Origin of the sequence: Accumulibacter sp. (assembly GCF_029255145.1) — a bacterium.
In the GTDB taxonomy this organism is placed as follows: Bacteria; Pseudomonadota; Gammaproteobacteria; order Burkholderiales; family Rhodocyclaceae; genus Accumulibacter.
Window position 1 is genome coordinate 1 of record NZ_JAPUVQ010000021.1, and the last position, 49,913, is coordinate 49,913.

40 protein-coding genes are annotated in these 49,913 nt (G+C 64.4%); 28 read left to right on the forward strand and 12 right to left on the reverse strand.

The genetic code is table 11. The features are described from left to right. The first annotated feature begins 242 nt into the window (after positions 1 to 242). The 7 genes from Q1L50_RS01625 to Q1L50_RS01655 all read left to right on the forward strand — a co-directional run bounded on the left by Q1L50_RS01625 (position 243) and on the right by Q1L50_RS01655 (position 10,113). Positions 243 to 2,141 (forward strand): DNA modification methylase, encoded by a 1,899-nt coding sequence (locus Q1L50_RS01625; protein WP_300335410.1) that lies wholly within the window; start codon positions 243 to 245, stop codon positions 2,139 to 2,141. Next, complete coding sequence (locus tag Q1L50_RS01630; protein ID WP_300335412.1) at positions 2,142 to 3,371, forward strand: AAA family ATPase; 1,230 nt, start codon at positions 2,142 to 2,144, stop codon at positions 3,369 to 3,371. It abuts the gene before it with no gap. Between the two features lie 2 nt (positions 3,372 to 3,373). After that, entirely contained in the window at positions 3,374 to 4,030 is a 657-nt protein-coding gene (locus Q1L50_RS01635) for a hypothetical protein (RefSeq protein WP_300335414.1), read from the forward strand. Positions 4,031 to 4,074: 44 nt separating this feature from the next. Further along, positions 4,075 to 4,545: a transposase gene (locus tag Q1L50_RS01640; protein WP_366145204.1), complete on the forward strand. Its 471-nt coding sequence runs from the start codon at positions 4,075 to 4,077 to the stop codon at positions 4,543 to 4,545. A 116-nt stretch (positions 4,546 to 4,661) separates the two neighbouring features. After that, positions 4,662 to 7,400, forward strand: a complete 2,739-nt coding sequence (locus Q1L50_RS01645) for a helicase-related protein (protein WP_300335471.1) — start codon at positions 4,662 to 4,664, stop codon at positions 7,398 to 7,400. Continuing rightward, entirely contained in the window at positions 7,397 to 9,391 is a 1,995-nt protein-coding gene (pglZ, locus tag Q1L50_RS01650) for a BREX-3 system phosphatase PglZ (RefSeq protein ID WP_300335416.1), read from the forward strand. Before Q1L50_RS01645 ends, pglZ begins: the two co-directional genes overlap by 4 nt. A gap of 5 nt (positions 9,392 to 9,396) precedes the next feature. Continuing rightward, entirely contained in the window at positions 9,397 to 10,113 is a 717-nt protein-coding gene (locus tag Q1L50_RS01655) for a hypothetical protein (RefSeq protein ID WP_300335472.1), read from the forward strand. A gap of 52 nt (positions 10,114 to 10,165) precedes the next feature. On the opposite strand, the gene recJ is transcribed toward Q1L50_RS01655, so the two are convergent. Then, positions 10,166 to 11,911, reverse strand: coding sequence for a single-stranded-DNA-specific exonuclease RecJ (gene recJ / locus Q1L50_RS01660; RefSeq protein WP_300335417.1), 1,746 nt, complete (start codon positions 11,909 to 11,911; stop codon positions 10,166 to 10,168). After that, positions 11,908 to 12,981 carry a hypothetical protein gene (locus Q1L50_RS01665; RefSeq protein ID WP_300335418.1) on the reverse strand — a complete coding sequence of 358 codons (1,074 nt, stop codon included), beginning with the start codon at positions 12,979 to 12,981 and terminating at the stop codon, positions 11,908 to 11,910. The genes recJ and Q1L50_RS01665 overlap by 4 nt, the downstream gene beginning before the upstream one ends. Before the next feature lie 194 nt (positions 12,982 to 13,175). Between Q1L50_RS01665 and Q1L50_RS01670 the strand changes: the two genes are divergently transcribed. The 3 genes from Q1L50_RS01670 (at position 13,176) to Q1L50_RS01680 (ending at position 17,202) form a co-directional block, all read left to right on the forward strand. After that, the gene (locus Q1L50_RS01670; RefSeq protein WP_300335420.1) at positions 13,176 to 14,423 is read left to right on the forward strand and encodes a lipoprotein-releasing ABC transporter permease subunit; all 1,248 of its coding nucleotides are present in this window, start codon (positions 13,176 to 13,178) and stop codon (positions 14,421 to 14,423) included. Then, entirely contained in the window at positions 14,416 to 15,102 is a 687-nt protein-coding gene (lolD, locus tag Q1L50_RS01675; protein ID WP_300335421.1) for a lipoprotein-releasing ABC transporter ATP-binding protein LolD, read from the forward strand. The genes Q1L50_RS01670 and lolD overlap by 8 nt, the downstream gene beginning before the upstream one ends. A 78-nt stretch (positions 15,103 to 15,180) precedes the next feature. After that, on the forward strand, positions 15,181 to 17,202 hold the full coding sequence (locus tag Q1L50_RS01680) for a methyl-accepting chemotaxis protein (protein ID WP_300335423.1): 2,022 nt from the start codon (positions 15,181 to 15,183) through the stop codon (positions 17,200 to 17,202). A gap of 68 nt (positions 17,203 to 17,270) precedes the next feature. Here Q1L50_RS01680 and Q1L50_RS01685 read toward each other — a convergent pair whose 3' ends face one another. Next, positions 17,271 to 17,750 carry an SgcJ/EcaC family oxidoreductase gene (locus Q1L50_RS01685; RefSeq protein WP_300335424.1) on the reverse strand — a complete coding sequence of 160 codons (480 nt, stop codon included), beginning with the start codon at positions 17,748 to 17,750 and terminating at the stop codon, positions 17,271 to 17,273. A 248-nt stretch (positions 17,751 to 17,998) separates the two neighbouring features. Here Q1L50_RS01685 and Q1L50_RS01690 point away from each other — a divergent pair, with 248 nt between their 5' ends. Then, a complete protein-coding gene (locus Q1L50_RS01690) occupies positions 17,999 to 20,326 on the forward strand; it encodes a DNA internalization-related competence protein ComEC/Rec2 (RefSeq protein WP_300335425.1) in 2,328 nt (775 codons plus the stop codon). A gap of 155 nt (positions 20,327 to 20,481) precedes the next feature. Here Q1L50_RS01690 and Q1L50_RS01695 read toward each other — a convergent pair whose 3' ends face one another. Beyond that, positions 20,482 to 20,790, reverse strand: a complete 309-nt coding sequence (locus Q1L50_RS01695) for a hypothetical protein (RefSeq protein ID WP_300335427.1) — start codon at positions 20,788 to 20,790, stop codon at positions 20,482 to 20,484. A gap of 574 nt (positions 20,791 to 21,364) precedes the next feature. Between Q1L50_RS01695 and Q1L50_RS01700 the strand changes: the two genes are divergently transcribed. Together Q1L50_RS01700 and Q1L50_RS01705 are read left to right on the forward strand one after the other, a co-directional pair. Continuing rightward, on the forward strand, positions 21,365 to 22,264 hold the full coding sequence (locus tag Q1L50_RS01700) for an alpha/beta hydrolase (protein WP_300335428.1): 900 nt from the start codon (positions 21,365 to 21,367) through the stop codon (positions 22,262 to 22,264). A 2-nt stretch (positions 22,265 to 22,266) separates the two neighbouring features. Then, the gene (locus tag Q1L50_RS01705; RefSeq protein ID WP_300335430.1) at positions 22,267 to 23,043 is read left to right on the forward strand and encodes an alpha/beta hydrolase; all 777 of its coding nucleotides are present in this window, start codon (positions 22,267 to 22,269) and stop codon (positions 23,041 to 23,043) included. A gap of 592 nt (positions 23,044 to 23,635) precedes the next feature. Here the strand turns inward: Q1L50_RS01705 and Q1L50_RS01710 are convergent. From Q1L50_RS01710 to Q1L50_RS01735, 6 genes are all read right to left on the reverse strand, one after another. Further along, on the reverse strand, positions 23,636 to 24,961 hold the full coding sequence (locus Q1L50_RS01710; RefSeq protein WP_300335432.1) for an anaerobic C4-dicarboxylate transporter: 1,326 nt from the start codon (positions 24,959 to 24,961) through the stop codon (positions 23,636 to 23,638). 181 nt (positions 24,962 to 25,142) lie between these two features. Further along, positions 25,143 to 26,543, reverse strand: coding sequence for an aspartate ammonia-lyase (locus tag Q1L50_RS01715; protein WP_300335434.1), 1,401 nt, complete (start codon positions 26,541 to 26,543; stop codon positions 25,143 to 25,145). Between the two features lie 402 nt (positions 26,544 to 26,945). Further along, positions 26,946 to 29,231 carry a VWA domain-containing protein gene (locus Q1L50_RS01720; protein ID WP_300335435.1) on the reverse strand — a complete coding sequence of 762 codons (2,286 nt, stop codon included), beginning with the start codon at positions 29,229 to 29,231 and terminating at the stop codon, positions 26,946 to 26,948. A gap of 56 nt (positions 29,232 to 29,287) precedes the next feature. Beyond that, positions 29,288 to 30,091 carry a CbbQ/NirQ/NorQ/GpvN family protein gene (locus tag Q1L50_RS01725; protein ID WP_300335436.1) on the reverse strand — a complete coding sequence of 268 codons (804 nt, stop codon included), beginning with the start codon at positions 30,089 to 30,091 and terminating at the stop codon, positions 29,288 to 29,290. Between the two features lie 99 nt (positions 30,092 to 30,190). Then, complete coding sequence (locus Q1L50_RS01730; protein WP_300335438.1) at positions 30,191 to 31,570, reverse strand: ribulose-bisphosphate carboxylase; 1,380 nt, start codon at positions 31,568 to 31,570, stop codon at positions 30,191 to 30,193. A gap of 56 nt (positions 31,571 to 31,626) precedes the next feature. Then, positions 31,627 to 32,472, reverse strand: coding sequence for an HAD-IA family hydrolase (locus Q1L50_RS01735; protein ID WP_300335440.1), 846 nt, complete (start codon positions 32,470 to 32,472; stop codon positions 31,627 to 31,629). A gap of 247 nt (positions 32,473 to 32,719) precedes the next feature. Between Q1L50_RS01735 and tkt the strand changes: the two genes are divergently transcribed. The 7 genes from tkt to Q1L50_RS01770 all read left to right on the forward strand — a co-directional run bounded on the left by tkt (position 32,720) and on the right by Q1L50_RS01770 (position 42,181). After that, a complete protein-coding gene (gene tkt / locus Q1L50_RS01740; protein WP_300335442.1) occupies positions 32,720 to 34,705 on the forward strand; it encodes a transketolase in 1,986 nt (661 codons plus the stop codon). Between the two features lie 20 nt (positions 34,706 to 34,725). After that, positions 34,726 to 35,724 carry a type I glyceraldehyde-3-phosphate dehydrogenase gene (gene gap, locus Q1L50_RS01745; protein ID WP_300335444.1) on the forward strand — a complete coding sequence of 333 codons (999 nt, stop codon included), beginning with the start codon at positions 34,726 to 34,728 and terminating at the stop codon, positions 35,722 to 35,724. A gap of 364 nt (positions 35,725 to 36,088) precedes the next feature. Continuing rightward, complete coding sequence (gene pyk, locus Q1L50_RS01750; RefSeq protein ID WP_300335446.1) at positions 36,089 to 37,528, forward strand: pyruvate kinase; 1,440 nt, start codon at positions 36,089 to 36,091, stop codon at positions 37,526 to 37,528. A 179-nt stretch (positions 37,529 to 37,707) separates the two neighbouring features. Continuing rightward, positions 37,708 to 38,646 carry a phosphoribosylaminoimidazolesuccinocarboxamide synthase gene (locus Q1L50_RS01755; protein WP_300335448.1) on the forward strand — a complete coding sequence of 313 codons (939 nt, stop codon included), beginning with the start codon at positions 37,708 to 37,710 and terminating at the stop codon, positions 38,644 to 38,646. A 96-nt stretch (positions 38,647 to 38,742) separates the two neighbouring features. Next, complete coding sequence (locus Q1L50_RS01760; protein ID WP_300335449.1) at positions 38,743 to 39,483, forward strand: DUF2189 domain-containing protein; 741 nt, start codon at positions 38,743 to 38,745, stop codon at positions 39,481 to 39,483. A gap of 66 nt (positions 39,484 to 39,549) precedes the next feature. Continuing rightward, complete coding sequence (locus Q1L50_RS01765) at positions 39,550 to 41,643, forward strand: M3 family metallopeptidase (protein WP_300335451.1); 2,094 nt, start codon at positions 39,550 to 39,552, stop codon at positions 41,641 to 41,643. 13 nt (positions 41,644 to 41,656) lie between these two features. Beyond that, positions 41,657 to 42,181, forward strand: coding sequence for a glutaredoxin family protein (locus Q1L50_RS01770; protein ID WP_300335453.1), 525 nt, complete (start codon positions 41,657 to 41,659; stop codon positions 42,179 to 42,181). A 34-nt stretch (positions 42,182 to 42,215) separates the two neighbouring features. On the opposite strand, the gene corA is transcribed toward Q1L50_RS01770, so the two are convergent. Beyond that, complete coding sequence (corA, locus tag Q1L50_RS01775; protein ID WP_300335455.1) at positions 42,216 to 43,181, reverse strand: magnesium/cobalt transporter CorA; 966 nt, start codon at positions 43,179 to 43,181, stop codon at positions 42,216 to 42,218. 188 nt (positions 43,182 to 43,369) lie between these two features. Here corA and Q1L50_RS01780 point away from each other — a divergent pair, with 188 nt between their 5' ends. The 6 genes from Q1L50_RS01780 (at position 43,370) to Q1L50_RS01805 (ending at position 48,036) form a co-directional block, all read left to right on the forward strand. Next, positions 43,370 to 43,957 (forward strand): putative metalloprotease CJM1_0395 family protein, encoded by a 588-nt coding sequence (locus Q1L50_RS01780; RefSeq protein ID WP_300335457.1) that lies wholly within the window; start codon positions 43,370 to 43,372, stop codon positions 43,955 to 43,957. Between the two features lie 77 nt (positions 43,958 to 44,034). Then, positions 44,035 to 44,442 (forward strand): hypothetical protein, encoded by a 408-nt coding sequence (locus tag Q1L50_RS01785; protein WP_300335458.1) that lies wholly within the window; start codon positions 44,035 to 44,037, stop codon positions 44,440 to 44,442. Between the two features lie 241 nt (positions 44,443 to 44,683). Further along, positions 44,684 to 45,511 carry a spondin domain-containing protein gene (locus tag Q1L50_RS01790; protein ID WP_300335460.1) on the forward strand — a complete coding sequence of 276 codons (828 nt, stop codon included), beginning with the start codon at positions 44,684 to 44,686 and terminating at the stop codon, positions 45,509 to 45,511. A gap of 58 nt (positions 45,512 to 45,569) precedes the next feature. Then, entirely contained in the window at positions 45,570 to 46,271 is a 702-nt protein-coding gene (locus Q1L50_RS01795; RefSeq protein WP_300335462.1) for a response regulator transcription factor, read from the forward strand. Next, entirely contained in the window at positions 46,268 to 47,767 is a 1,500-nt protein-coding gene (locus Q1L50_RS01800) for a HAMP domain-containing sensor histidine kinase (RefSeq protein ID WP_300335463.1), read from the forward strand. Before Q1L50_RS01795 ends, Q1L50_RS01800 begins: the two co-directional genes overlap by 4 nt. Before the next feature lie 65 nt (positions 47,768 to 47,832). Further along, positions 47,833 to 48,036: a heavy metal-associated domain-containing protein gene (locus Q1L50_RS01805; RefSeq protein WP_300335464.1), complete on the forward strand. Its 204-nt coding sequence runs from the start codon at positions 47,833 to 47,835 to the stop codon at positions 48,034 to 48,036. Positions 48,037 to 48,046: 10 nt separating this feature from the next. Here the strand turns inward: Q1L50_RS01805 and Q1L50_RS01810 are convergent, their stop codons facing one another. Next, a complete protein-coding gene (locus tag Q1L50_RS01810; RefSeq protein WP_300335466.1) occupies positions 48,047 to 48,277 on the reverse strand; it encodes a hypothetical protein in 231 nt (76 codons plus the stop codon). A 21-nt stretch (positions 48,278 to 48,298) separates the two neighbouring features. Here Q1L50_RS01810 and Q1L50_RS01815 point away from each other — a divergent pair, with 21 nt between their 5' ends. Together Q1L50_RS01815 and Q1L50_RS01820 are read left to right on the forward strand one after the other, a co-directional pair. Continuing rightward, the gene (locus tag Q1L50_RS01815; protein ID WP_300335468.1) at positions 48,299 to 48,655 is read left to right on the forward strand and encodes a hypothetical protein; all 357 of its coding nucleotides are present in this window, start codon (positions 48,299 to 48,301) and stop codon (positions 48,653 to 48,655) included. A 503-nt stretch (positions 48,656 to 49,158) separates the two neighbouring features. Beyond that, entirely contained in the window at positions 49,159 to 49,809 is a 651-nt protein-coding gene (locus tag Q1L50_RS01820; RefSeq protein ID WP_300335469.1) for an Rpn family recombination-promoting nuclease/putative transposase, read from the forward strand. The last annotated feature ends 104 nt before the right edge of the window (positions 49,810 to 49,913 follow it).

Consider the following 49,913-nt stretch of genomic DNA (forward strand, 5'->3'; position numbering starts at 1 on the left):
CCTCGTCCAGATTAAACCAAACCGGTCATCCCCCAGAAAATTCACGCAAAAGCCACATTTATCACATGCTTACAAGAACGGGGTATGACTTTGTTCTGATACGTTGAGAGCATTGGATATATACCTGCTCGGAGTGTGCAGGCGAAGTCAATTTTATTGATGAAGCGCTCGACGAGGAAAGCAAACGCGTCAAGGATTCCTTCCCTTGTCCACACTGTGGCGCCGAACTGACGAAGAAAAAAATGGAGAGACTGTTCGCGTCAACGGTCGACTCGGCGACAGGAAAGACCCTTCAAACGCCTAAGCGTCACCCCTCGTTGGTCATCTATTCGATTGGCGGCAGCCGGCACCAAAAGACACCTGACGAGCATGATCTTCAGGTGCTCCATCGCATCAATTCGATGGCGCTACCAATCGATGTACCAAGAATGGAGATTCCACCGATGCACATGACCCATGAGCGTGCGCGGATGGACTATTCCGGCATTACGCATATTCACCATTTTTTCCTCCCACGTGCTCTCCATTCAATCGCGGCGCTCTGGAGGAAGGCGTCTGCTGAAACCGATGCGCGTCTCAGGGAGATGCTGCTGTTCTTCGTTGAACAGGCACTTTGGACAGCCTCACTGTTGAATAGATACCGGCCAACCGGGTTTTCTCAAGTCAATCAGTACATGACTGGTGTTTACTACGTGGCCTCGCAGCACGCCGAGTGCAGCCCATGGTACATCCTTGACGGAAAGCTTGGGCGACTACCGAAGACATTCCAAGCCTTCGGCGCACACCAAGCGGGTGCGGGTGTTACTACCGGTTCAGTTGCTTCCTTGCCGTTGGCAGATAGGTCGATCGACTACATCTTCACTGACCCACCGTTCGGCGAAAACATCTACTACGCCGACCTGAACTTCCTGGTTGAGTCTTGGCACCGCGTCACGACAGACGCTAAGCCGGAAGCCATCATCGACCGATTCAAGAAGAAGGCGCTTCCGGAGTATCAGCATCTGATGCAGCGCTGTTTCGCGGAATACTACCGCGTGCTGAAGCCCGGCCGCTGGATGACCGTGGTCTTTTCCAACAGCAAGGCAGCGGTCTGGAATGCCATCCAGGTCGCGTTGCAGCAGGCGGGCTTTGTGGTGGCCGAGGTCACTGCGCTCGACAAGGTGCAAGGCAGTTACCGCCAGGTCACCTCCACAACAGCGGTGAAGCAGGATTTGGTGATCTCGGCCTACAAGCCAAACGGCGGCCTTGAGGATCGGTTCAATCAACGCGGCCCGACCGTCGACTCGGCGTGGGACTTCGTGCAGACACACCTGAAGCAGTTGCCGGCCGTCAAAGTCACGTCAGGCTACCCGCAGGAGTTGCTGAACATCGTTGAACGCGACCCGCGTCGCATCTACGACCGCATGGCGTCCTGGTTCATCCGTCACGGCACGATGGTGCCGATCTCAACGCCTGAGTTCCTGACGGAACTGCCGGTTCGATTCCGTGAGACGGATGGCATGGTGTTCCTGCCCGAGCAACTGGTCGAGTATGAAAAGGCGCGTGCGCGCATTCCGCTGATCAAGCAGGCCGAGCTGTTCGTGTCCGACGAACGCAGTGCCATCGACTGGCTGAGCAACTTCTTGCGTAAGCGCCCATCCACCCGATCGGAAATCCATCCGGAGTACATCCCGCAGATCGGCTCGGCCAAGCGCAAGGGCGAGATTATCCCGGAGCTGGACCAACTGCTGGAGGACAACTTCATCCAGTACGACGGCACCGGCGTTGTGCCGAGCCAGATTCACAGCTACCTGTCCACCAACCACAAGGATCAGCGCAGCCTCGACAAGAGCAACCCTGCGCTGGTGGCCAAGGCCAAGGATCGCTGGTATGTGCCGGACCCGAACAAGGCCCAGGACCTGGAGAAGAAGCGCGAGAAGACGCTGCTCAAGGAGTTCGAGACCTACAAGGCGTTCACCGGCCGCAAGCTCAAGGAGTCCCGTCTTGAGGTGCTGCGCGCTGGCTTCCGTGCTGCTTGGGCCAACAAGGACTACACGACGATCATCAGTGTCGCCAACAAGTTGCCGGAGGAAACGCTGCAGGAAGACGAGAAGCTGCTGCTCTGGTACGACCAGGCGCTGACGCGTTCGGAGGAGAAGTAAATGGCTGTCATCGAAGGGTTTCGCGTACAGAACTATCGTGCGCTGCGCGATGTGACGCTGGGTAAGCTCTCCGGCCAGCAAGCGGGGGAGCCATTGACGCCGTTCACCGTGGTTATTGGCAAGAATGGCGTCGGCAAGAGCACCTTGTTCGATGCATTCGGCTTCGTGGCCGATTGCTTGTCTAATGACGTGGAAAGTGCCTGCGACGTCAAGCAACGCGGCGGTTTCGATCGCCTGCGCTCGATGGGGGTGGATGAGCCCATCCGGTTCGAGATCTATTATCGCGAAGCGCCCCTGGAGAGGCCAATCACCTACGAGTTGGCGATCGCGCTGGATGTCTCGGGTCGGCCATTTGTTGAATCGGAAGTGCTCAAGCAGCGTCGCAAGGGCCAGAAACACGGTCGGCCTTATCCATTTTTGCGATTGAATCACGGCAAGGGCATGGCCTGGGCCGGAGAAGAAGCGGTAGAGGTCGAAGGCGAGGAGGACCGCGCTCAGACGCCTGTGGAACTGACCGATACCCGGCAACTCGGTATCGCCACGCTGGGCACGCTCAAGGAACATCCGCGTATCAAACGCTTCCGGGATTTCCTCAAAGGCTGGTATCTGTCCTACTTCACCCCGGATGCGGCGCGCAGCCTGCCGAGCGCTGGCCCACAGCGGCATCTGAATATTCACGGCGACAACATCGGCAACGTGGTGCAGTTCATGGTGCGCGAGCACAAAGCGCGCTTCAAGGCCATCCTTGAACGCATTGCGGCCAAGATTCCGGGGATTTCGAGTATCGACACGCATGTGACCGAGGACAAGCGGGTCTTGCTGCGCTTCAACGATGGCGCTTTTGGCGACCCATTCTTTGCCCAGCAGATGTCGGACGGTACGTTGAAGGTTTTTGCCTACCTGCTGTTGCTGGAAGACCCGGACCCTCCACCCTTCATTTGCATCGAGGAACCGGAGAACGGCCTCTATCACAAGCTGCTGGAGGCACTGGCGCAAGAGTTTCGTTTGCATGCTACCGGCAAGAAGAACGCGCCGCAGATTTTCGTCACCACGCACCAGCCCTACTTCGTCGATGCGCTGGCCCCCGAGGAAGTGTGGATCCTCGAAAAAGGCAACGATGGCTATTCGACCGTCCGGCGCGTCTCCGCGCTGATCGACGTGAAAAACCTCGTGGCCGAAGGATTGCCTCTCGGCGGCCTTTGGTACAGCGACTATCTCGATGCGAGGTAAGCATGCACATCGAGATATTGGTGGAGGACAGTTCGGGGAGAAAGCTGCTGCAAGTATTGCTGCCTCAACTTCTGGGGCCACAAGGTGCGCCGCATACCTGGCGACTGCACGACTACAAAGGCATCGGCCGCGTTCCGCAGGGTTTGGTGACGAAAGCCGATCCAGCCAAGCGGATTCTGCTGGATCAGTTGCCAAAGCTGTTGCGCGGTTATGGCAGGACGCCTGGAATCGATGCGGTGGTGATCGTGCTCGATGCTGACAAACGCGACTGCGCAGTTTTCCTGGCCGAACTGAAGGCGGTTGCCGAAACCTGTCATCCGCTGCCGACGACTTTGTTCAGACTCGCCATCGAGGAAATTGAGGCATGGTATCTGGGTGATCAGGATGCCTTGTTGGCCGCCTATCCACGAGCCAAACGGAACTTGCTCGAAAGGTATGTGCAGGACAGCGCCTGTGATACCTGGGAACTGCTGGCTGACGCGGTGCATTCGGGCGGGTCGGCAGCGATCAGGAAAGCCGGCTGGCCATTGCCGGGGCAGGTGAAGCATGAATGGGCCGATAGAATCGGCCCGTTGATGGACCCGGAGCGGAGTCTCTCTCCCAGTTTTGGCAAGCTGAGAGATGGGTTACGCCGGCTCGTCTCGGAGGCTGGCGCGTGAATCGTGGGAGCCCGCTTGCGGGCGAACTGGACGGTGCCGCTTCGATCGCCGGCAAGCCGGCTCCTACATGGCACGGCTCGGACTTGCGCCAGGGGCGGTATTCGGAAACTGGGCAAATCTATCTGATCACTGCTGTTACCGACAGGCGAGTGCGTGTTTTTGATGATTTCTGGTGCTCGCGCTCGTTGATTCGTGAACTGCGCGCGGCCGATGCGTTGGGGTGGTCGACGACCTGGGCGTTCGTGGTCATGCCGGATCATCTGCACTGGCTGGTCGGTTTGGGGGGTAGCGATTTGTCCAGACTGGTGCTGCGGGTGAAGTCACGATCGGCGATTGCCATCAACCTGGCTATGGGTCAGGCGGGACGGCTTTGGCAAAAAGGGTTTCACGATCACGCGTTGCGCAAGGAAGAGAATTTGCAAGCGGTGGCGCGCTATGTCGTCGCCAATCCGGTGCGCGCGGGATTGGTGAAGTCGGTGCGAGAATATCCGCATTGGGATGCACGGTGGCTGTAGATGAGCATCCGCCTGTTGTAGGAGCCCGCTTGCGGGCGATAGCCGTTCGCCCGCAAGCGGGCTCCTACGGGGTCGGCGACTGGTGTTGGTGCGCGCGGCATGCATCACCATGCCGCGTGGTGGACCGCCAGGACATCTGGGGCGTAATCGCTTACCGCGTCTGGCTGCCCGCCAAGGATGCGCTGGTCCGTGCCGCTGCGGCCGATCTCGTCCCGCTTTCGGCTGTGCGCCCATCACTGGAGCGGATTTTGTTCACGGCAGCGGCGGCCAAGCTGCTGGATGCGCTGGAGGACAAGCTGCTGCTGGCGCCCATCCAGTCGAGCGTGATGCCCTTGCCGCACCAGCTTTATGCGCTCAACCGTGCCATGAGCCAGCACCGTATTCACTACCTGCTGGCAGACGAGGTGGGCCTGGGCAAGACCATCGAAGCCGGGCTGATCCTGCGCGAGTTGAAGTTACGAGGCATGGCTCGGCGCGTGCTGGTGGTGGCGCCGAAGGGGCTGGTGCGTCAGTGGCAGGCCGAGATGCGCCTGCACTTCGGCGAGAAGCTGCGGTTCATCGAGCCGGCCGAACTTGCCGCCTTCCGGCAGTGGCGAGGCGACGCAAATTCGGACGAGGAAAACCTTTGGCGGCTGCACGACCAGGTGATCTGCTCACTGGACTCGGTCAAGCCGATCGAAGGCCGCAAAGGGTGGAGCCTTGAGCAGCTGAACAACTACAACCGCGAGCGGTTTGAAGACCTGATTTCGGCGTCGTGGGATCTGGTGATCATCGACGAGTCGCATCGCATGGGTGGCAGCACCGACCAGGTAGCGCGCTACAAGCTGGGGGCCGCCCTGGCCGAAGCCGCGCCGTACCTGCTGCTGCTGTCGGCCACACCGCACCAGGGCAAAACCGACCAGTTTCTGCGCCTGATGCAGTTGATCGACCGCGACTCCTTCCCGGATGAAGGCAGCGTCAGCCGGGATCGCGTGCGGCCGTTCGTCATTCGCACCGAAAAGCGCAATGCGATCGATGCGGCAGGCCAGCCGCTGTTCAAGCCTCGCGTCACGCGGCTCCAGGCCGTGGCATGGCAAGACCGGCACGGCGCCCAGCAGCGGTTGTATGAGGCGGTCACCGACTACGTGCGCCATGGCTACAACCAGGCGCTTGCGGCCAGGCAGCGGCACATCGGGTTCTTGATGATCCTGATGCAGCGGCTGTTGACGTCCAGCACGGCAGCCATTCGCACCACGCTCGAGAAGCGGCAAGCGCTGCTCAACGAGCCCCAGCCGCAAGCGTCGCTGTTCGATTCGACCGAGATCGACGAGTGGGCCGAACTGGACGGTCAGAGCCAGGTGGACATCGCGGTACAGACCTCGGGCTGGGCGCAGGAGAAGGCCGAGGTTGACCTCCTGCTGTCCCTGGCCCGGGAAACCGAGGCCCAGGGCACCGATGCAAAGGCCGAAGCACTGCTGGAGCTGATCTACAAGCTGCAGCAGGAAGAGAACGACCCGGCCATGAAGGTTTTAGTCTTCACGGAGTTCGTGCCGACACAGGCCATGCTGGCGGGCTTTCTGGAAAGCCGTGGCTTCTCGCTGGCCCTGCTCAACGGCAGCATGGACCTGGATACGCGCACCAGGGCGCAGCAGGCCTTTTCGCGCGACGTCCGGGTTCTGGTCTCGACCGATGCTGGCGGCGAGGGTCTGAACCTGCAGTTCTGCCACGTCGTCGTCAACTTCGACATGCCGTGGAATCCGATGCGAATCGAGCAGCGCATCGGCCGCGTGGACCGTATCGGCCAGCGCCATGTGGTGCGCGCGATCAACTTCGTTCTGCAAGACACGGTGGAGCACCGCGTCCGCCAGGTGCTGGAGACCAAGCTCGAAGTCATCGCCCAGGAATTCGGCGTGGACAAGGCCTCCGATGTGATGGATTCGGTCGAGGCGGAGGCGATCTTCGAAGAGGTGTTCGTGCAGGGGCTGCAGGACCCGGCTTCGATCGACAAGGCGTGCGACGCCGTGATCGATCAGGTCCGCGACAAGGTTGCCATTGAGGCAAAGAACAGCGACCTGCTGGCCGATGCCCACGCGCTGGATGCTGACGATGCCCGCAAATGGCGCGACCACCCGGCGCAGTATTGGCTGGAGCGCGCCATCACCGCCGGATTGCCGGCACGTGGCGGCAGTGCCGTGAAGATGGGGGACGCATGGCGCCTCCAATGGGCGGACGGCAGCGAATCGACCAGGGTTTGCTTTGACGCCAGGACGGCGGAGGAGAACCCGGACCTGGGATGGGTCACCCTGGAAGACCCTCGCGCCAGAGCCGTGATCGGCGAGCTGTCACGCTGCGTCGCTGGGCAGCCCTTGCCAGTAGTCAGGATCGCCGGCCTGCCTGAGGCTGTGCAGGGTGTCTGGTCGCTTTGGGAGATCAGCCTTTACGCTGAGGGTTTCCGCCGCAGGCGCTTCCTGCCGGTGTTCGCCACGGACGACGGGCGAATCTTCGTACCGACCGCCAGGCGCATCTGGGATTTGCTGTTGACCGAGGCGGTCGAGATCAAGGGCGCCGCCAGCAGCGAGCAGTCTGTGCAGTGGTTCGAAGCCTCCACTACGGCCGCCAAGATTCAAGGTGAGCGCTTGTTCTCCGAGCTGCTAGGAGAGCACCGTTCGCGGCTGAAGGAAGAGCGAGCGCGCGCCAGGTACGCCTACGACGCCCGCCATCAGGCCATTGGCCGGATTGGCTTGCCTGCCGTGCGTGAGCATCGCCGCAAGCGGCTGGATGCCGAACACCAGGTGCGGATGGCAGCGTTGGACGACGCAGAGGCCAGCGTGCCGGATCTCAACGCGGTGATGATGCTGCGTGTGGGATCAGTATGAGCCCGTGGATTGACCGCATCCTCAAGGAGTTTCCGGCAGACCTGGCCCGGCTGTGGATTGCCGCCGACCCCGACGATGTGCTGTTGGATGAGCAGGTGCTGTCAGGCCTGCGGGAGCGTGGCTTCGAACTGATGCCCTTCGAGGACTCGGTCGCGTTCCGCGCCGAGTATGAGGATCGCTACCGCTGCGCATGGGACCGTGGGAAGGCAGCCCCAGCCAAGGCCCTGGTGCTGCACCTGCGCGGCACCCACATCGGTGATCTGCCCTGGGACTACCTGAGGCAGGCGCGCCGTGTAAGCCTGAGTCTTGCCAACCTGTTCCCGAAACTCAGCTATCCCGTCGTTCGGCAGATCGGCGCCGAGCACCATGAAGCGCTGTTCGCGGCGCAGGCGAAGCACGCATCGCAGGCCCTGGGCGAGTCCGCTACCAAAGAGTTCATCCTGACCCACATCTTCAGGATCAGCCCGCACCTGATTTCGCGACCTGAGGACCTGTGGCGCGAACTGTTGCGCCTGCACTACCGTGATTCCGGTCTGCCGTTGGTCCTGGCCGAGCATGTGGCGCATGTGCTTGGCGACCATGCGGCGTTCAAGGATCTGCCGATCAGCGAGCTGTTCGCATCGAAAGGCACGTTGCTTCGTGTGGTCCAGGACGCTTGGTACCGCTATCTGTCGCGTCGTGGTTTGACGGGGAAACGCACCGGCGAGCTCATGCCGGCGGACTTTTTTGCCAAGGCCGACGTGCCGTTCGAGCACCCCGATATGCGGGTGATCATCGACTCCATGTTCCTGGACGGCCTGCTCCACCCGCTCGCCGTTCAAGGGTCTTCTGTCAGCGTCCCGGAGTGGGCGAAGGTGGGTATCGTCCATGACCCGCTCGCACAGAGGAAGCTGGTCGCCGAGGGCATCAAGGGCATTCTTCAGTCGCTGCCAACGCTGGAATCGTCCTACCGCGACTGGGCCAACCTGTCCCGTCGATTGGGTGAGGTACTTGCCCGGTTTCATGCCTTGGACACGGTTCGTGCCGAAGGGCTGAAAGCCGCAATCGCAGAGCTGCAAGCCACCACCGACGAACGTCTGCGGCAATGGGTGACCAGGCACTATGCCGACCTGCCATCGCTGCCGGTCGCCAAGGGGCCGGTGATGGTGCACCACGTGCCGCGCTTTCTTGCGATGCGGCGTGGTGCCGGCGAGGTCAGGATTGCCCTGCTGGTGTTCGATGGTCTTGCCGTCGATCAATGGGTTCAAATCCGCGAGTCTCTGGCCAGACGAGCCCCCAGGCTCGGATTCGAGGAAAGTGCGTGCTTTGCCTGGCTGCCCACGCTGACGTCGGTATCCCGGCAGGCGCTCTTTTCCGGGCTCAAACCAAGAGAGTTCGCCGACACCATCGAGTCCACTTCGCCGGAGCCGACGCAGTGGTCACGGTTTTGGCAAGACCAGGGTCTGCGCGCCAATGAGGTCATGTACCGCAAGGGAATCAAGCGAACGGACCAGTTGGCGGAACTGGGCGCGGCCATTTCAGTACCATCGATCAGTGCTGCTGGCATGGTGGTGGACACGGTCGATGAGATCGTGCACGGCGCCGTTCTGGGCAAGCGAGGCATCGCCAGCCAAATAGAAAGCTGGTGTGAGAGCGGTTTCGTCGATCAGCTGTTCTCGCTGTTGCTCGACAAGGGCTTCCACGTCTACCTGACTGCCGACCACGGAAATGTGGAAGCGGTTGGCCAGGGGCGGCCCAACCAAGGTGTAGCTCCAGAACTGCGCGGAGAGCGCGTTCGAACTTACCGCAGCGAGGCCTTGGTAGTCGAGTCTGCTGCCGCGAATCCAAACACCTACCGTCTGGATGTCGCTGGACTGCCGGTGAACTTCATGACCTTATTCGCCGGCGGACGCGCTGCCTTCATGCAACAAGGAGAGCCAGCCGTCGTACATGGCGGCATCTCGGTCGAAGAGCTGTTGGTGCCTTTCGTCAAGATCATCTACGTGAGTTGAACTTGATGATTCCGACCGCCCCGCAAATTGGCTTCGACCGGTTCATCCGGTTGGATTGGGTCGCTGCCGCGCTGAAGGTGCGCGCTGGAATGGCCAATCTCGACGAGCTGAATGAACTGCTGGATGCAGCCGGCCTTGGTTTGGCGGCGAGAAAGAAGACCCGTACGGTGTTGAACCGACTTTGGCTTGAACCGCGGGCCGACCTTTTCGATTTCGCCAATCGTGGCGCCGAGATCTTCAAGGCGCATCCGGGGGTGCCCGTCCCCGCGTTGAGTTGGGGAATGGCCATCGCAACGTACCCGTTCTTCGGCAAGGTCGCCGAACTGGTGGGCCGGTTATCAGCCTTGCAGGGTGACTGCAGTTCCGCAGAGGTGCATCGGCGAATGAGCGAGATTTACGGCGAACGCGAAGGTATCTATCGCATGACCAATAGGGTTCTGCAGTCGCAAGCGGGTTGGGGCACCCTTGAGCGGGTACAGAACGGCAGACGGCTGATTCGCCGGCCGCCGATCACGCTGACTGAAAATGAGCTTGTCGTGTGGCTCGTGGAAGCAGCGCTACGCTACGCCGGGAGGGCCGTGTCCACGGCGTTGCTGCAATCGATGGCCGTGCTTTATCCGTTCGTTCTCAACCAGTCGCTGGCTTATCTGGTATCGAACAGCCCCCACTTGGAGCTCCGATCTGAAGGACCAGGTACCCAGTTTGCTTTCCTCCGTGACTAAGGACTGTCATCTTTAAAAACACGACAGGCGCCTTTTTCATGCCGACCACTCTTCACCCCGACCGGTTCTCGATATGTTCGATCATCAACTGCGGTGTCTGGACGCCGTTGAAATCGTTGATCGACAGCCGGTACGCCGCCCGGATGGTGTTGCCGGGAGCCTTGTCGAAGTTGAACTGGATCGCGTCCAGCCTTTGCACGCCCTTGCGCAAGCGCAACTTGAGATGTTTGCCCTTGAGGATGCGCTGGCTCTCGACGACGAATTCGTCCTCGAACAGGGGTGCCGGGAAGCCCTGGCCCCAGACCTCGGCTTCGAGCAGGCGCGCGGTGGCGATCGAGTAATAGCCCGATTCGAGCTTGCCGTCGGTTTCCAGCGTGCGTGTGCGGTCGGCGGGAGACAGCAGCTCGTCGGCGACTTCCGCGAACAGTTCGCGGAAACGCGGCAGGTCGCTCTCCCTGATGGTCAACCCGGCGGCCATCGCGTGTCCGCCGAAGCGCAGCAGCAGCCCGGGGGCGCGCTTGCCGACCAGGTCCAGCGCATCGCGCAGATGCAGGCCGGGGACCGAACGGCCCGAGCCCTTGATCTCGCCGGCGTCACCGCGGGCGAATGCGAATACTGGCCGGTGCAGCCGCTCCTTGATGCGCGCGGCGACGATGCCGACGACCCCCTGGTGCCAGTCGGCGTCGAACAGCGACACGCCGGTCGTCGCCGAGTTGCTTTCCGTATTGGCGTGCGGATTGGCGTACGCTTCGACGCCGGCTTTCTCGAGCAGGAGCAGCGCCTGTTCCTGCATCCCGGACTCGATCTCGCGCCGTTCGCGGTTGAGCGCGTCGAGCTCTTGCGCGATGTTCATTGCCCGGCCGTGGTCTTCGGTGATCAGGCACTCGATGCCCAGCGACATATCGGCCAGGCGGCCGGCGGCGTTGAGCCGTGGGCCGATGATGAAACCGAGATCGACGCTGGAGGCCTGCGCCGGGTCGCGCCCGGCGGCGCGGAAGATGGCTCGCAGCCCCGGCGTCAGCCGGCCCTGGCGGATTCGTTGCAGGCCCTGGCTGACCAGCACGCGGTTGTTGTGGTCGAGATTGACGACGTCGGCGACGGTGCCCAGCGCGACCAGGTCGAGGAGGTCCGCGAGTTTTGGCTCGCGTCGTTCGCCGGCCTCGGAAAACCAGTCGCGCCGGCGCAGCTCGGCACGCAGCGCGAGCATCACGTAGAACATCACGCCGACGCCGGCCAGGCACTTGCTCGGAAAGTCGCAGCCGGGCTGGTTGGGGTTGACGATGCAATCGGCGGCTGGCAGTTCGTCGCCCGGCAGGTGATGGTCGGTGATCAGCGTCGCGATCCCCAGCTGCCGGGCGCGGGCGACGCCGTCGACGCTGGCGATGCCGTTGTCCACGGTGACGATCAGCTCGGGGCTGCTCTTTGCTGCGAGGTCGACGATGTCGGGAGACAGGCCGTAGCCGTAGGTGAAGCGGTTCGGGACGAGGTAATCGACGTGAGCGCCGAAGGCCCGCAGCGCCCGGATACCGACCGCGCAGGCGGTCGCGCCATCGCAGTCGTAGTCGGCGACGATGAGGATCCGGGCCTGCCTGGCAATGGCGTCGGCCAGCAGCACGGCGGCTTCGCCGGATCGGCTCAGGCGGGCGGGTGGCAGCAGCGATTTGAACTCGTAGTCGAGTTCGCTGCGCTGGACGATGCCGCGCGCGGCGTAGATGCGCGCCAGCAGCGGGTGCAGGCCCTGTTGTTCGAGTTGCCACTGGACCCGCTGCGAGACCGGGCGGCTGAGGATGCGCGTCATCCCTCGTCCCGGGCCAGCGTCTGCGCCGTCGCCGCCAGCGGCAGCGGCCGGCGCCACAGTTGCCACTGCTCGCTGCACCTGCTCTCCCAGGCCAGCGTCGCGTAGGCGGTAGAGGCGTGCAGCTGCAGGCGCTTGATCCTGCCGCGCGCGAGATCTCTTTGCAGCGGCGCGAACCAGCGTTCCTCCAGCTCGTGCAGAGCGTCGCGGTAGGCGTCGGCGTCTTCGTATTGCACCGGTCCCTGTAGCGCATCGAGAACCAGCAGCTGACGGCTGCCGGCCGGCGCGCGGGTCGCGCGGGCGAGCCGGGACAGTAACTCGGCGGCGTTGTCGGGCAGCGCCTGCACGGGCACGCCGAAGGCGCGGCCGATGCCGCGAGCGAGCGGGTCGCTGCTCCAGATGCCGGCGAAATCGACGGCTTGCGCTGCCGGCAGGACGCCGGCGCCCCAGAGCCAAAGGCTGTTGATCGTCGGACGGCCATCGTTGTCGCGCCGTTGGTTGGCCGGCAGCCCGTGCAGGACCATCTGCACCTCGTTCAGCAGCTGGCGCAGCGCGCGTGCCTGCGGCGTCTCGGGTAGTTGCCGGCCGAGGCGACGACCGGCGACGGCCGACAGCGGCAGGACGTCGAAGTGGCCCAGGTCGGGGTCGCCGGCAAGCTGCAGATACCAGCGATCGGCGGTCGCGACGTGAAAGCGGCCGATGTCGGCGAACTGGCGACCGAGTTCGCCGGCGATTTCCCGCGCCTCGTCGAGCGCGATGCCGAGGCTGCCGCCGTCGGCGAGGATCAGCCGCTCCTGGTGGAGGCGCAGGTGCACCGGATCGGCACAGAGCCAGCAGGCGTCGGCGGCGGTTGGCGCGCTGGCTTCGCCGAGCAGCCGAAAAGCGGCGTAGGGGACGTTTTCGGACAGGCCGAAGGTGTCGGCGAGGGTCGCTTCGAGCGACTGTGGCGGACGCCGTCGCAACCGGCTGCGCGCGATCAGCGTGGTCAGGCCGGGGCAGCGCAGGGCATCCAGGGTGTGGCGGTCGTCCGGTTCCGGCCAGATCAGTTCGGGAACGACGAGGGTGAGCTGCATGGCGGCTGGATCGAGAGAGTGGACGGCTGAAGCGGGGTTGGCGCTGGGGGCTGTGGCGGGCAGGTGCCCGGGCTTGATCGTGGGCGTTGGAGCGCGTTCGCCGGGGCAGGGCAGCCAACGCCGGAAAAGTGTAGCATAGCGCCTTTGCCGCTTCGGCGCTTCGAAGTACCCTCCGAGATGATCTCCCGCCGCTGATGGCCCTTCCCTACGAGTTGCTGATCGGCCTGCGTTATACGCGCGCCAAGAAGCACAATCACTTCATCTCCTTCATCTCGCTGATTTCGATGCTCGGCATCGCCCTCGGCGTTGCCGCGCTGATCGTCGTGCTGTCGGTGATGAACGGTTTCCAGACCGAGTTGCGGTCGCGGATCCTCGCGGTCGTCTCGCACATCCAGATCACCGGCGGCAGCGGCGAGATGGCCGGCTGGGAACTGGTGGCCGAGCAGGCTGCCGGCCAGCCGCACGTGCTCGCTGCGGCGCCCTTCGTCCAGGCGCAGGCGATGTTGTCCTCCGGGCAGCTGGTGCGCGGGGCGCTGGTGCGCGGGATCCTGCCCGGTCTGGAAGACCGGGTCGCCGATTTCCGCCCGCACATGAAGAGCGGGACGCTTGACGAGCTGCGCCCCGACAGCTTCAACATCATTCTCGGCAGCGAGCTGGCGCGCGCGCTCGACGTCTTCGTCGGCGACCGCGTGACGCTGATCGCGCCGCAGGGTGTGGTCACCCCGGCGGGGGTGATCCCGCGCCTGAAGACCTTCACCGTCGTTGGGCTGTTCGAGGTCGGCATGTTCGAGTACGACAACGGCCTGGCGCTGATTCATCTCGCCGACGCGCAGCGCCTGTACCGCATGGACGACCGCGTTTCCGGCGTGCGTCTGAAACTCGACGACCTGTTCGTGGCGCCGCGGGTGGCGCGCTCGCTGGCCAGCACGCTGACCGCCGACGCCTACATCAGCGACTGGACGCGCAGTCATGCCAATTTCTTTCGCGCGGTGCAGATCGAGAAGAACATGATGTTCATCATCCTGTCGCTGATCGTCGCCGTTGCTGCGTTCAACATCGTATCGACGCTGGTCATGGCGGTGACCGACAAACAGGCGGACATCGCCATCCTGCGCACGCTCGGCGCCAGCCCGCTAAGCATCATGCTGGTGTTCATCGTCCAGGGCGCGCTGATCGGCTTCATCGGCCTGGGCCTCGGCGTCGCCGGCGGCGTCGCGCTGGCGCTCAACGTCGATGTGGTGGTGCCGTTCATCGAGCGGCTGCTGGGAACGCAGTTTCTCGCCAAGGAGGTGTACTACATCTCCAACCTGCCTTCGGAGCTGCAGTGGAGCGACGTGACGACGATCGTCGGCGTCGCCTTCGTGCTGGCGCTGGTGGCGACGATCTACCCGAGCTGGCGCGCGGCACGCGTCAATCCGGCGGCGGCGCTGCGCTATGAGTGAGCCGGTGCTGGCCTGTCAGGGCCTGAGCAAGATCTATCGCCAGGGCGACACCGACGTACCGGTCCTGCTCGGGGTCGACCTCGAAGTCCAGGTCGCCGAGCGGCTGGCGATCGTTGGCGCCTCGGGTTCCGGCAAGAGCACCCTGCTGCATCTGCTCGGTGGCCTGGATGCGCCGAGCGGCGGCAGCGTGCAGTTGATGGGGAACGACCTGCGGACGATCGGCGAAGCGCAGCGCGGCATCCTGCGCAACCGTCATCTGGGTTTCGTCTACCAGTTTCACCATCTGTTGGCGGAGTTTACCGCGCTGGAGAACGTCGCCATGCCGCTGATCATCCGACGGATGCCGAAAGACCAGGCTCAGGCGCGGGCCGCGACCGTTCTTGGCGAAGTCGGCCTGGCGCACCGCCTGCAGCATACGCCGTCAGAGTTGTCGGGCGGCGAGCGCCAGCGGGCAGCGATCGCCCGCGCGCTGGTGACCGAGCCGGCGTGCGTGCTGGCCGACGAGCCAACCGGCAACCTCGATCGGCAGACAGCGGCCGGCGTCTTCGAATTGATGCTCGAACTCAACCGCTCGCGGCGGACCAGTTTCGTGGTCGTCACCCACGACCCGACGATCGCCGCCCGGGCCGAACGGATCCTGACGCTGAGCGACGGGCGCTTGCAGTCGTCCAGCGACTGACAAGCCGCGCGAGGCGGCTCAAGTTCGGGCGCTGTCTGCCGTTGACGTGGTTGCGGGTTTACCTGGAGACCGTTCGAAATGCACACCCTGTTCGCCCCCGCCATTGCGCTGCTCAACCGCCTTGGTTTCACCAGGAAATTTGCGATCATGGGGGTGCTGGCGCTGGTGGCGATTACGCTCCTGGCGGTGACCCTTTACCAGAGTCTGCAACGGGTGATAGACCATTCGCAGGACGAGCTGGTGGGTCTCGAGGTGATCAAGCCGGGCGCCCGCCTGATCCAGTATCTGCAGGTGCATCGGGGGCTCTCCGCCGGCGTGATGAATGGCAATGAGCAGATGAAGGAGCCGCGCGCAGCGACCGAGCAGCAAGTCAGCGCGACCGTGCAGACCCTGGGCAGCGCGCTGCCGCCGCAACTGGCGGCGAGCGACGCCTGGAAAGGCATCGTGGAAAGCTGGACGGCGATCGCGAAGGATGGTCTCGATCTGATCGTCGGCGAGAATTTTGCCAGCCATACCCGGCTGATCGGGGACTTGCTGAGTTTCCAGAGGGCCGTTGCCGATCAGTACGCGCTGACCAACGATCCCGACATCGATTCCGCCTATCTGATCGATACGGTGGTCGACAAGTTGCCGCTGGCGCTGGAGAGCATGGGCCAGTTGCGGGCCCTCGGAACGGCGGTGCTGACCCGAAAGCAAGCGCTGGTGATGGCGCAACAAGTCGAGTTGACGGTCCTGCTGGCGCGAATCAATTCATCCGTTGGCGGCCTGCGCCGCAACCTGGAACGGACCTCGCGCTACAACCCCGGGCTGCAGTCTTCGCTCGACGCTGCCGCCGGGGACATGGGTGTGGCAGCCGACAAGGTCAGCGCGCTGGTGAATCAGGACATCCTCTCGGGCAGCTACCAGACGCTGCCTGCCGACTATTTTGCGTTGACCTCCGCGGCGATCGACAAGGGCTACAAGGAAATGTTCGAGAGCCTTTTCCCGACTCTCGAAAAGCTGTTGCAGCAGCGCATCGAGCGCGCGCAGCGCGAACTGCGGATCAACATCGCGCTGTCGGCGTTGATCCTCCTGATCTACGCCTACGTCTCGATTGGCTTCTACTACGCCACCGTCGGCAGCATCAATCGCCTGGCCGCGAACGCGCGCACGATCGCCACCGGCGACTTGAGCGTTGCTGTCGATCTGGGCACCAGCGACGAGCTGAAACTGGTCGGTGACAGCCTCAACGAGATGACCGGGGCGTTTCGCGCGTTGATCCGGAACGTCCAGCGCAGCGCTGGTGAAGTGCTGGAGGCGACCAGAAGGCTGGCGGCATCGTCGCTACAGGTGAGGCAGAGCAGCGATCAGCAGAGCAACGCGGCGTCGGCGATGGCGGCGGCAGTCGAAGAGATGACGGCCGGCATCGACAACCTCTCGGCCAGCGCGCAGGACGCCACCCGGCTTTCCGGTAGCGCCGACCAGCTGACCGCCGATGGCGGCCGGGCTGTCGGCAAGGTGGTGCAGGAGATCGAGCGGATTGCCGAGGTGGTGAACCAGTCGGCGTCGATCATCGCCGACCTGGGCGGACGCTCCGAACAGATTTCGGCAATCGTCAACGTCATCAAGGAGATTGCCGACCAGACCAATCTGCTGGCGCTGAACGCGGCAATCGAGGCCGCGCGTGCCGGCGAGGCGGGTCGTGGTTTCGCCGTGGTCGCCGACGAAGTGCGCAAGCTGGCCGAGCGTACGACCCGGTCGACGCAGGAAATTGCGAGCATGATTGGCGCCATTCAGAGCGGTTCGCGCGACGCGGTGGCGAGCATGAAGGTCGGTGTCAGTCGCGTCGCGGCCGGCGTTGCGCTGGCCACCGAGGCCGGCGAATCGCTGGCCGAGATCGGTGGCAACGCGCGCCAGGTGGTGGACAGCGTTGCGCACATCTCGAATGCCCTGAACGAACAAAGCAAGGTCAGCACCGAGATCGGGCGAAACGTCGAGAGAGTGGCGCGGATGGCCGAGGAGAACTGCGCGGCGGTCGCCGGGACTGCCGGCACGGCGACGCAACTGGAGCGACTTTCGGAAGGTCTTGACGCCGAGGTTCGCCGCTTCAAGCTCGGCTGATCCTGCGTTGATCCTTTTTCATCGCTGCGCGAGTCGTTTGTCCGCGCCGGACGACGCTGGTCAGCGGCTCAGTTTTTCTCCGGCATCGCCGAGGAGTGGTGACTGGTAATCAGCCATTGCGTTCCGTCCCACTTGTAGGTGTAGGTGAAGCGCGCCTGGACTTGAGCACCGGTCGTGCCATAGGTGAAGGTATAGAGGCCGGTGTCAACCGCGGTGTTGCATGCGATCGCGATGGTTCTCGAGTCGATCTTGCCGGCCGGCTTGTTCTTCAGGAAATCTTGGAAGTAATCCTCCTTCTCGGCCGCGCTGAGTCGCGGTTTGTTCGATACCGTGGGAAGAAGGACCGAGCGCTCGGCATAGTTGGCAACGACCTGTCGCGCGTCGCCGGTCTGCAGCGAGCGATTCCAGCGCTCGAACAAGGCAGCGATTTCCTGCTCGCTGGTCGGCTTGCAGACCTCCGTAGCGGCCGGCGTCGCGGTGCTTGGGGCCGCGGCGCAGCCCGCGAGCAGGACCGCGAGTGTCATCGACACGGCACAATTGTGTTTCATCAAGGGTCCTTTGCTGGTTCTGCCGGGCGGTGAAGGACATCACCCGGAAGGTGAGGGCAGGCCGCAGGCCGCGCAGCCAATGACTCGCTGCCTGATTCCTGGCCACTGGCAGCTGGTGCGCACTGTACAAGACAGCTGCCAGGCAGTCTATCCGGTGCATGCAATCGGGCGCCTGGAGGCCGCATGGCCTCGCCTGATTCCGAACACAAAACCCGCGCTCGGCTGTTCTTTTCCGGTTTTAATGCGGCATGCGCATCAACATTCTCGCCTTCGCCATCGGTGTCGGCTTTCTGCAGACTCGGGAGAGCTTGCCGGGCTGGCCGTTGGTGCTCGCCGTGCTGGTCAGCGCGCCTTTGCTGCTGCCATGGCTTGGTCGCCGGCGCCAGCAGCCGGTGCTGCGCGTCCTATCCGCGCTTGCTTGTGCACTATTGGGCGTGGCCTGGGCGGCGCTGCTTGCCGGGCAGCGGCTGCAGGACCGCCTGCCGGAAGAATTGGAGGGCCGGGATTTGCAGGTCGTCGGGGTGGTCGCGGCGCTGCCGCACCGCTTTGAGCGCGGCGAGCGGTTCGAGTTTGAGATCGAGTCGGTGGAGTCGAACGATGAGCCGGCCGCCCGGCTACCGCGGCGGATCATGCTCTCCTGGTATCACGGTCGCCAGGACGACGAGTGGCGCGAAGCGCTGGTTGTTCGCGCGGCCGAGCGCTGGCGGTTTACCGTTCGCCTGAAGCGGCCGCATGGCAACGCCAACCCGCATGGCTTCGATTACGAGGCCTGGTTGTTCGAGCGAGGTGTGCGGGCGACCGGCTATGTGCGTCCCCGCGCCGTTGCGCAGCGTCTGGACGACTTCGTCTTGACGCCAGCCTACGCCGTCGAGCGACTGCGCGAGCGGATTCGCAGCTCGTTTCTGGCGGTACTGCCGGAGGCGCCGTACGTCGGCATTCTTGCGGCGCTGGCGATCGGCGACCAGCAGGCCATTTCGGCCGAGCAGTGGCGCCTGTTCAGGCAGACCGGAGTGACGCACCTGATGTCTATTTCCGGTCTGCACGTCACCATGGTGGCGGGGCTGTTTGCCGCGCTGATCGGCAGGCTGTGGCGGCGCAGCGAGCGACTGATGCTGTGGCTGCCGGCGCCGAAAGCGGCGATCGCCGCCGGCTGGCTGGCGGCCTGCGGCTACTCGCTGCTCGCCGGTTTCGCGGTGCCGACGCAGCGGACGCTGTACATGCTGAGCGTCGTCGCGCTGGCGCTGTGGTCGGGGCGCAACCTGGGCGCCAGTCGCAGCCTTTTGCTGGCCTTGCTGCTGGTACTGCTGCTCGATCCCTGGGCGGTGCTCTCGCCGGGTTTCTGGCTCTCGTTCGCCGCCGTTGGCCTGCTCTTCTTTGCTGGCAGCACGCGGCTCGGTGTCGAGCGTGGCTGGCGAGCGGCGATCGCCCGCTGGGGGGCGACCCAGTGGGCGGTGACCGTCGGGACGCTGCCGCTGCTGCTGCTCCTGTTCCAGCAGTTCTCGCTGGTTTCGCCGCTGGCCAATGCGCTCGCCATCCCGGTGGTCAGTTTTCTGATCGCGCCGCTGGCGCTGCTCTTCGCGATCGTCCCCTGGCCGCCGCTGCTGTACGTCGGCCACTGGCTGCTGGCTGCTCTGATGGACTTTCTCGACTTGCTGGCGCGCTGGCCCTTGTGGCAACAGCCGGCGCCGCCGCTGGCGGCGACACTGGTGGCGCTGTTGGGCGTGGTCTGGTTGCTGTTGCCGCGTGGTTTTCCGGCGCGCTGGCTGGGTCTGTGCCTGTTGTTGCCGGCGTTGTTCTGGCCGGCCGCCCGGCCGGCGCCGGGCGATGCCTGGGTCGACGTCCTTGACGTTGGCCAGGGACTGGCGGTGGTCGTACGCACCGCCGAACACGCGCTGCTCTACGATACCGGGCCGCTGTACAGCGCCGAGTCCGATGCCGGGCAGCGCATCGTCGTCCCCTATCTGCGCGCGACCGGCGTCGACCGGCTCGACGCGCTGATCATCACCCATCGCGACAAGGACCATTCAGGCGGCGTCGCCGCCGTCCAGGAAGCCTTGCCGATTGCCCGAACCCTGAGTTCGCTGCCGGAGCTGCCGGGCGAGCGCTGTGTCGCTGGTCAGGCGTGGGAGTGGGACGGCGTGCGCTTTGCCGTCCTGCACCCGCAGGCGGACGACTACCGGCGCAAGGCCGCCAAGACCAACAATATGAGCTGCGTGCTGCGCGTCGAAAACGCTACCGGCAGCGTCCTGCTCACGTCGGATATCGAGGCCCGCGACGAACAGGCGCTGCTGGCGCGGGCGCCGGCGCTGCTGCGTAGCGAGGTACTGCTGGCGCCGCATCATGGCAGTGCGACTTCGTCGACAGCCGAGTTCGTCGCCGCGGTCGGCGCCCGCGAGGTGATTTTTCCGGTCGGTTACCGCAACCGTTTCCGTCACCCGCGGCCCGAGGTCGTTGAGCGCTACGCGGCCAGTCGGCGGTGGCGCAGCGATAGCGACGGCGCGATACGCATCAAGTTGGCCGACACGATCACGGTCTCCGCGTATCGAGCGGAATATCGCCGTTACTGGCAGGAATAGTGGAGCAAAGGGCCAGGGTCCTGCATCAGAGGCGAGCGTTCGTTCGATGATGGCAAGGGTGCTACGCCTGTGCCGAGCAAGGGCTCGCACGCGGACCGAGCTGGCGGCATCGCCTGCCAGCGCTGATTTGCTCAGGCTTCAGGGTCTCTGCCTGGTCAGCCGTTCGGGTGCAGAAAGCGCGTCGCCTGCGCCACTCCGAAAGGTCGCCAGCCCCAGAAGATGGATCGCAGATCACGTCTGCCGGCGGCCGACTGCTGTTGCCACTGGTGCCGATACTGCTTGGCATTGGCCTCGATCCATGCCAGGGCGCGGAAGTCCCTTTCATCGGCGGGAAAGGGTTCTATGTACGCTTCGAGTACGGCCAGTTGCTGTTGGAGAAATTCCGTATCGGAGAGATTCGGCTTGGTGAAGTGGCCCACGAGACCGCGAAGGGACCGAAGTGCGGGGTGATCCAGGATGCTCATGATGTTCTCTCCTTGAAGAGAGTTTCTCTGGCTGTGGTCCAGCTGATGCATTGGCAACGGCTGTCTGGGCTCTATTCTTGAGGCGATTCGTCTGCTGATCTGCACGAGTTGTACACGGATGACAGTTACAAGAAACTTTAACTGTATAAGCTAACATCTTGTAAGGTCACGCTATTGTTTTCTATTTCCGGGGGGAGTTGTCAACTCCGATGAGGCTCCGGCACGGCTTATTTCCCGCTTACGGGCGAAAAACAGACACACCGGGAAGTTCAGCAGAACGCAGGTGGCGCTTCGCACATGCCGGTGCGGCTGGATCGCTGCCATTGGCGCCTGCGGCGGCAGCAGATAGCGGCGGCCCAGCGACGGCGCGCTACCCGTCAAGCGCGCGGACGGGATCGCACTCTCGGCGTTTCGTGTCGAGCACAGCCGCTTGGTGGCATGGCCGGTGATGTCGCCTGACAGCGCGCGAGCGGGCCTGCCTTCGACCCGGGCTCAGGGCTTGTGCTAGAGTTGCAGGCTTGCCGTCGCGCCAAGAAAGGCCAAAGAGAATGGAATTTGCAGGGAGAGCCACCACATGAGTGTTCGTGCCGAGATCGCACGCTGGCTGGCTGAAGAGACGCCGGGATGCGTCGAACGCGAGGTGCGCTGTGCATCGGCCTCCGGCCTGCACCGCATGGCTTACACGCAGTGGGGCGATCCAGACAATCCGAAGGTGTTGATCTGCGTGCACGGATTGACGCGCAATGGCCGCGACTTCGACGAGCTGGCGCGGGCGATGGCGTCGGACTATCGCGTGATCTGCCCGGATGTCGTCGGGCGTGGGCGCAGTGGCTGGCTGCGCGATCCGTCGGCTTATGTTTTTCCGCAGTATGTGGCCGACCTGCTGGTGTTACTGGCCCGCCTCGACGTTGAATCGGTCGATTGGCTCGGCACCTCGATGGGTGGCGTGATCGGCATGTGGATCGCCAGCCAGGAGGACTCGCCAATTGCCCGGCTGGTGCTCAACGACGTCGGGCCGCTGATCCCAGTGGCCTCCTTGCAGCTGATCAGCGAGTACGTTGGTCGGGCACCCAGGTTCGATACCTACGACGACGCCGAGAAGTATGTCCGCCTGGTCAGCCAGCCATTCGGTCGCCTGACTGACGCCCAGTGGCGCCATCTCACCGAGTTCAGCTTGCAGCATGCCGCCGATGGGCGCCTCGAGATGCGCTACGACCCCGCTATCGGCGACCCGTTCCGGAACGAGCTGCAGGCCGGCGACGTGAATCTGTGGCCACTATATGACAGCATCCGCTGCCCGACGCTGGTCGTCCGCGGTGCCGACTCGACGGTGCTGACCCGCGACACGCTGCGTGAGATGGCGACCCGCGGGCCGCGTCCGCAGACGGCGGAAATCCCGGGCGCCGGGCACGCCCCGATGTTTCTCGACGACGCCCAGATCCAGGTCGTTCGCGAGTTCCTGCTGGTCGTCTGAGCGTGGCCTTCGTCGAGGTCGATGGACAGCAGCTCGAATACTGCCTGATCCCGGGGCCGCGCAGCGACCGTCCGACGCTGGTCTTCCTCCATGAGGGGCTGGGCAGTGTCGCGTTGTGGCGCGATTTTCCGGCCAGCGTCGCGCAGGCGACCGGTTGCCGTACGCTGATCTGGTCGCGTCTGGGCCACGGACAGTCGGCCCCCCTGGCCGCAGCCCGGAAGCCCAGTTACCTGCATGCAGAAGCGCTGCAGCACTTGCCGCCTCTGCTGGCGGCGCTGGCCATCGAGCGACCGGTGCTGATCGGGCACAGCGATGGCGGCTCGATCGCGCTGATCCATGCGGCAGTTTTCCCCGAGCGGGTGGCGGCACTGGTGGTTCTGGCGCCGCATGTGTTCGTCGAGGAGAAGGCGCTCGCCGGCATCGCCCGGGCGACCGAGTCGTATGCGGACAGCGAGCGGCGGCAGAAACTGGCTCGCTATCATCGTGCCCCGGATGCGGTCTTCAAGGCGTGGCACGAGATCTGGCTGGCTCCCGAATTTCGCGCCTGGGACATCACCGCCTGCCTGGCGGCAATTCGTTGTCCGGTACTCGCCATTCAGGGTGAACACGACGAGTACGCGACGATGCGCCAGATCGAGTGCATCGCCGAGGCCGTCGGCGCGGCTGCCGCCGGTGTGGAACTGCTGAAGCTGGCCGACTGCCGCCACTCGCCGCACCGCGATCAGCCGCAGGCGGTCGTCGAGGCGATCGTCCACTTCGTTGATCGACTGGCTGCCTAGCAGCCAGTCGACACCAGCCGGGAGGTCGGCCCGATCCACTTGTTCGGCCGGCGCCAGCAATTCCTGAACCTCGGAGTTGGACTGAACTTGCCGTCTTTCGGTGTGCCCGTATGACAGAGCACGGTGCCGTCGGCCACTGGCCTCGATCGTCATGTCGTCAAAGGAGATGGTATCCACCTTGAGCACCTTCATTTTCCTGGCCATTGTCATGATCTGCCGAATCAGGTCGCTGCGTTCGTCAAGCAAGCTGCGGCGGTAGTAGATAGTCCGTCTTGCGGTCAGCAACGATGAAGTTGGACATGCCACGACCCGGCTGCTCGACGAGTGATGACTTCCTATATGCGGCTCAAGGCACAGAGAAAGCCCGACAGGCCGGTCGGTACTTCACCGCCGGCCAAGGCGGCCCATCCGCAGCGAGAGGGCGTATGGTCTGCTCCTGGTCGTGCGGTGCTGCGGGTATTCCGCACGCCGCCCTGGCTGCGCTCGTGCGGACTGGCGACCTCGGTTCGCAGGCAACTCGGGAACGATGCCTTCGCCAAGGACCGGATCGCTCCGCGCTCTTGAGCGGAATCCGGACACTGCCGGGCACCGGTCAAAACAGCACGCGTGCCAGTAACAGGCCAGTGGAAACGGCCACCGACGTTGCCACGATGCCCGGGACCATGAACGAGTGATTCAGCACATATTTGCCGATCCTTGTTGTCCCCGACAAATCGAAGTTGATCGCCGCGATCAGAGAACCATAGGTCGGGATGAAGAAGTAACCGTTGACCGACGGAAACATCGCGATCAGGAATTGCGGTGGAATTCCGAGCACGATCCCCAACGGCATCAGCGCCCGCGTCGTCGCGGCCTGGCTGTAGAGCAGTACCGACGCGAAGAAGAGGCCGAAGGCAAAGGTCCACGGTGCCACCTCCGCCAAATGGCCGATCGCCGGCACGATCACGTCCTTATGCGCCGCAATGAAGCTGTCACCCAGCCACGCCAGGCCAAAAATCCCGATCACGGCCACCACACCAGCGCGGAGCGTCGCTGTCTTGGGAACTTCGTCGACGTCCACCTTGGTCAGCATCAGCATGATCGCCGCGACGGCCATCATCACCACCTCGATCACGATCGGCATGCCGATGGCACTCTTGGCGCCGGGCAGGTGCCGCAAATCCGGGAAAAACCCCAGCAACACAACCAGAGTGACACCGGTCAGAAACAGGTACGCGGAGATCCTGGCGGCCGGCCTGAGTGGCGGCCGGTCGGCGGCGGCCTGTGGCGCCGGAATGCTTCCGGCCAGCAGGCGCGCCTGGTACTCGGGATCGTCCTTCAGATCCTTGCCGAGAAACATCGAGACGATGGCGCCGGCAACGACACCGGCAAGTGTGGCGGGAACGCAGATCATCAGAATCTGCGGCAACCCCCACTGCGTCATCCCCTTCTCGGCAAACAGTCCAATCATCGCCGCCGTTGCTGCCGCTACGGGACTGGCGGTGATCGCCTGTTGCGAGGCGATGGTCGCTATCGCCATCGGCCGCTCGGGGCGAATGCCGCTGCGGTGCGCCGTCTCGTAGATCACCGGCAACAGCGGGTAGACGATGTGGCCGGTACCGGCGACGAAAGTGAAACACCAGGTCGTCAGCGGCGCGACGATGGTGACGTACTTGGGGTTGGCGCGAATGACGCGTTCGGCAACGCGGACCAGGAAGTCGATGCCACCAGCGGCGTCCATCACCGACGCGGCCATGATCACCGCCAGGATGATCAGCATCACGTCTATCGGCGGCGAGGTCGGCGTGACGCCGAAGCCGACGATCAGCACCAGGAGTCCGACCGCACCCCAAAGACCGAGTCCGACGCCGCTGTAGCGGGCGCCCATCCAGATCGCCGAAAGCACAACGACAAATTGCAGAACGATATTCAGGGTCATGATTGTTTCTCCAGGCACCAACCGGGGCCGGCTCCCGGTCAGCTTCATTACGGCCAACTCAAGCGAGATTCCGCTGCCTCGCGGTTACCGGGCAGGCGGCGGGCAAGCTGCTCGGGCGCCGCCGGCCCGACTTGGCAAGGCCCTGATAATCTCGCGTGAGAAGCAACTCAAGGGCTGGCTGCTACTTCCCGAGGTGGCCACGGATCAGGTTGTCGAACGAAAACAGCTCGTCCCATTTCTCCTGGCTCAGCAGCTTGCGCTGGTTGACCACGATTTCATGGAGCGACTTGCCGGTCTCGTAGCCCTCGCGCGCTATTTCACCGCACAGCTTGTAGCCCAGCGACGGCTTGAGCAGGGTGACGATGCCCAGCGAGTTGAGCACCATGTCGCGCGAGTGCTCGGCGTTGGCGGTGATCCCCCGAACGCAGTTGACGCGCAGGCTGTTGACCGCATGCTCCATCGTGAAGATCGACGTAAACAGCGCAAAGGTGATCACCGGCTCCATCACATTGAGCTGCAGTTGGCCAGCCGAAGCGGCCAGGGTCACCGTCAGGTCGAGCCCGATGACCAGGAAACTGGTTTGATTCACGACCTCCGGGATCACCGGGTTGACCTTGCCCGGCATGATCGACGAACCGGGCTGCATCTGCGGCAGGTTGATCTCGTTCAGGCCGCAGCGCGGACCCGAGGCGAGCAAGCGGATGTCGTTGCAGATCTTGGTCAGCTTCGCCGCCGTGCGCTTGAGCACGCCGGACAACTGCACGTAGGCGCCGGTGTCGGACGTCGCCTCGACCAGGTCGCCCGCCAGGATCAGCTTGATTCCGGTCAGGTCCGACAGGCAGCGCGTGACCAGTTCCGGGTAGCCCGGCGCGGCGGTCACCGAAGTGCCGATCGCCGTCGCCCCGAGATTGACTTCGTGCAGCAACTGGCGCACATCGGCGATGCGGTGTACCTCCTCGCCGATGGTCGTTCCCCAGCCGTGGAACTCCTGCCCGAGGGACATCGGAACGGCGTCCTGAAGGTGGGTCCGTCCCATCTTCAGGACGCCTTCGAATTCCTTGCCCTTGGCGTGAAAAGCGTCCTCCAGGCGCCGTAGCGCGTCCATGTAGCTGGTCAGACGCAGGATCAGTGCCAGCCTGAACGCGGTCGGATAGACGTCGTTGGTCGATTGCCCGCAGTTCACATGGTCGTTGGGGTTGACGAATTCGTATTCGCCCTTTTTGTGGCCGAGGCTTTCGAGTGCCAGGTTGGCGATGACCTCATTGGCGTTCATGTTGGTCGACGTGCCGGCGCCTCCCTGGATGAAGTCGGTGACAAACTGGTCGTCCATCTGGCCGGCGATCAGGCGGTCACAGGCACCGATGATCGCGTCGGCCACCCTGGCGTCGAGAACGCCGAGATTGCGGTTGGTCAGCGCCGCCGCTTTCTTCACGTAGCCGAAGGCCTTGACGAAATACGGCTCGGCGGACATCGGGATGCCGGTAATGTGAAAATTGTGCAGGCCGCGCAGCGTTTGTACGCCATAGTACGCGTCGTCGGGCAATTCCTTCTCGCCCAGGAAGTCCTTCTCGATTCGTGCCATTGCGGTTCCTTTCGCTTGCGTGAGGGGCGGCTGCCAAAGCAGCGGGACAGCCGTTGTTCGAGAGAAATATGACGATCGTCGTCTGCAGGTGGCTTTCTGGCAAGCATCTGGCGCAAGCCAGCGCTGCTGGCCAGTTTCTCGCTCCGCTTTGGTGCCGCGGTTGGCCGGCTCCAGGGGTAAGCGGACGACGCTGGAGTCGCCTTGGCCGCACGCAGTCGATGCGCGATTCTAGTCAACGGTGCCGACAGAAAGTGAACTATTTCTCCGACTCGCCAAGCGACGGTCCGGCAACCATCCGGTCCTTTGGCAACCCGCGGCGGAACGGCCGTCGGACGACGCGCCGCTGGTCGACGACCGGTCCGTGCCGGGCGTGTCTCCGGGCGAGTCGTCCGCGCGGATCGCTTAGCGGGTCAGCGCCATGAACAACTCGGGCAGCCGCTCGGGCAAGCGCTCGATCTTGTCGATCACCGTATAGCGACCGCCAAAGATGTCGCTGACGTAATCGTCAGCGTTGCGGTCGAGGCTGATGCAGTAGGTGAAAATACCTTGCTGGTCGAGTTCCTCTACCGACTTGCGGGCGTCGGCGATCAGCAGGCGGTCGTCATGGACGTCGACGTCGGCGGGCTGGCCGTCGGTGAGCACCAGCAGCAACTTCTTCTCGGCCGGCTGTGCCGTCAGGTAGTGCGCGGCGTGTCGCATGGCCGCACCCATCCGCGTCGAATAGCCGGCCTGCATCGCCGCCAGGCGGCTCTTGACGGCGTCGCCCCAGCGCTCGCTGTAGCCCTTGAGGTGCAGGTAGCGCACGTCATGGCGGGTGTCGGAGTGGAAGCCGGCGATCGCAAACGGATCCCCGAGTTGTTCGATCGACCACGCCAGCAGCGACACCGCTTCCTGGCTGAGCTCGAGAATGCTCTGCTCGTCGCCGCTGGTGCCGACCTTGACCTTGTCGGCCAGCGACTGCGAGAGGTCGAGCAGTACCAGCACCGCCAGGTTGCGGCCATTGGTGCGGTGACTCATGTTGATCCGCGGATCGGGGGTGGCGCCGCCCTTGAAGTCGATCAGCGAGCGAATGGCGACGTCGAGGTCGAGTTCGCTGCCGTCTTCCTGGTAGCGGATGCGTACCTTCTCCTGCGGTTTGAGGATGTCGAGCAAACGCTTGAGACGCCTGGCCAGCGCGGCATGCTTCTCCAGCAGGCGGTCGATGTCGCCGGCCTCGCCAGCCGGATGCAGCGATTCGTAGAGGCTGACCCAGTCCGGCCGGTAGCTCTTGGTCTGGTAGTCCCACTCGGGGTAGTGGCGCGGCGGCAGGCGGTCGATGTCGACAGCGGCTGCCGCCGGCCGCTGCTGGTCGAACATCTCCTCGTCGTCGCTGAGCTCGTGGAAGCGCCAGAGGTGGCGGTTGTCGTCGCGATAGCTGACCGCGGTGTCGGCGAAATGAACCGTGGCCAGTTGGTCGCTCTGGCGGCGGGTGCGGGCGATGTAGGCCAGCGCCAGGGTGGCGATTTCCTCGCTGCTCGATTCGCCGGCAGCCATCGTCTGGTGGAAGTGGCCGACGAACTTGCGCAGCTCCGCGTCCTGGTAGCCGTGCTGCGGGTCGAGCAGCGCACGCGAAACCATGGTCAGACGATGGCGCAGGCAGGAGGTGGTTTCCGGGTTGCAGGCACCGGCCACCGGCACCGGGTGGAGCGCGAGGAAAACACGGCGCAGGCCGGGATAGCTGCGCACGATCAGGGTGTCGACGCGGCTGTCCTCGAAGATCTCGATCGCCATGCGCTGCATCGGGCTGCAGTTATCGGCGAACATCGGCTGGCTCCAGCGGCGGTGGCCGGCGATGTGCGCCAGCGTCGCACGGTAGCGGTCGATGCCCGAAACGCCTGGCGCATCGTCGAGAACGTCGGGCAGGCGGATGCCGGCGGCGTCGTAATAGGGTGCCGACGGGTGCTGCTGGTCGAGGTCGGTCGGGTACGGCACCAGCTCGGCGCTGTCGTCCCACAGTCCACGCAGGTAGAGCTCGAGCTGGCGCTGGTGATCGACCAGCAGCGTTCCGTGGCGCTCGCGCTGCAGCACCGCGCGGCTGTCGGCCGACTGCAGGCGGAAATATTCGCGTTGCCGTTCGGGGTGATTCTGGTAGTTGCGAATGCCGTAGTCGACCCAGTTCCGCAGCCCGGCAATGGACAGCTTGTCGAGCAGCGTCGGGGCCTGGGCGAAGAACTCGGGCAGGCCCGGGCTGGCAAAGGTCTGATGAATGCCATGGATCGAACCTGTTGTACGCTCCATGAAATCAAGCGTCAGGTCCAGGTAGCGCTGCAGCTGCTGCCCCGAAGGCAAGCGTCTGGCCACTGCCGCCAGGGTTTCCAGGAAGGGCGTGATGGCTTTGGCGTTCGGCGACTTCCACAGCGCGTGGATGGTCGCGCTGACCGCCGGCAGCGTGTCTTCGCCGACGATTCGGGCGATTGCCGGCCACTCCTCGAGAAACGCCAGGACCGGTTCGACGCCGCGCCCCATGCCGCCGAGAAAGCGCGCGCTGTCGAGATAGGCGTCGACACCCCTGGACGACAGCACGACCAGCGCTTCGCGGAGGCACTCTTCGAAGACCTCGCCGACCTGCGGGAAACCACAGGCGAGTCGTTCGCGGCAGACCCGCAGGCGCTCGGTCCAGTTGGCGCTATCGCCGTTCTTCGCATTCATCGTGCTGCCGCCGTCAGGGATGCCCGGGAGCTCTGGTCGCCGGTCGCCGGTCGCGATCAGGCAAACGTCGCGTCGATGGCGTGGTCAAGTGTTTCGCGAATATCGCGGTCGTCGGTGATCGGTCGCACCATCGCCATCCGGCAGGCATCGCCGGGCTGGACACCGCCCTTGATCAGGGTCGCCGCATAGACCAGCAGGCGCGTCGAGATCCCCTCATCGAGGCCATGCCCCTTCAGCCGCCGGGCGGCGGCGCCGATGCTCACCAGCTGCCTGGCGGTGGTCTCGTCGATACCACTCTCGCTGGCCAGAATGGCGATTTCCAGAGCCGCATCGGGATAGTCGAATTCAAAGGCGGTGAAGCGCTGCTTGGTCGACTGCTTGAGGTCCTTCATCAGGCTCTGGTAGCCGGGGTTGTACGAGATCACCAGCTGGAAATCGGCGTGCGCGCGGATCACTTCGCCCTTCTTGTCGAGCGGCAGGGTTCGCCGGTGATCGGTCAGCGGGTGGATGACCACGGTGGTGTCCTGACGCGCTTCGACCACTTCGTCGAGGTAGCAGATTGCACCGATGCGCGCGGCGGTGGTCAGCGGTCCGTCCAGCCAGCGCGTGCCGTTGGCCTCGAGCAGGTAGCGGCCAACCAGGTCGGAGGCGGTCATGTCCTCGTTGCAGGCGACGGTGATCAGCGGCTTGTCTAGCTTCCAGGCCATGTATTCGATGAAGCGCGACTTGCCGCAGCCGGTCGGCCCCTTGACCATCACTGGCAGGCGCGCCGCGTAAGCGGCTTCGTAGAGCGCCACCTCGTTGTGCTGCTGCTGGTAGAAAGGTTCGTCGAGAACCTTGAACTGTGCCTTGTCAGTCATTGACTGTTCCTGTCTGCTGTTTCGCACCAAGCGGGCCGGCGGCCGGGACAAGGGTCCGTTGCCGGTACCCGATGCCCTGGCGCCGGCGGCTCGCCACGCCTAGCGATGCCCGCCGAGCTTCTCCCGCCAGCCGGGATAGAGCGTGTCGGCGTCGCCGGGAAAGGACTCGAAGGCGCGCGCGAACTCCCGGTGCTCCCTGGCCCATTCGATCGGGTCGGCACCGGCCTTCCAGCACTCGTAGGCCTGGCGAAGCGAAATCGCACCGGCGGCCGGGCTGTCGACATGGCCGTAAGATCCTCCGCCAGAGGTGTTGATGACGTTGCCGTGGCCGAGATTGGCGAAGAAGCCGGGCAGGCGCAGGGCGTTCATGCCGCCGGAGATGATCGGCGTCGTCGGCTTCATGCCGTACCACTTCTGGAAATAGGCCGGACCCTGATACTCGTCGCGTTCGATCACGTAGGCGATCGCCCGGTCGTCGGCGGTGCCTTCCATCTTGCCGTAGCCCATGGTCCCGACGTGAATTCCCGAGGCACCCTGCAGGCGCGACATCTTGGCCAGCACGTAGGCGTCGTAACCGCGCTTCGAGCTCGGCGAGGTGACCGCGCCGTGGCCGGCGCGATGGTAGTGCAGATACTGACCGGGGTACTGGCGGCGGGCGGTGGTGACCATCCCCGGGCCGCCGACGTAGCCGTCGACCAGGAAAGCCACCTTGTCGGCGTCGGGCCCGAAGGTCTCCAGGATGTAGTCGGCACGTGCGCACATCTCGTAGTGATCATCGGCGGTGATGTTGGCCGAGAACAGCTTGGCCTGTCCGGTTTCGTCCTGAGCGCGCTTCATCGCATCGTAGACCAGAGGCATCACTTTCTTCATCGGCGCGAAGACCTGGTTGCCCTGCGGCTCGTCGTTCTTGATGAAGTCGCCACCGAGCCAGAACTGATAGGCCGCCTTGGCAAACGGTTCCGGCCGCAGACCGAGCTTGGGCTTGATGATCGTGCCGGCGATGTAGCCGCCATCCTTGAGCGGGCGGCCGAGGATCCGCCACATGTCCGAGATGTCCTTGGCCGGACCATCGAACAGCTGGATCGCTCGCTCGGGCATGAAAAAGTCATAGATCTTGGCGTGCTCGATGTCGCCCATTCCCTGATTGTTGCCGATCACCAGGGTCAGGAACGAAACGATCATCATCCGCCCGTCGGTCACGTTGCGGTCGAAGAGGTCGAGTGGATAGGCAATGCGCATTTCTTCGCTGGCCTCGTCGATCAAATACACCAGGGCATCGACGCCGCGGGTGAAGTCGTCGGTGGTGCACACCTCGACGTTGGTCCCGGTCGACGACTCGGCTGCGAAGTGCGCCGCCGCCTGGAGATAGTCGTAGCCGGCTTTCGGCTTCATCTTGTAAGCCACCAGAAAGTGCTTGCCACCCTGAATCAGATCTTCTTCCCTGAGGCTGAGGTCGGCGTAACGATTCGATTGGTCCATGGTCCTGTCTCCGTGTCGATGAGGGTGATGTGCGTGTTCGTTGGTTTTTCGTTCAGTCAGTTTGCTGGCGACAGGCGCCTGCTGCCTGCGGCCTTGGTGTGCCAGTCGCGCAGTTGTGCGAGATCGACGCAGCTTCCGTTGAGCGGCTGTCCGCCAAGGCTGCGTGCCGGCGCTGCGGGTTCGCCGAGATCGGTGACCACGCTCAGGGCGCCACCGAAGTCCTGGTCGGCGGTATAGGCGTTGATGGTAATCAGCGTCGGCACCCCGGCCGCGCTGGCGGCGAGAATTCCCGGTCGCGAATCCTCGATCGCCAGGCAAGCCGCGGGTGGCAGACGCATCCGGCGCAGCACCCAATGATAAATGTCTGGTGCAGGCTTCTTGTCTGCCACCACATCGCCGGCGCCGATGACTTCGAACAGCGATCGCGCCTGGTCGCCAAAGCTGGCGACGAGCAGGCTGTCCAGACTCGAACGCGTCGTCGTCGTGGCAATTGCCAGGCGAACGCCGGCGCCGTGCAATTCGCGAATCAGGCGCGCTACCCCGGGCCGCAGCGCGATCGTCCCGGTGCGCACCAGCTCCGAGTAGATATCGCTCTTCAACTGGTGCAGGGCGGCCAGCCAGGCGTCGCTGTCGGGCTGCTTCAGCAACTCGGGGGCGCGCAGCGCCGCGAAGTGACGAATTCGTTCCTTGCCGCCGGTGACCGCCAGCAGTTCGCCGTAGGTGCCCACCGACCACTCCCAGTCCATCCCGCTCCGGGCAAATGCCTGGTTGAAAGCCAAGCGGTGACCGTCGCGCTCGGTATCGGCGAGGGTCCCGTCAACGTCGAAAATGACGGCTTGCAGGGCTGGTGCGGCGGCTGCTGCCGCCGTCACGGTGCTTGCGGTTGGCTGGATGCTGGTCATTCTGTTCGCGCTGCAAATTCAAGTGTCACCAGTGTAGGTGGCACGATAGATAATTAAAAGTTAAACTTCTTGAGATTTATGGTTATTGTTTGTTATCGTATCGTTTCCCGTTAGGGCTTTTCTTGGGCCCGGCAACCGCGCTGCCGCCCACTTTCACTGCCCGACAAGGGGAGGTGGCAATGCCTGCTGTTTTGGCGGATAATTTGCCCATGCGATCGAACCCTCTGCTCCGAATCTACGAATCATCGTGCCCACTGCTTCTTCCCCCCTGACCAACGTCATCCGCGCCCTGGCCATGGACGCGGTTCAGCAAGCCAACTCCGGCCACCCCGGCATGCCGATGGGGATGGCCGAAATTGCCGAAGTGCTGTGGCGTCGTCACCTGCGCCACAATCCGGGCAATCCCGCCTGGCCCGACCGCGATCGTTTCGTTCTGTCGAACGGTCACGGGTCGATGCTGCTTTACGCGCTGTTGCACCTCACTGGTTACGACGTCTCGATCGACGATCTGAAGAATTTCCGCCAGTTTCGCTCGAAGACTCCCGGCCATCCCGAAGTCGGTCATACCGCAGGCGTCGAAACCACCACCGGTCCACTCGGGCAGGGTCTTGCCAACGCCGTCGGCATGGCGATCGCCGAGCAGCTGCTGGCGGCCGAGTTCAACCGCCCAGGCCACGAGATTGTCAACCATTCGACCTACGTCTTCCTCGGCGATGGCTGTTTGATGGAAGGCGTGTCGCACGAAGCGTGCTCGCTGGCGGGTACTCTCGGACTGGGCAAGTTGATCGCCCTCTATGACGACAACGGCATTTCGATCGACGGCCATGTTGAAGGCTGGTTTACCGACGATAGCGCGCAACGTTTTGCGGCCTACGGCTGGCAGGTGATCGCTGCCGTCGACGGGCACGACAGTCACGCCATCGACGTGGCCCTGCTCGCCGCGCGCGCCGAAAGCGAACGTCCGACGCTGATCTGCTGCAAGACACGAATCGGTGAGGGTTCGCCGAACAAGGTCGGGACGCACGAGGTCCACGGCGCGCCGCTTGGTGCGGCCGAGGTCGCCGCGGCGCGCGTTCATCTAGACTGGCCGCACGCCCCCTTCGAAATTCCCGACGCGATTTATGCGAAATGGGATGGGCGCATGCGCGGCAGTGTCTTCGAGAACAACTGGAAAGCGCGCTTCACGACCTACCAGGCCACGTTTCCCGACCTGGCAAACGAGTTTTCGCGCCGCATGCGCGGCGAGCTGCCGACGGACTGGGCCGCGTACGTCGCCCGGACGCTGGCCGAGATCGCCGCCAAGGGCGAGAATATCGCCACTCGCAAGGCTTCGCAGAATGCAATCGGCGCTCTTGCGCCGCGCCTGCCCGAACTGATCGGCGGCTCGGCCGACCTGGCAGGTTCGAACCTGACGCTGTGGCAAGGCTCCAGGGGTGTCGCCAAAGGCCAGGGCGGGAACTACCTCTATTACGGCGTGCGCGAGTTTGCGATGACGGCAATCGCCAACGGCCTTGCGCTGCACGGCGGCCTGATTCCGTATACCGCCACCTTCCTGGTTTTTTCCGACTACGCGCGCAACGCCATCCGCATGGCCGCGTTGATGAAGCTGCGCCAGATCATGGTCTACACGCACGACTCGATCGGCCTTGGCGAAGACGGTCCGACACATCAGCCGGTCGAACATCTCGCCTGCCTGCGCCTGATTCCGAACGTCGACGTCTGGCGCCCGGCGGACGCTGGCGAAACGGGTGTGGCCTGGGTCGCGGCCATCGAACGCGACGACGGACCGACGATTCTGGCGCTTTCGCGGCAGAACCTGCCGAGCGTCAGCGCGGCGGTGGCGCCGGCACGCATTCGCCGCGGCGCCTATGTTCTGGTTGACTGCGCGGCGCCACAGGTGATCCTGATCGCCACCGGCTCGGAACTCGGCTTGGCACTTGACGCCTGCCAGGCCCTGGCCGACGACGGCATCGCCGTGCGCGTCGTGTCGATGCCTTGCGCCGAAGTCTTCGACCGCCAGGACGATGTCTATCGTGCAACAGTTTTGCCACGCGGCGTACCACGCGTGGCCGTCGAAGCCGGCGTCACCGGCTTCTGGCGAAAATACGTCGGCCTCGAAGGCGCCGTAGTCGGTATCGATCGCTTTGGCGAGTCTGCACCCGCAGGCCAGCTGTTCGACTGTTTCGGTTTCACGGTGACCAACGTGGTCGCGACCGTGAAATCAGTTTTGTAATTTCTCAAGGAGACCGTTTCATGACCATCAAAGTAGGGATCAATGGCTTTGGCCGCATCGGGCGGATGGTATTTCGTGCAGCAGTGCAGAACTTCCCGGAAATCGAGATCGTCGGTGTAAACGATCTGCTCGAACCCGATTACCTGGCCTACATGCTCAAGTACGACTCGGTGCATGGCCGCTTCAAGGGCACCATCGCAGTCGAAGGCGACGCGCTGATCGTCAATGGCAAGAAAGTCCGGTTGACCGCAGTCAAGGACCCGGCCGAGCTGAAGTGGAACGAAGTCGGCGCCGATATCGTCGTCGACGCGACCGGCCTGTTCCTGACCACCGAATCGTGCCAGAAGCACATCGCCGCCGGCGCCAAGAAAGTCATCCAGAGCGCACCGAGCAAGGACGATACGCCGATGTTCGTGTTCGGCGTCAATGACAGCACCTATGCTGGCCAGACGATCATCTCGAACGCTTCGTGCACCACCAACTGCCTGGCTCCGGTGGCCAAGGTGCTGCATGACAATTGGGGTATCAAGCGTGGTCTGATGACCACCGTGCACGCCGCCACAGCCACCCAGAAAACCGTCGACGGCCCGTCGAACAAGGACTGGCGCGGCGGTCGTGGCATCCTCGAGAACATCATCCCGTCGTCGACGGGTGCTGCCAAGGCCGTCGGCAAGGTCATTCCCGAGCTCAACAAGAAGCTGACCGGCATGGCCTTCCGCGTGCCGACCTCGGACGTCTCGGTGGTTGACCTGACGGTCGAGTTGAACAAGGAAACCACCTACGAAGCGATCTGTGCAGCGATGAAAACGGCCTCGGAAGGTCCGATGAAGGGCATTCTCGGTTACACCGCGGAGAAAGTGGTGGCTACCGATTTCCGTGGCGAGAGCTGCACTTCGGTGTTTGATGCCGAGGCCGGCATGGCGCTTGACGGGACCTTCGTCAAGGTCGTGTCGTGGTATGACAACGAGTGGGGTTACTCCTGCAAGGTGCTGGAGATGATCAAGGTCATGGCCCGCTAGACAGCCAACGAGGGGTGCTTCCGGGTACCCCTCGTCCGCTTCATTCACGCTTGGCAAAGTTCCCGCTGGTTTGCCGAAAGTGGCGTCGTCACGGTCGCCGCTCGTTCCGGAGTGCGCGTCGGAAGCGGGTTGCTCGATCGCCGCAGGAAGGCTTGGTTGTAGTCCCTCGGTGGGCACCCGACGATGGCACCACCGCTGTCGCCGTCGTTCGCTTTCACGACCATCGACGTTCGTTGAACGCGGTGATGATCGGAGGTGTCCCAAACAACTGCCGACCAGCCGGTTGATTCACCTCGGCCGCAGTCAGCGCCGGGATGGCTTATCTCCGACCATATTCCAGCCCAATAAAAAGATAGGAACCCCGATGCCTCGCGATACCAAGATCGTCGCCACCCTTGGTCCGGCGTCTTCCGACGCCGATGTGCTCGAACGCATGATCCGCGCCGGCGTGGATGTCGTGCGCCTGAACTTCTCGCACGGCAAGCCGCAGGACCACATCGACAGGGCGCAACTGGTGCGTGAGGCCGCCGCCCGCGTGGGCCGCCCGGTAGGCATCCTGGCCGACCTGCAGGGGCCAAAGATCCGCATCGGGAAATTCGCCGAGCGCAAGGTCTGGCTGGAACAAGACCAGCCGTTCATCCTCGACGCCCGCTGCGACCTGGGGAACGCCGAGCGCGTTGGTCTTGACTACAAGGACTTGACCCGTGACGTCTCGTCCGGCAGCGTTCTCCTGCTTGATGACGGGAGGATCGTGCTTGACGTCCAGCGGGTGCTTGGTTCGGAGATCTTCACGGTCGTTCGCCACGGTGGCGAGCTTTCCGACAACAAGGGCATCAATCGCCAGGGCGGCGGCCTTTCGGCGCCGGCGCTGACCGCCAAGGACATGGACGACATCCGTACGGCGGCGAGCATCGAAGTCGACTTCGTTGCCATTTCCTTCCCCAAGAGCGCGGCCGACATGTACATGGCCAAGCAACTGATGCACGCCGCCGGCGGACACGCACTGACCATTGCCAAGATCGAGCGGGTCGAAGCCGTGGCGGCGATGGACGAAATCATCGCCGCTTCGGACGGGATCATGGTCGCCCGCGGCGACCTCGCGGTCGAGGTCGGCGACGCCGCCGTGCCGGCGCTGCAGAAGCGCATGATTCGCCTGGCCCGCGAGAAAAACAAGCTGGCGATCACCGCAACCCAGATGATGGAGTCGATGATCCTGTCGCCGGCCCCGACGCGCGCCGAAGTCTCCGACGTCGCCAACGCGGTGCTCGACGGTACAGACGCGGTGATGCTTTCCGCCGAAACGGCTTCGGGCAAGTTTCCCGTCGAAACCGTCGAGGCGATGGCCCGGATCTGCCTCGAAGCCGAGAAGTCCGCGGAAGTGACTCTCGAGCGCGAATTCCTCAACCAGGTGTTCACGCGCATCGATCAAACCATCTCTCTGGCGGCTATCTGGACCGCGCACCACCTCAAGGTCAAGGCCATCGCGGCGCTGACCGAGTCGGGCTCGACGGCGCTGTGGATGAGCCGCCTGAACTGCGGCGTACCGGTCTACGCGCTGACCCCGCGACCCGACGCACTGACCAAGATGAGCCTCTACCGGGCGGTATTCCCCTTGTTCATGGACCAGCAGCCGAGCAGCCGCGATCAACTGCTGAGCGACGCCGAACAGTTGCTGATGGAGCAGGGCATCGTCGAAAAGGGCGACTTCATCGTCCTGACCGCCGGGGAACCGATGGGCACCAGTGGTGGCACCAATACCTTGAAGATCGTTCGCGTCGGCGAGCAGCAACGCAGGGCGAGCTGACGGCGAAACCGCACCCGCCCGCTGGCGGGCCCGAGGGCGACCCGGATCCCGGTTCTTCTCGGCGACACTGCGCGATCGCTTTCCCGTACCGTCCAGGTCGCCGGGCAGACAACGATCTGCCCTATAATCCCCACGCTCGACTACCTCTTGATCCTCTATTTGCCGGACCGGATGAACACGTGACCGATGTGCTCTTTGAATCGACGATCAATAGCCTGCCACTGCTCGGCCGTGGCAAGGTACGCGACATCTACGCCGTCGACACCGACAAACTGCTGATCGTCACCAGCGATCGACTGTCGGCTTTCGACGTCATCCTGCCGGACCCGATTCCCGGCAAGGGCCAGGTGCTCACCCGACTGGCGTGCTTCTGGTTCGAGAAACTTGCCGGTATCGTCGCCAATCAACTGACCGGTATCGATCCCGAAACAGTCGTGAGTGCCAGCGAGCGCGCGCAGGTGCGCGGCCGCGCGCTGGTCGTCAAGCGCTTGCAGCCGCTCCCGGTCGAGGCGGTCGTGCGGGGCTATCTGATCGGCTCGGGATGGCTGGATTACCAGGCCACCGGCAGCGTTTGCGGCATCCCCCTGCCGGCCGGCCTGCAGCTTGCCAGCCGTTTGCCGCAGCCGTTGTTCACCCCGGCGACCAAAGCGGCAATTGGCGATCACGACGAAAACATCTCCTTCGAGCGCGCGCAAGCCGATTGCGCGGCAGCGCTCGCCGACCTGCTTGCCGGAGCCGGCAGCAGTGGCGCCGAGATCGCCGGGCAGGCGCGCGCTGCGGCCATCGCGCTGTACACGACTGCCGCCGAATACGCGGCTTCGCGCGGGATCATCATTGCCGACACAAAATTCGAGTTTGGCCTGGACGCCGCCGGGACCCTGCACCTGATTGACGAAGTGCTGACCCCGGACTCGTCGCGCTTCTGGCCGGCTGATGGCTACCGCGCAGGCAGCAACCCGCCGTCTTATGACAAGCAGTACGTGCGCGACTATCTGGAAACGCTGGACTGGAACAAGCAGGCGCCGGGGCCACGGCTGCCGCCGGCAGTGATTGCCGGCACCCGCGCCAAGTACGCCGAGGCCTGCGAGCGACTGACCGGCGAACAGCCGGCCGAATGAGCGAGGTCAGGGCGCGGCACGGGAAACGCTGTCGGCGCCCTTCAGCAAGGAGAACGCATGGGTCCAGAAGCAACACCACCTGAGCGCAGCCGAATAATGGCGCCACCGAAGGTTCGCAGCGTCCCGCTCGGCCAGCCGCTGTTCTGGCTGTCGGCCGGCTGGCGCGACCTGCGCACCAGCCCGATTGCCAGCCTCGCCTACGGCCTGCTATTCGCGGCGGTCGGCGATGTGATCACCATCTTCGCCTGGTATCGTGGGCATCTGTTCATTGCGGCGACTTCCGGTTTTCTGCTGATCGCGCCACTGCTGGCCGGCGGCCTTTACGAGATCAGCCGGCGGCGCGAGAAGGGTCTGTCGACGACCTTTTTCGGGTCGCTCGCCGCCGGCCGGCGCAACATGGGCGAACTGGCCAAGCTGGGCCTCTTGCTGGCGGTCATCGGCCTGACCTGGGAGCGCGTTTCGACGCTGCTCTTCGCACTGCTGGCACCGCACATTCCTGCCGACCTGCTGATCTTGCTGGCCGAGGCGCCGAAGTACCCCGAGCACCGCGATCTGCTGTTCATCTGGTTGATCAGCGGCGGTGTCCTGGCGACGCTCAATTTTGCGATCACCGTCGTCTCGGTACCGCTCTTGCTCGATCGCCAGATCGACTTTGTCACTGCCATGCGTACCAGCCTGCGTGCCGTCGATGCCAACCTGCGGGTGATGATCATCTGGGCAGCGATCGTGGCGACGCTGACCGTGCTCTCCTTTGTCACGCTGTTTTTCGGATTGATCGTCTTCATGCCCTTGATCGGCCACGCCTCGTGGCACGCCTACCGTGACCTTGTAGAATAGGAGAGGCCGTCGAGCCGCCGATCCTGTGCGCTCGGCAACGGCTCTTCGCGAACCAGGGAACCCTTGATGACAGCCTCGCCCACGCAGCAGAACGCGCTTCTCGACTTTTCCGGCCTGCCTCGCTTCGACCTGATCGCGCCGTCCGACGTGCAGCCAGCAATCAGCAAGCTGCTCGACGGCTGTCGCGCGCTGGTCGAGCACCTGACCTCGGATCGCGTCGCCGCGACCTGGGACGATTTCGCCTCGGCGCTGACCGATGGACTCGAGCCGCTGTCGCGTGCCTGGGGAATCGTCGGTCATTTGCACGCGGTCAATGACGTCCCCGGGTGGCGCGACGCCTACAACCGCATGCTGCCCGAGGTCTCCCGTTTCTACGCCGAAGTCGGGCAGAACCTGCAACTGTTCGCCAAGTACAAGGCGATCGCCGCGAGCAGCGAATTCGCCGGCCTTTCGGCGGCGCGGAGGCGGATCGTCGAGCACGAAATTCGCGACTTCCGACTCGCCGGCGCGGAGTTGCCCGAAGACCAGAAGCCGCGCTTTCAGGCCATTTCCGAGGAACTTTCGCAACTCTCGGCGAAGTTTTCGGAGAACCTGCTCGACGCCACCAACGCCTTTTCCGAGACGGTGACAGACCAATCCGAACTGGCAGGATTGCCCGAAGACGCCAGGCAAGCCGCCCGCGAGGCGGCAAAGAAGGACGGCCAGGCGGGCTGGAAGTTTACCCTGCACATGCCGTCGTACCTGCCGGTGATGCAGTACGCCGACAGCCGCCGCCTGCGCGCGGCAATGTACCGCGCCTACGCGACGCGCGCCGCCGAGTTCGGTGCAGCCGAACTCGACAATACGCCACTGATCCGCCAGATCCTGCTGCTGCGTCGTGAAGAAGCGCAGATGCTGGGTTACGCCAACTTCGCCGAAGTCTCGCTGGTCCCGAAAATGGCCGAATCGATCCCGCAGGTCCTCGGCTTCCTGCGCGATCTGGCGGTCAAGGCGCGGCCTTTTGCCGAACGGGACATCGCCGACCTGCGTGCGCTTGCGCGCCACGAACTGAATATCGAGACGATGGAGGCCTGGGACGTCGGCTACGTTTCCGAAAAGCTGCTGCAGAGCCGCTACGCCTTTTCCGAGCAGGAAGTGAAGCAGTATTTCACCGAGGACAAGGTTCTGGCCGGGCTGTTCACGGTCATCGAAACGCTGTTCGGCGTTTGCCTCAAGCCAGACCGGGCTCCGGTCTGGCATCCGGACGTTCGTTTCTTCCGCATCGAGACGCCGGCGGGGGAACTGCTCGGCCAGTTCTACCTCGACCTCTACGCCCGCGAAACGAAGCGGGGCGGCGCCTGGATGGACGAAGCCATCGCTCGCCGCCGCCTGCCCGCGGGATCGGCGAGCACGGCCGGCGACGGCATCCAGAAGCCGGTTGCCTACCTCAACTGCAATTTTTCGCGACCGGTCGGCGAAAAGGACGGGCAAGCGCGCCCGGCGACCTTCACCCACGACGAAGTGATCACCCTGTTCCACGAGACCGGCCATGGCCTGCACCACCTGCTGACGCGCGGCGAGGAACTGCCGCTCTCCGGCATTCACGGTGTCGAATGGGATGCCGTCGAGTTGCCGTCGCAGTTCATGGAGAACTACTGCTGGGAGTGGAGCGTGGTCCAGGGAATGAGCGCTCATGTGGATACCGGCGAGCCCTTGCCGCGCGCCCTGTTTGACAAGATGCTGGCGGCCAAGAACTTTCTCAGCGGCATGCAGACGCTCCGGCAGATCGAGTTCTCGCTGTTCGATCTGCTGCTGCACAGCGATTTCGACCCGGCTGGCGAGCGCGGCGTGCTGCAACTGCTCGGCGACGTGCGCAGGGAGGTGGCGGTGATCGTGCCGCCCGAATGGCATCGTTTCCCGAACAGCTTCGCGCACATCTTCGCCGGCGGTTACGGCGCGGGCTACTACAGCTACAAGTGGGCCGAGGTCCTCTCGGCCGATTGCTACGGCGCTTTCGAAGAGGCCGGCAACCCTTTCGACGAGCGGACCGGAAAGCGCTTTCTGGACACCATCCTGTCGGTTGGCGGCAGCCGTTCGGCACTTGACAACTTCCGTGCCTTCCGCGGTCGCGAACCACAGGTCGACGCGCTGCTCAGGCACAGTGGAATGATCACCGCATGAAAGGAGCCGAGCCATGCGTCCCTCCGTCGCCCAGCACTTCGCCCGCATCGCCCCGATCACGGCCGCACTGCTGCTTGCCACCGCCGTCAGTGCGCAAACCACTTACCGCTGGGAAGACCCGAAGACGGGCAGCACGGTGATTTCCGACCTGCCGCCGCCGCCCGGGACGCGGCGGGTGGTGATCAGCGAAAGCAGCGGCGCCGCCGATCCACAACGGCTCCCGTACGCCATCCGCGTCGCCAGCGAGAAGTTCCCGGTGGTCCTGTACACCAGCGTCGGTTGCGGTGCGTGCCAGCAGGCGCGCGCGCTGCTCAACGGCCGCGGTGTTCCGTTCTCGGAAAAAGTGCTGGTCAGCCAGGAAGAACTGACCGCGCTCGGCCGGCAACTGGGCGGTACCGCCGCGCTGCCGAGTGTCAGCGTCGGCCGGCAGAGCGCTACCGGCTTTGTCGCCGCCAGATGGAACGAACTGCTCGATTTCGCCGGTTACCCGGCCACCGCCCCCTACGGCTTCACGCCCTACGGATCGGCCGCCGAATAGGCCCGGGCGGGTGACCGGGCCGGGCGCGCTCGGCTCACAGCCAACCGGTTCGCCGGAAGCGCCAGAACAGCAGCCCGCAGGCGCCGACGATGGTCGTCAGGGCGATCGGGTAGCCATAGCCCCACTGCAACTCCGGCATGTTCTTGAAGTTCATTCCCCAGATCCCCGCAAAGGCCGTGGCGACGGCAAAGATGCCCGCCCACGCGGCGAGGCGCTTGGCGACGTCGTTCTGTTCGATGGCCACCGACGAAAGGCTGACCTGAATGGCCGTACCGACGGTGTCGCGTAGCGTGTCGAGCTGCGCGTTGATGCGCGTCAGGTGATCATAGACGTCGCGGAAGTACTCGCGGCTGTTAGCGCACACCGGCGGCACGCGGCCGCTGGTCAGCTTGCCGACCGCTTCCATCAGCGGCGCGACGGCGTGCTTGACGAGCGTCAGGCGACGTTTGAGCTGGTACAGCCGGCCAATGTTCGAGCGTGCGGCTCCCTTGTCGAAAATGCGTTCCTCGACGTCTTCAAGCTGCGACTCGATGGCGTCGACAATCGGGAAATAGTGGTCGACGACGTCATCGATCAAGGCGTAGAGGACGAAGCCCGAACCCTGCTGGAGGACTTCGGGCTCGCGCTCGCAGCGCTCGCGCACTGCCAGCAAGGCCTGGTTGCTGCGGTTTCGGACCGAAAGGATGAAGTTGTGGCCGACGAAAATATCCACTTCGCCGACGACAATCTCGCTCTCTTCCAGAGCCAGCAGCTGGATCACCGCGAACAGGCCGTCGCCGTACTCCTCGATCTTCGGCCGCTGGTGCCCGTGATGGGCGTCTTCGATGGCCAGCGGGTGCAGGTCGAATTCCTGCCGCATTTTCTCCAGTTCGTCCGGCGTCGCGTCACGCAGCGCGACCCAGACGAAGCAGGCGGGATCGATCCGATAATCGCTGATTTGCGAGATATCGAGGTCAGCGAGCTTCCTGCCCGCGCGGTAGGCAACGCAGTTGATCAGCATGGGTGACGCTCCAGCGAAGGAATCGCTGCATTTTCCCTGTTTTCTTCCGCGCCGACGGTGACGATTGTTCGGAGTTCGGGGTTGCGCTCGCCGACGGCACGGCGCTGCCGATTTGGCCGCGGCACATTGGCGAATTCCCGCTGCCGGCGCTATAGTCTGAACCTCGACCACTGGCCATCGAGGTTCTGGTGATCAACCGCGTTTCCAGTCCGCAGGCTGCAGTTTCCTCGCCGCTCGTCGCACGCGACCGAGCTGCCGGTCGGCCTGTCGCAGCGGGACAGGATGACCACGGCGCACCACCCGCGCCGCCCGACAGCGGCCTTTCGGTCGAGGACCTGCGCCAGATCGCCGCCTTGCAGGCCACCGACCGTCAGGTGCGCATTCACGAGCTGGCGCACATGGCGGCCGGCGCTGGTCTGGCCGGGGGCGCCACTTTCATCTATCAGGTCGGCCCCGACCACCAGCGCTACGCAGTCGGCGGCGAAGTGAGTATCGATACTTCGCCTGGCAACGATCCCGCTGCGACTCTGGCCAAGGCGCAACAGATTCGCGCTGCCGCACTGGCGCCGGCCGATCCATCGCCGCAGGATCAGAAAGTCGCCGCGCAGGCGGCGCAGATGGCCAGCGTGGCCCGCCTTGAACTGGCCGCGCAGGACAACGCCGAGCGTCGCGGCGAAACCGGCCAGGCCAGCAATCCGCGGCGACGGGCAGCGGCAGCTGCCTACCAGTCAGTGGCCGACGGCCCCGGCCAAACCGGGTTCAGCGCGGTCGCCTGACCGGCAGCACAGGCAGTGCGGCTGCGCTGGCACAAGGACGAGCCGCTGAACTCGGGGTCGGAATCAGCGGGAACCCGATGCTGGATGGTTTTTTGTGGGGATGCATGTCTCGCACAGCAGCCGGCAAGCAGACGTTGGCGGCGCTGATCCGCCGTCAGGCGCGCGACCATGAGGTTGACGAGCGGCTGGCGTTGGCAATCGTCCTGGCTGAAGCGAACCTCGACGCCCGCGCCGTCTCGCCGAGCAGCGCCCAGGGCGTCACCAGGCCATTCGATCCCGAGCAGAACGTTATGGGCGAGCTGGCTTATCCGAGCCGGCTGCAGAAGCGCCTTCCCGACGACCAAACCGACCCCGGTCGCGGCGGGTCCGACCGGCCGCAGCCGAGACGCCACCGGACGCTGTCACCAGTGAACGCACGCCCTTCCTGGCGGTGCTCGATACGACGGCAGTGCCGCCCGAGCCGCGACCGGTTGAGAGTGCGCTGATCGGGAATTCTTGCCGCAAGATCGACGATCGACGGCCGCTGCCCGCGCCGCAATGTCCTCCGACATGCATCCGGATGTCGCGTTTCAGTGGTTCGCTGGCAGGCAGGCTCCGCGTCGAAGCATCACCGCGCCGTGATCATTCGATGAGGACTCGGGGAGGGGGGCTTCCTATCATCGTTGGGGCGAGCTCGGCGTTTCGGGCTCGATTTCCCAGCTGACCCCTTTTTCGAGGAGAATACTGATGCACCAACGCGCCTCCCACCCTTTTTCCATTCCTTTCCGGCTTGGCGGTGTTGCCGCCGCGCTGGCTTTCTGCAGCGCCGCAGGCGCCGCGCAGGTCAAGGTCATGGTGACTATTGAAAACCTCGCTCCGACCAATAGCGTCAGCTTTGCGCCGCTGCACGTCGGTTTCAGCAGCGGCAGCTTCGACGCCTTCAACATCGGCCAGACTGCCGGCGCTGCCATCATCTCCGTTGCCGAACTCGGCGGCGGTGCCGAATGGCAGGCGGCGTTTGCGGCAGCCGAGCCGAACTCGATGCGCGGGGTGATCGGCGGAGCCTTGCTGCCCGGGCAGAGCAACAGCGCGACCTTCCTGGTCGACACCATGACCAATCCCTTCTTCACCTTTGCTTCGATGGCGCTGCCGAGCAACGATTCGTTCATCGGCAACGATTCGCCGATGCAGTACCAGTTGTTCGACGCCGCTGGCAAGCTGCTGATCGCTTCGATCAACCAAAAGGCGAGTGACATCTGGGATGCCGGATCCGAAATCTTCGATCCGAACGCCGCCGCCTTCGTCGCCGGTAGCGACGCCACGGCGCGCACACCCGAGAACTCGGTGGTCGCCTTCAACTTTGACGACCTCAAGAAGTTCGACGGCGTAACCACCGCCGCCGGCTACGTGTTCGAGAGCGGACTCGGCGCCGATTCCGACGTCTATCGCATCAGTTTCCAGGTGGTGCCCGAGCCCGAGACGTTCGCGCTGATGCTTCCCGGCTTGCTGGCGGTCGGCTGGGTCGGCCGCCGGCGCCGCAAGCAGGGTCCCGAGTCGGCTCTGTCGCCAGTGTGATTCCGACGGCCGCCGGCTCCCTTCGCGTCGTCGTCCGGCGTCTGGTGCCGGTCGTCCGATGAACGAGCAACTGCTGCTCGTCGAGGACGACGACGCGATCGCCGGCGCCCTGCGTCTGCATCTGGAGGAGGCGGGCTATCGTCTGCACCGCGAATCGGACGGGCTGCGGGCGATGGCGGCGATCGACCGCCAGCGCTGGGACATGGTGCTGCTCGACCTGATGCTGCCGGGAGCCGACGGCTGGGACGTCTGCCGCCACCTGCGGGCGCGGCACGCCGACGTGCCGGTGATCATGCTCAGCGCGCGCTCGGCCGAGGCGCACCGCGTCCTGGGTCTGGAACTCGGCGCCGACGACTACCTGGCCAAGCCTTTCTCGATGCTCGAACTGGTTGCCCGCGTGCGTGCCCTGCTGCGGCGAATCGAGCAGTTGCGCTCGTCGCCGGTGGCCGCGTTGGAATTGCGCTTCGGCCCTTTCCGTCTCGACACCGTGCGCCGCGAACTGCTGCGCGATGACGTCGCGGTGCCGCTGACCCTGCGCGAGTTCGACCTGCTGCACTTCCTGGTCCGCCACCCGGCGCGCGCCTTCAGCCGCGGCGAGCTGCTGCAGAAGGTGTGGGGTGCCGCTTTCGACGGCTACGAGCACACCGTCAACTCGCACATCAACCGACTGCGGACCAAGATCGAAGAAGACCCCCGCGACCCGCGCCGCATCGTCACCGTCTGGGGCGTGGGCTACCGCTTCGAGGGACATGCGCCATGAGCCGCCGCCGCTCGTTTTCCAGCCGCCTGACGATGGCCATGGCGACGCTGCTGCTCGCCTACGGTGCGCTGGTCGGCGTGCTCGGCTGGCACGTCGCCGCCGAGGACGAGCAGGAGTCGCTGCAGCGCCTGTCGCATGGACTCGCCAGGCACATCGTCGAGCATTGGCCCGAGATAACGGTCAGCGAGCGCGATCGCGACCAGGCCGACCGCGCCGCGCGCGACGCGCTGCTGTCGATGTTGATGGTGGTCAACCCGGGAATCCAGGTTTACGTGCTCGATGCCGACGGTCGCGTGCAGGCTTACATCGGCGATCCAGGAATGGTCCGTCAGGAACAGGTCGACCTGCAAGCGGTCCGCGATTTCCTCGGCGGCGGGCGCTTGCCCTTGCGCGGCACCGACCCGATGGGCTCGGGGATTCCACGCCTCTTCAGCGCGGCGATGTTTCCGCCGCGCAGCGGTGATACCCGACCGCCGGGTTACCTCTACGTGGTGCTCGAGGGGCCGGCCCGCGAAGCGGTCGCCGGGCAGTTGAGCCAGCGCCGCATCTGGCTGGGCACCGCGCTGGTTGCCGCGCTGGGCCTGCTGGTAACCCTGGCGGTCGGTTTCTTTGCCTTGCGTCGGCTGACGCTGCCGCTGCATCGCCTGGCGGGGCGCATGCGCGACTACCGCCTGCGTACGCTGCAGGCGGCTGACACCGGCAGCGGCTCGTCACCGAGCGGCGGCGACGAGGTGCAGGCGATCGGCGTCGCTTTCGACGAGATGACGCAGCGCATCGAGGCGCAGGCAACTCGCGAGCAGCAGCAGGCGAGCGCCCACCGGGAGATGATGGCCGGCGTCGCGCACGATCTTCGGACGCCGCTGACCGCGCTGCACGGGCATCTCGAAGCGCTGGCCGGCAAGACGACGCTGGCCCAGCCCGGACAACGCGAGCGCGTGCTGGCCGCGGCGCTGGCGCAGAGCGACAAGGTTCGTCGCCTGTCGCAGCAACTCTTCGAACTGGCGGCGCTCCAGTCCACCGACCAGTTGCTGCACCGCGAACGATTCCGCCTCGACGAACTGGTGACCGACGCCGTGCAGAAATTCGAGCTCGCCGAGGGCCCGCCGCCGGTGACCCTGCACGGCGATCCGCCCGGACGCCTGGAATTCGACGGCGACCTGCAATTGATCGAGCGCGCGCTGACCAACCTGATCGATAACGCCATGCGCCATGCCCCTGGTGCGGCGCCGGTGCGGGTCAGCGTCACCCGGGAAGGCGGACAGGCGCGCATCACCGTCGAAGACGCCGGCGCCGGCTTGCCCGAAGAACTGCTCGACCGCCTCGAACACGGCCAGTCGCTGCGCGACCCGCCGGTCAGGCGCAGCAGCGGTGGCATCGGCGGCCTGGGCCTGGCGATCGCGCAACGCGTGGCGACGCTGCACGGCGGCAGCCTGCGGCCGTTGCCGTCGCCGGACGGCGGCACCCGCCTGTGCCTGGCCTTGCCGCTGGCGCAGTGAGCGTTGGCTGTCGTCGGACCGGCGGCAGCGAATACAATGAGCACTCCCCCTTTCTGGAGTCGCTCATGCCGACCACTACCCTCAAGATTGCCGGAATGAATTCCGACGACTGCCTGCGCACCGTGATGAACGCGATCCAGGACCTGCCGTGCATCGGCCACGTCGAGGTTTCTCTGGAAACCGGCGAGGCGACCGTTGAGCACACGGCGATGGTCAGCGAGGGCGACATCCGGCAGATCATCGAAGAAGCAGGCTATCCGACGGCGTAGGGGACGTGGTTCACCAGCCTTTGGCGCTGGCGTCAAATTCGCCGAAGCTGATTCGCCCGTCAAGATGGTTGTCCATGCGTTCGCAGAGATTGGGGGCGGTGCTGCGCGGCTTGCGTGCCTTGCGCAGCCGGTGGCCCGGGCAGACCACGAAGCCCGGCCAGGCGATGTCGCACGGCGTCGCTTGTACCTGCGCCGCGTGCTCGTGAATGGTCAGCCGCAACTGTGCCAGGCGCTCGACCATGGCGCGTTTCCAGGCCCACAATTGGCGCTTGCGGTCGCTGAACAGCGCAAAGTCGTCGACGTAGCGCAGGTAGGCCCGGCAACGCGGTTCGCGGGTGCCCTTGCCGACGCGATTGGCGTAGCTGTCGGCGATGAACAGGCGCTCGAAACGCGGCTCGATAATGCTTCACAACGCGTGATGGACGACCCGATCGCGGAACGGCGCGGCGCTGATCTCGCGTCGCTTCGGTTCGTCGATGCAGAAGTTGACGTAGGGTCCAGGCCGGTAGCTGCCGTCGGCGAGGTCGCGCCTGAGCGCCAGCAGTCGATCGGCAAGCTGAAAGCCGAAAGTCGCCGCGGCGCTCAACAACTTGTGCCCCTACCTGCGCCTGGCCCGTGACTGGCGCCGGCCTACGGCCGGCCCGTACCAGCGTGTCAGTGCCATCGTCGTCGAGATCGGCCGCCTGCTCCGCGGCTGGCTGAAGCCGAGCGCGCACCAGGGCGGATAGGTTTGTCCGTGTGCCACCGTGGTTCGGGGGCGGGGCGCGGCGGAGCTCGCGCCCGGGAGGCGCCCCTGTTCGATATATGCCCGGCGGCGCGCGCCCTGGTGGGCAATCCGTGCGGACGGGACCAGCCTGCGCCATCCACAGCGACCTCGCCTCGGACAGCCCTTCGTCGCTGCCGATCGGGTAGCTGCCGGCAGCGATGTCCGCCAATGGCGGCAGCAGGTAATCGCCGTGCGCGCCGCTGTGGCGTGTGAAGCCGCGTATCGTCACCGTTCCTTGCCGCTGAATGCTCGTCGCCGTCCGCTGTGCGAGAATGAACACCGAAGTTTGCGCCCAAGCGGAACGCTCAGGCGCATTCGCACGACCAACGATCTCCAGGGTGGAGGCCATCGACCCAATGCCTGCCGACTCGCCACGACCCGCCGCCGCGACCTACGACCCGGGTTACAAGCTGCTCTTTTCGCATGCCCAGGTCGTCGAAGACCTGCTGCGTGGTTTCGTCGCCGAGGACTGGGTCGCCGAGCTTGACTTCAGCACGCTCGAGAAGGTCGCCGCCAGCTACGTCAGCGACGACCTGCGCGAGCGCGAGGATGACGTCGTCTGGCGCCTGCGCCACCGTGGCGAGTGGCTCTACGTCTATCTGCTGCTCGAGTTCCAGAGCAGTGTCGACCCCTGGATGGCCTTGCGCATCATGGTCTATACCGGATTGCCGTATCAGGATCTGATCAAGACCGGCGAGATTGGCGGCAAGCAGAGGTTGCCGGCGGTTTTCCCGCTCGTTCTCTACAACGGGCGACGCCGCTGGACCGCGGCACGCGAGGTCAGCGAACTGATCGAGCCGCTGCCCGCCAGCCTGAAGCCTTATCACCCGGAGCAGCGCTATTTCCTGCTGGAGGAGGCGGCACTCAGCGAAACCGACCTGCCCGACACGGACAATACCGTCGCCGCTATCATTCGTCTCGAAGGCAGCCGCGCGCCGGCGGACGTGCGACGAGCGGTTTCGCTGTTGCAGAAGCGTTTGCAGGGGCCACAATTTCAGATTTCCTGATCCCGGCCGGGAATGTAGGTAGAATTCCGGAATTGCGAGTAGCACTTTATTTCGAAGGCCATAATTTTCGTATGGCATAGACCAAGCGTCGCTAGGAGTGCAAG

Excerpts from the sequence above, each read along its gene's own strand:
- Q1L50_RS01625 (WP_300335410.1), top strand. The coding sequence starts at position 243 with ATGGAGAGACTGTTCGCGTCAACGGTCGACTCGGCGACAGGAAAGACC.
- Q1L50_RS01630 (WP_300335412.1), top strand. The coding sequence starts at position 2,142 with ATGGCTGTCATCGAAGGGTTTCGCGTACAGAACTATCGTGCGCTGCGC.
- Q1L50_RS01635 (WP_300335414.1), top strand. The coding sequence starts at position 3,374 with ATGCACATCGAGATATTGGTGGAGGACAGTTCGGGGAGAAAGCTGCTG.
- pglZ (WP_300335416.1), top strand. The coding sequence starts at position 7,397 with ATGAGCCCGTGGATTGACCGCATCCTCAAGGAGTTTCCGGCAGACCTG.
- Q1L50_RS01655 (WP_300335472.1), top strand. The coding sequence starts at position 9,397 with ATGATTCCGACCGCCCCGCAAATTGGCTTCGACCGGTTCATCCGGTTG.
- recJ (WP_300335417.1), bottom strand. The coding sequence starts at position 11,911 with ATGACGCGCATCCTCAGCCGCCCGGTCTCGCAGCGGGTCCAGTGGCAA.
- Q1L50_RS01665 (WP_300335418.1), bottom strand. The coding sequence starts at position 12,981 with ATGCAGCTCACCCTCGTCGTTCCCGAACTGATCTGGCCGGAACCGGAC.
- Q1L50_RS01670 (WP_300335420.1), top strand. The coding sequence starts at position 13,176 with ATGGCCCTTCCCTACGAGTTGCTGATCGGCCTGCGTTATACGCGCGCC.
- lolD (WP_300335421.1), top strand. The coding sequence starts at position 14,416 with ATGAGTGAGCCGGTGCTGGCCTGTCAGGGCCTGAGCAAGATCTATCGC.
- Q1L50_RS01680 (WP_300335423.1), top strand. The coding sequence starts at position 15,181 with ATGCACACCCTGTTCGCCCCCGCCATTGCGCTGCTCAACCGCCTTGGT.
- Q1L50_RS01685 (WP_300335424.1), bottom strand. The coding sequence starts at position 17,750 with ATGAAACACAATTGTGCCGTGTCGATGACACTCGCGGTCCTGCTCGCG.
- Q1L50_RS01690 (WP_300335425.1), top strand. The coding sequence starts at position 17,999 with ATGCGCATCAACATTCTCGCCTTCGCCATCGGTGTCGGCTTTCTGCAG.
- Q1L50_RS01695 (WP_300335427.1), bottom strand. The coding sequence starts at position 20,790 with ATGAGCATCCTGGATCACCCCGCACTTCGGTCCCTTCGCGGTCTCGTG.
- Q1L50_RS01700 (WP_300335428.1), top strand. The coding sequence starts at position 21,365 with ATGAGTGTTCGTGCCGAGATCGCACGCTGGCTGGCTGAAGAGACGCCG.
- Q1L50_RS01710 (WP_300335432.1), bottom strand. The coding sequence starts at position 24,961 with ATGACCCTGAATATCGTTCTGCAATTTGTCGTTGTGCTTTCGGCGATC.
- Q1L50_RS01715 (WP_300335434.1), bottom strand. The coding sequence starts at position 26,543 with ATGGCACGAATCGAGAAGGACTTCCTGGGCGAGAAGGAATTGCCCGAC.
- Q1L50_RS01720 (WP_300335435.1), bottom strand. The coding sequence starts at position 29,231 with ATGAATGCGAAGAACGGCGATAGCGCCAACTGGACCGAGCGCCTGCGG.
- Q1L50_RS01725 (WP_300335436.1), bottom strand. The coding sequence starts at position 30,091 with ATGACTGACAAGGCACAGTTCAAGGTTCTCGACGAACCTTTCTACCAG.
- Q1L50_RS01730 (WP_300335438.1), bottom strand. The coding sequence starts at position 31,570 with ATGGACCAATCGAATCGTTACGCCGACCTCAGCCTCAGGGAAGAAGAT.
- Q1L50_RS01735 (WP_300335440.1), bottom strand. The coding sequence starts at position 32,472 with ATGACCAGCATCCAGCCAACCGCAAGCACCGTGACGGCGGCAGCAGCC.
- gap (WP_300335444.1), top strand. The coding sequence starts at position 34,726 with ATGACCATCAAAGTAGGGATCAATGGCTTTGGCCGCATCGGGCGGATG.
- pyk (WP_300335446.1), top strand. The coding sequence starts at position 36,089 with ATGCCTCGCGATACCAAGATCGTCGCCACCCTTGGTCCGGCGTCTTCC.
- Q1L50_RS01760 (WP_300335449.1), top strand. The coding sequence starts at position 38,743 with ATGGCGCCACCGAAGGTTCGCAGCGTCCCGCTCGGCCAGCCGCTGTTC.
- Q1L50_RS01765 (WP_300335451.1), top strand. The coding sequence starts at position 39,550 with ATGACAGCCTCGCCCACGCAGCAGAACGCGCTTCTCGACTTTTCCGGC.
- Q1L50_RS01770 (WP_300335453.1), top strand. The coding sequence starts at position 41,657 with ATGCGTCCCTCCGTCGCCCAGCACTTCGCCCGCATCGCCCCGATCACG.
- corA (WP_300335455.1), bottom strand. The coding sequence starts at position 43,181 with ATGCTGATCAACTGCGTTGCCTACCGCGCGGGCAGGAAGCTCGCTGAC.
- Q1L50_RS01785 (WP_300335458.1), top strand. The coding sequence starts at position 44,035 with ATGCTGGATGGTTTTTTGTGGGGATGCATGTCTCGCACAGCAGCCGGC.
- Q1L50_RS01790 (WP_300335460.1), top strand. The coding sequence starts at position 44,684 with ATGCACCAACGCGCCTCCCACCCTTTTTCCATTCCTTTCCGGCTTGGC.
- Q1L50_RS01795 (WP_300335462.1), top strand. The coding sequence starts at position 45,570 with ATGAACGAGCAACTGCTGCTCGTCGAGGACGACGACGCGATCGCCGGC.
- Q1L50_RS01800 (WP_300335463.1), top strand. The coding sequence starts at position 46,268 with ATGAGCCGCCGCCGCTCGTTTTCCAGCCGCCTGACGATGGCCATGGCG.
- Q1L50_RS01805 (WP_300335464.1), top strand. The coding sequence starts at position 47,833 with ATGCCGACCACTACCCTCAAGATTGCCGGAATGAATTCCGACGACTGC.
- Q1L50_RS01810 (WP_300335466.1), bottom strand. The coding sequence starts at position 48,277 with ATGGTCGAGCGCCTGGCACAGTTGCGGCTGACCATTCACGAGCACGCG.
- Q1L50_RS01820 (WP_300335469.1), top strand. The coding sequence starts at position 49,159 with ATGCCTGCCGACTCGCCACGACCCGCCGCCGCGACCTACGACCCGGGT.